The sequence below is a fragment of the Actinokineospora guangxiensis genome (assembly GCF_042657845.1).
Taxonomy (GTDB): domain Bacteria; phylum Actinomycetota; class Actinomycetes; order Mycobacteriales; family Pseudonocardiaceae; genus Actinokineospora; species Actinokineospora guangxiensis.
In genome coordinates this window covers 283163-340833 of the sequence record NZ_JBHSKF010000002.1, presented here as the reverse complement: position 1 = coordinate 340833, position 57671 = coordinate 283163, and the positions used below count along the sequence as shown (strand labels likewise).

Here is a 57671-nt window from a genome sequence, read left to right as displayed (position 1 = left end):
CGATGAAGGCGACCGCGTCCGCGGCGATGTTCAGCTCGCGGGCCACCCTGGCGACGGCGTCGGACTTCGCGCCCCAGCCGACCTCCACGGCCACGAACAGCTCGGCCAGGCCGTGCTCGGCGAGGTGGCGCTCGGCGACGGCGGCCTCGCCCCGGCTGGCGACGGCGTGCAGGACACCGCGCCGGTCCAGGGTGTGCAGGGTGGCGACGGCGGCCGGGAACGGTGCGGGCGCGTCGCCTTCGAGGACGACGCCGTCCCACAGGGTGTCGTCCAGGTCCCAGACGACGACCTTCACCGGGGGCAGCACCAGCGGGCGGTTCACGGCCGCCTCCCCGCCCGGAAGCCGTGCCTGGCCAGCAGGTCGTCGCCGACGTGCAGCTCGGCGACGTGCGCGCTGCCCTCGATGATCTCGAAGACGGCGGCGTCGCGGGCGTGCCTGCCGACGGCGCTGCCCGGCGCGCAGCCCGCCGCCCCGAGCAGCCGGACGGCCTCCCTGGCGACGGTGGCCGCCGCCCGTGACGCGCCGTGCTTGGCGGCGATGGCCGCCACGACCGAGCCCGGGTCGCCGCAGGCGCGCAGCCGGGCGGCGCGCTCGCACAGCCCGCGCGCGGCGGCCGCGTCCACCGCCATGCGGCCGAGCGCGGCGCGCACGAGCTGGTGCTCGGCGAGCGCGGTGTCGCCCTGCACCCGGGTGGCCGCGTGGGCGGCGGCCTCGTCCACGCACGCCTCGGCGAGCCCGGCGCAGCCCCAGGCGACGCTGTGGCGGCCGTGGTCGAGCGCGACGGCGGCGACGTGGGAGAGCCCGAAGCCCGGCGCGGCGAGGACGTTGGCGGCGGGCACCCGCACGGCGTCGAAGCGGACGTCGGCCAGCCGCGCGCCGCGCAGGCCGAGCTGACCGGACACCGGGGTGCGGCTGACGCCCGCCCGGTCGGCCTCCACCAGCACGGCGGTGTGCCCGCCGGTCCCGGTGCCGAGCACGAGGAACACGTCCGCGCGCTCGCCGAAGGTGATCCACCGCTTGTGCCCGGACACGGCCACGTCGCCGGAGACCGCGCCGACCCGGGTGGCCACGGCGGACAGGTCGGTGCCCGCGCCCGCCTCGGTGGCGGCGAACCCGGCCACGGCGTCACCGGCGGCGAGCGCGGGCAGCCAGCGGGCGCGCTGGTCGGCGTCGCCCCAGCGCAGGACGGCGGCGGCGACCATGCCCTGCACGGTGAGCAGCGCGCGCAGCGACCCGCACACCCGGCCGACCCTGGCGCAGACCTCGCCGAACCCGGCCGGGTCGGCGCCGGAGCCGCCGTGCGCGGTCGGGATGTCCGCGCCGAGCAGGCCCGCCGCGGCGAGGTCGGCGATCACGCCGTCCGGGACGCCGGTGCTCTCCCAGGTGGCGGCGTCGGCGCGCAGCGCGTCGACCAGCGCGGTGGCGCGCGCGGGCAGCGCGACCGGAGTCGTGGCGGGGGCGCTCATGCGAGTGCTCCCTCGGTCTTGGCGTGCACGAAGGCGGTCAGCCGGGCCAGGGTGCGGAAGTTGTCGAGGTCGAGGTCGTCCACCTCGACCGGGAAGCCGAAGCGGTGCTCGACGAAGGTGACCAGTTCCAGCGCGAACAGCGAGTTGACCATGCCGAGCGCGAAGTAGTCGTCGTCGTCACCGATGTCGGCGCCGAGCGCGCGGGTCAGGAACCCCCGCAGCTGGGCGTGCGCTGTCGAGTCCACAGTGGTCCCTCCCCGGTTCAGGCCAGCGCCACGAGCGCCGCGCTCCACGCGGCGGCCGGGCTGGCGTTGACGAGCACCGCGCGCCACCCGGGCCGCTGGCCGCCGGCGCGCAGCTCGGTGTGCAGGTTGAGCAGGACGTCGGCGGGGCCGAGGTGGCCGTAGCGGCGCAGGTTGTCCGCGCACGACGGCGCGACCTTCGCGTCGAGTGCCTCGGCGATGAACTCCAGCGAGCCCGCCGACAGGTTGTGCGCGATGTGGCAGTCGATGTCGTCCGGCCGGAGTCCGTTGCGCTCCAACAGCTCCGCGTACAGCGCGCGCAAGCGGTTGCGGCTCTCGACGGCGAGGCGGAAGGTGTACTCGCGCACGTCGCGGCAGCGCTCGACCCACCGCGACGCGGGCCGGGTGCGGTAGTCGAGGGAGAACAGGTCCCAGTAGTCGCCGTTGGAGTGCTGCACGAGGTCGACCAGCCGCACCGGGCCCGCGCGGGAGACGACGACGGCCATGCCGCCGTCGCCGTTGACGGTCACCGGGTGGCGGTAGCGCTGGGGCGCGGCGGGTTTGCTGCCATGGGCGATGAGGACGTGGTCCAGGCGGGGGTCGGCGGCGAGCAGGCCGCGGGCGGTCAGCAGGGCCGGGGTGCTGGAGACGCAGCCGAGACCGCCGACGGTGAACGCGGTCGCCTTCTCCAGGCCCAGCAGCGCCTGCAGGCGGGTCGCGTCCGAGGCCAGCAGCGCGTCCGGGGCGCGGGGCTCGACCAGCACGAGCGCGCCGACGTCGGTGGGGGCGATGTCGGCGTCCGCCAAGGCGGCCCGGCAGGCGGACGCGGCGAGGTCGGTCGCGCTGACCGCGTCGTCGGCGCGGATCTCCTCGATGCCGAGCCCGGCGCACGCGGCGCGCTCGTCGGCGCTCAGGGCCGGCAGGGCGTCCACGGCGACCGTGCGGTCGGGCCAGGTGAACGCGGTCGCCCGCAGTGCCGCCAGCGCCATGTCACCGCTCCCGCCTCGCTCGTCGTCGGGTGGACCTGTCCCAGCGTGCCGCCGGGCGGCCGGGCGGCGGCAGAGAAGAACGCGCACCGGCGAGGGTGCCGGTCCTTCTCTCACGGCACGGCCTCGGGCGGCGGCACTCTGGGCGCAGGCTCACCACCGGTCGAGGGCGCCCACCGGCCCTCCAGTCGAGAGGGACCCGATGACCGACATCCTTGACCCGGCCGCCGATCTGGTGCTGCGCTACCGCTCCCGCGCCCAGGACGTGATCCGGCCCGTGTCCGGCGTGCCTGCGCTGTCCCCGGCGCAGCGGCGGATGTGGGTGCTGGAGCGGCTGCGCCCGGGGACTGGGGAGTACGCGGCGTCGGCGGCCGTGCGGCTGACCGGGCCACTCGACGTGCCCGCCCTGCGCGCGGCCCTCGACGGGCTGGCCGCGCGCCACGAGGTGCTGCGCACCCGCTACCCCGACACCGGCGGCGAGCCCGCCGCCGTGGTGGACGACCCCGGCCCGGTCCCGCTGCGCCGCGCCGACCTGCGCCACGCCGCCGACCTGCCGCGCGCGATCGCCGACCAGGTGGCCGCCGACCGGCGCGCCCTCGACCTGGCCGACGGCCCGGTGTTCCGCGCGGCGCTGCTGGCCGTCGGCCAGGTCGAGGACGCGCACGTCCTGGTCCTGACCACCCACCACATCGCCACCGACGCCTGGTCGGAGGCCCTGCTGCTGGACGAGCTGCGCCGCGGCTACGCCGGGGCCCGGATCGCCGCGCCGCGCACCCGCTACGCCGATGTCGCCGCCTGGCAGCGCGAGCGGCTCACCGCGCCGTCGATCGACCGCGGCCTGGCGCACTGGCGCGAGCGGCTGGCCGGCGCCCGCTCCCTCGACCTGCCGACGGACCGGCCGCGCTCCGCCGTGCGCGACGGGGCGGGGGACGCCGTCGGCTTCACCGTCCCGGCCGAGGTCGCCGCCGGACTGCGCGCGCTGGCCGCCGAGCACCGGGCGACGCCGTTCATGGCGCTGCTGGCCGGTTTCCACGCGCTGCTGGCCCGGCACGCGGGCCACGGCGACATCAGCGTCGGGGTCCCGGTGGCCAACCGGGGGCGGCCCGAGGTGCGGGACGTGGTCGGCCTGTTCCTGAACACCCTCGTGATGCGCGCCCGGGTCGGCGAGTCGTCGTTCGCCGAGCTGCTGGACCAGGTCCGGGAGGTCGCGCTGGACGCGTTCACCCACCAGGAGGTGCCGTTCGAGCTGGTGGTGGACGCGCTCGGCGTGGAGCGCGACCCGGCGCGGACCCCGCTGTTCTCGGCGATGTTCGTCCTGCGCGACGCGCTGCCGGGCGCTCCGGCGAGCGCGGCGGGGGTGGAGTTCGCGCCGTACGCGGTGGGTGACACCTCGGCGAAGACGGACGTGGCGCTGTCCATCGCCGAGCGCGCGGACGGGTCGCTGGAGGGGGCGGTGGTCTACGCGACCGCGCTGTTCGACCGGTCGACCGCCCGTCGCCTCGCCGAGCGCTACACCCGGCTGCTGAGTGCCGCCGTCGCCGACCCGCGGACCTCGGTCGGCGCGCTCGACCTGCTCGGCGAGGCCGAGCGGCACACGGTGCTCGACCTGAACGACACCGTGGTGAGCTGGCCGAACGGCACCGTCGTGGACCTGTTCGACGCGCAGGTCTCGGCCACCCCCGACGCCGTCGCGGTGCGCTTCGGCGAGGTCGAGGTGAGCTACGCCGAGCTGGACGAGCGCGCCAACCGGATCGCGCAGCGGCTGCGCGGCATGGGCGCGACCGCCGAGTCCGTCGTGGGCGTCTGCCTGGACCGCGGTCCCGACCTGGTGGCGGCCGTGCTCGGCGTGCTCAAGTCCGGGGCCGCCTACCTGCCGCTGGACCCCGACCTGCCGCCCGCCCGGTTGGCGCTGCTGGCGCGCGGGGCGGCCGTGGTGGTCGACCGGGACCGCGACCTGCCGTGCTCGGCGGTCCTGCACGTCGCCGACGACCTCTCCGGCGAGCTGACCACCCCGCCCGCCCCCAAACCCGTGCCTGGATCGGCCGCCTACGTCCTGCACACCTCCGGCTCGACCGGTGCCCCGAAGGGCGTCGTGGTCGAGCACCGCGCGCTGGTCAACCGGCTGCGCTGGGCGCGCGAGGCGCACGGGATCACCGCCGCCGACCGGGTGCTGCACAAGACGCCGATCGGCTTCGACGTGTCGCTGTGGGAGCTGCTGCTGCCGCTCACCGCGGGCGCGTCGGTGGTCGTCGCCGAGCCCGGCGCGCACCGCGACCCGGCGGCGCTGACCCGGCTCATCGCCGGGCAGGCGGTGACGGTCCTGCACTTCGTTCCCTCGGTGCTGCGCGCGTTCCTGGCCGAGCCGGGCGTTCCGCTGCCGACCGTGCGGCTGCTGGTGTGCAGCGGCGAGGCGCTGACACCGGACCTGGTGGCCGCCGCGCACGGACGCCTGGACGCCGAGGTGCACAACCTCTACGGGCCAACGGAAGCCGCGATCGACGTGACCGCCGCGCGCTGCGTTCCCGGTCTGCCGGTGACGATCGGGCGGCCGATCGCCAACACCCGCGCCTACGTCGTGGACGCCGAGCTGCGGCCGGTGCCCGTCGGGGTGCCGGGCGAGCTGGTGCTGGGCGGTCTCGCGCTGGCGCGCGGCTATCGGAACGCCCCCGCGGCGACGGCGGCGGCGTTCGTGCCCGACCCGTTCGAGCCCGGCGCGCGGCTGTACCGCACCGGGGACCTGGCGCGGCTGCGGGCCGATGGCGAGATCGAGCACCTCGGCCGCCTCGACCGGCAGGTGAAGATCGGCGGGCACCGGGTGGAGCCGGGCGAGGTGGAGGCCGCGATCACCGCGCACCCGGCGGTCACGGCCGCCGCCGTCACTGTCCACTCCGGACGTCTGGTGGCGCATGTCGTGCCCGCCGACGTCGACCCCGCCGCGCTGCGCGAGCACCTGCGCGGCCTGCTGCCCGACGCGGCCGTCCCGGGACTCTGGCGCGGGCGTGACACGCTGCCGCTGACCCCCAGCGGCAAGACCGACCACGCGGCGCTGGCGGCCGAGAATGTCCGGCCGGACCCGGCGGACACCCAGGTCGCACCGCGCGATTCCCGTGAGCGCGCCGTGGCCTCGGCGTTCGCGGCGGCGATCGGGCTCGACGTCGGGGAGGTCGGCGCGCACGCCCGGTTCTTCCACATCGGCGGGGACTCGCTGCGCGCGATCCGCGTCGTCGGGGCGCTGCGCGCCGAAGGCTTCGACCTGGCCGTGCACGACGTGTTCACCCACCAGAGCGCTGCCGAGCTGGCCGCGCTCGCCCGCACCCGCGACGCCGCCGAGCCCGACGCCGCGGTCGCGCCGTTCGCGCTGGTCGAGGACCACGACCGCGAGCTGGTGCCGGACGGTGTCGTCGACGCCTATCCGATGGCCGAGACGCAGGCGGGCATGGTCTACGAGATGCTGGCGAACCCGCACGCCACCTACCAGAACGTCTCCTGCTACCGCGTGCGCGACGACGCGCCGTTCGACCTCGCCGCGTTCCGGGCGGCCGTCGCCGCGCTGGTCGAGCGGCACGAGGTGCTGCGCACGAGCTTCGACCTGAGCGCCTACTCCGAGGCCATGCAGCTGGTGCACGCCACGGCCGAGCTGTCGCTCGGGCACACCGACCTGCGCGGGCTCGGCGCGGGCGAGCAGCGGGCACGGCTGCGGGAGCACCTGCTCGCCGAGCGGTCAGCGCTGTTCGACGTCACCGTTCCCGGCCTGGTGCGCCACCACGTGCACGAGGTGGGCGACGGCGAGTGGTGGCTGACCCACACCGAGTGCCACGCGGTCCTCGACGGGTGGAGCCAGACCTCCGTGGTCGCCGAGCTGGTCGGCCTGTACCGGCGGATCCGGGCGGGCGAGCCCGTGCCGCACACCCCGCCCGCCGTGCGCTTCGCCGACTTCGTCGCGCTGGAGCGCGCCGCGCTGGACTCCGCCGCCGACCGCGACTTCTGGGCCGGGGTGCTGGAGTCGCACGAGAAGCTGGAGCTGCCCGCCGCGTGGGCGGGCGAGGACGGCGAGCCGGTCGTCGTCACCGTGCCGTACGCCGACCTGGAGCCGCGGCTGCGCGCGCTGGCCTCGGCGGCCGGCGCCTCGCTCAAGAGCGTGCTGCACGCCGCGCACCTGGCCGCGCTGGCCGCGGTGTGCGGGGCGCGCACGTTCCGCTCCGGGCTGGTGGTGAACGGGCGGCCCGAGGTGGCGCGCGCCGACGAGGTGGCGGGCATGCACCTCAACACCGTCCCGTTCGCCGCCGACGTCACCGCGCCGACCTGGCGCGAACTCGTCGCGCGGGTGTTCGCCACCGAGACCGCGCTGCTGCCGCACCGGCGCTACCCGATGCCCGCGATGCAGCGGGAGTGGGGCTCATCGGCGCCGCTGGTCGACGCGGTCTTCGTCCACCTGGACTTCCACGTGATGGACTGGGGCTCCACAGTGGACCTGCTGGACGACTTCAGCCCGAGCGAGCTGGCGCTGGCGACCATCACCTTCCCCGGCTACCTGCACGTGGACGGCAGGCCCGGCCGGGTCCGGCGCGAGCTGGTCGAACTGGTCGCCCGCGCCGTGCGGCACGCGCTGGAGTCGATGGCCGACGGCGGCCCGGCCCACCCGGCGCTGGCCCCGGCCGACCGCGAGGCCGCGCTGGCGGCGGGCGGCCGGGCCGAGCCGGAGGACGTCGACGGCCCCCTGCTGCCGGAGATCGTCGCCGCGGTCACCGAGGGCGCGCCCGAGGCTCCCGCGCTGGTGCGCGGCGACGAGGTGATCACTTACGCCGGGCTCGACAGGGCCGCGAACCGGGTGGCGCACCGGCTGCTGGCGCTGGGCATCGGCCGCAAGGGCCGCGAGGGCCGCGATGATGTCGTCGGCGTCCTGCTGCCGCGCGGACCCGAGCAGGTCATCGCACAGCTGGCCGTCCTCAAGGCGGGCGCGGCGTTCCTGCCGCTGGACCCCGAGCTGCCGGAGTCGCGGCTGCGGCACATGGTGGCCGACGCGGGCGCGGCGGTCGTGCTGGGCGAGCCCGCCGCGGGCATCGCCGCCGAGCCGGTGACCGGGCACCTCGACCTGCCCGACACCGCTCCCCCGGTCGTGATCGCGCCGGAGTCGCTGGCCTACGTCATCTACACCTCGGGCTCGACGGGCACGCCGAAGGGCGTCGCGGTGTCACACCGGGCGCTGCGCAACCTGATCCGGCACGCGCGGCCGCACTGGGACGCCGGTCCCGGCGACGTGGTCGCGCAGTTCGCCTCGCCGAGCTACGACGCCGTGGTGTGGGAGACGGTCATGGCGCTGACCACGGGCGCGGCCCTGGCACTTCCGCCTGCGAGCGCCGACCCCGGCGACCTGCGGGCGCAGGCCCCGACCGCGACCCACCTGACCGTCCCGCCCGCCGTGCTGGGGCTGCTCGACCCGGCGGACTTCCCGCGGCTGCGGCTGCTGGTGAGCGCCGGGGAAGCGCTGCCGGGGGCCGAGGCGGCGCGCTGGTCCGGGCACACCAGGGTCGTCAACGCCTACGGGCCGACCGAGGCCGCGGTGTGCTCCACCGCGGGTGAGGTCCCGGCGGGCGGCGCCGAGGCGTGGCCGTCGATCGGGGCGCCGCTGTCCGGGCTGCGGGCCTATGTCCTGGCCCCCGACGGCGAGCCGGTGCCGTGGGGCGTGCGGGGTGAGCTGCACCTGGGCGGGGCGAGCCTGGCCCGCGGCTACCTCAACCGCCCCGGCCTGTCCGCCGACCGCTTCCGGCCCGACCCGCACGCCGCCGAGCCGGGCGCGCGGATGTACCGCACCGGCGATGTCGTGTCCTGGACCGAGGAGGGGACGCTGCGCTACCACGGGCGGCGCGACCACCAGGTCAAGGTGCGCGGGTTCCGCATCGAGCTGACCGAGGTCGAGCACGCGCTGGCCGGGCACCCGGCGGTGGAGTCCGCCGCCGTCACCGTGCACCGCCCCGGCACCCCGGAGGCGACGCTGGTCGCCCACACCGTCGCCGCCACCACTCCCGCCGAGCTGCGCGAACACCTGCGCTCCCGGCTGCCCAAGCACATGGTGCCGACGCACTACTCCATTGTGGACGCCTTCCCGCTGACGCCGTCGGGCAAGGTCGACCGGGCCACGCTGCCCACCCCGCTGGGCCTGCCCACCGCGGCGGCCGAGTACGCCCCGCCGCGCACCGACCTGGAGGCGGCCCTGGTCCGGGCGTGGGAGTCGGCGCTGCACCTGGACCGGGTCGGCGTCCACGACGACTTCTTCGACCTGGGCGGGCACTCGCTGTCGATGATGCGGGTGATCACGAAGATCCGCGAGACCGAGGGCATCGAGCTGACCTTCCGCACCTTCCTGGAGAACCCCACCATCGCGGGCCAGGTCGCCGACCTCGACGCGGGCGCCACCCCCCGCGCCCTGATGTGGCTGCGCCGCGACGGCGAGCGGGCCCCGCTGTTCTGCGTCCACCCCGGCGGCGGCAGCGCGCACTGGTACCAGCGCTTCCTCCCGCACATCGACGAGGACGTCCCGGTGGCGGCCTTCGAGTGGCCGGAACTGCACGACGACGCCGAACTGCCGTCGGTGGAGGACATGGCGGGCAGGCACTACGCCGAACTCCGCGAAGCCCGCCCCCACGGCCCCTACCGCCTCTTCGCCTGGTGCGGCGGCAGCACCATCGCCGCCGAACTGGCCGCCCGCCTGGTGCACGAGGGCGAACAGGTCACCTTCATCCTCCTGGACCCGGTCCTGGACGCCGTCACCCGCGCCAACGCCGTCCCCCAGCTGGAGAAGCTGCGCCGCCTGGAGTACCTGGTGAAGCTCATCGCCCGCGAAGGCGATGTCGCCGACACCCCGGAGAACCGCGCGGAGATCCTCGCCCTGTACGACGACACCTCGACCGACATCGATGAGGACCTCGGCATGGACCTCCCCGAGCGCGGCGTCGGCACGGCCTGGCCCCGCACGGTGCGCATCTGGCGGGAGACCATGGAAGCGATCGTCCTGTACCCGCACCGCCCGTTCCCCGGCCGCCTGACCCTGATCGCCAGCGACGCGCTGGCCAACGGGGAGCACGTGGTGGTCCACGGGCAGACGTTCCCGGAGTACGTGGCCCGGTGGAACGAGCTGGCGTCGGAGGGGGTGGACGTGCACCGCGTGCCGGGCGACCACGGCGGGGTGATGAAGCCGCCGCTGGTGGGAACCATGTGCGCGGTGGTCAACGCGGCGATCAGGGCGGCCGAGGAATCGGAGAGGCGCTGAGCCGACGCCGTCCACTTCTCCCGAATCGGCGATCCGCCACCGATGTGAAGCGCTCGCGGCGCCGAGTAGCGGGGCCACGCCCCGCTACTCGGCCAGGATGTCCTCGGCGTGCTGGGCGATCCAGGCCATCAGCGGGACCAGGAGGGCGGCGAGTTCCTCGCCTCGGGGAGTCAGGGAGTACTCGACGTGCGGGGGGACCTCCGGGCGGGCGTCGCGGTGGAGGAAGCCGTCCTGGTCGAGGGTGCGGAGGGTTTGGGCGAGCATCTTCTCGCTGACGCCCTGGGCGCGGCGGCGGAGTTCGCTCCAGCGGAGGGGGGTGCCCTCGGAGAGGGCGAGCAGGATCAGGACGCCCCACTTGCTGGTGACGTGGTCCAGCACTGTGCGGCTCGGGCACCTGGCGGGGAAGACGCCGTCGGGGAAGTGGGTACGGAGCTGGGAACTCACCTTCATGTAGGTACCTTACTCAGAAGTGCGTACTCTCCGATGGGAAGTATGCGCTGCGGCCGGCCGTTGTGCGGGGTGTTGACCACCGAAACGGGAGGACCCGCATGACCATCCTCGTCACCGGAACCAGCGGACAGCTGGGCCGACTCGTCGTGGAAGCGCTGCTCGACCGCGGCGTCGCCGCCGATCGGATCGTGGCCACGGCGCGCGACACATCCGCGGTGGCCGATCTCGCCGCCCGCGGTGTGGTGACGCGCGCGGCCGACTACGAGGACCCGGCCTCGCTCGACGCCGCCTTCGCCGGGGTGGACACGGCGCTGCTGGTGTCCTCCAACGCCGTCGGGCAGCGCGTGGCGCAGCACCGCAACGTCATCGAGGCCGCCGCGCGGGCCGGGGTGTCGCTGGTGGCCTACACGAGCCTGCTGGGCGCGGACACCTCCGACCTCATCCTCGCCGCCGAGCACACAGCGACCGAGGACCTGCTGCGCGCCTCCGGTGTCCCGCACGTGCTCCTGCGCAACGGCTGGTACGTGGAGAACCACACCGCCCAGCTGCCCGCCGCCGTCATCCACGGCTCGGCGGGCGACGGCCGGATCAGCGGCGCCACCCGCGCCGACTACGCCGAAGCCGCCGCCGTCGTCCTCACCTCGCCCGACCAGGCGGGCAAGGTCTACGAGCTGGGCGGCGACACCGCCTATACCCTGGCCGACCTCGCCGCCGAGGCGGGCGCGCAGTCCGGCGCCCCCGTCGCCTACCGCGACCTCTCCCCCGCCGACCACGTCGCAGCGCTCACCGCCGCGGGCCTGCCCGCGCCGTTCGCCGAGGTGCTGGCCGACTCCGACCGCGGCGTGCGGGAAGGCAGGCTGCGCACCGATTCCCGGGACCTGTCCACCCTCATCGGCAGGCCGACCACCCCACTGTCCGACGCGGTGAAGTCCGCGCTCGCGTGAGCGGGCACCGCCTGGCCATCAGCGTCGAAGGACCCGGTTGGCCAGGCGGTTGCCGGTGAACTGCGCCAGCTGCACCAGCCCGATGATGATCACCACGGCGACTGCCGTCACCACCCAGTCGAACCGCTGGTACCCGTACACGATGGCGAAGTCCCCCAGCCCGCCTCCGCCGATGGCCCCGGCCACCGCCGACATGTCCACCACCGCGACGAACACGAAGGTGTACCCCAGGATCAGCGGCCCGAGCGCCTCGGGCACCAGCAGCGTGGCGATGATCCGCAGTGGACTCGCGCCCATCGCGCGGGCCGCCTCGATGACCCCGGGATCGATGGCGACCAGGTTCTGCTCCACGATCCGCGATATCCCGAAGGTGGCGGCGACGACCAGCGCGAACGTGGCCGCGCCGGTGCCCAGCTGGGTGCCGATCACCGAGATCGTCACCGGCCCGAGGACGGTGACGAAGATGATGAACGGGATCGGCCGGATGACGTTGACCAGCGCGTTGAGCACGGCGAACACCGCGCGGTTGGCGAGGATGCCGCCCGGTCGCGTCGTGTGGAGCAGGATGCCGAGGCCCAGGCCGAGCAACCCGCTCACCACCAGCGTCACCGAGACCATCCACAGCGTCTGCCCGAGCCCGGTCAGCAGCGCGGGGCCGAGCACGGTCCAGTCGGCGCTCATCCCAGGTCCTCCACGGGCGTCGTGGCGCGCAGCGCGGCGATGGCCCTGTCGACGGAGTCGTCCGGGCCGGTCAGCTCCAGGGTGAGGCTGCCGACCGCGGCCCCGCCGACGTCCTTGATGCCGCCGTGGACGATCTCGAACGCCACGCCGTGCCCGGTGGCGGCGGCGGTGAGGGCCGGGCCGATGCGGACGTCGTCGCGGACGCGGGCGGTGACCAGCCTGCCGGGGTGGCGGGCGCGGATGCGGGCCAGGTCGTCGGCGGCGGGGCGGTCGTGCAGGGCGGTGGCGACGAAGCGGCGGGTGACCTCGCGGCGCGGGTCGGTGAAGACCGTGCGGACGTCGCCGTGCTCGACCAGCCTGCCCGCCTCCAGCACCGAGACGCGGTCGGCGATGGCGCGCACGACCTCCATCTCGTGGGTGATCACCACGATGGTGACGCCCAGCTCGGTGTTGACCCGCTTGAGCAGGCGCAGCACCTCGCCGGTGGTCTCCGGGTCGAGGGCGCTGGTGGCCTCGTCGGCGAGCAGCACCTTCGGGTTCGCCGCCAGCGCCCTGGCGATGCCGACGCGCTGCTTCTGCCCGCCGGAGAGCCTGCCCGGGTACCGCCAGGCGTGCTCGGCGATGCCGACGAAGTGCAGCAGCTCGGTGACCCGCCGCTCGCGCTCGGCCCTGCCCCACCGCGCCACCCGCAGCGGGTAGGCGACGTTCTCGAACACCGTGCGCGAGCGCAGGAGGTTGAACTGCTGGAACACCATGCCGATGCCCTTGCGCACCTCGCGCAGGTCGCGCTCGGACAGCGCGGTGAGGTCGACCCCGTCGACCACCACCGCGCCGGAGGTCGGCCGCTCCAGGGCGTTGATGAGGCGCACGAGCGTGCTCTTGCCCGCGCCCGAGTGCCCGATCACCGCGTGCACCTCGCCCGCGCCAATCTCCAGGTCGACGTCCTCCAGCGCGGTGACCCCGCCCTCGAACGCCTTGCCGACGCCGCGGAACTCGATGAGCGCCATCAGCCCGCGGCGCGGATCGTGTCCGACAGCGTCCCGAGGATGCCCGCCAGCTCGTCGGCGGGCCGCTCCACCGCCACCGACGTGCCCTTGGACTCGGCCTCGACCAGCGAGGTGACCCTCGGGTCGCGGTACAGCTCGGCGACGCGGCGCAGCACCGGGTCGTCCTTGGTGTCGGCGCGGGCGACGATGGCGTTGATGTAGGGCTCGGCCGTGGGGCTGGCCGGGTCGTCGCCGAAGAGGGCGGTGGACGGGTCGAGGCCGCCGTTGAGCGCGAAGTTGTTGTTCACGACCGCCGCGTCCACCGACGACAGCGACGCGACGGTCTGCGCCGCGTCGACCGGGGTGACGGTGACCTTGGACTCCTCGGCGACGATCTCGGCCGGGGTGGACAGCACGGACCCGCCGCCGGTCAGCGTGATCAGCCCGGCCTGCTGCAGGACCAGCAGCGCCCGCGCCTGGTTCGTCGGGTCGTTCGGGATGGCGACCGTGCCGCCGTCGGGGATCGCCTCGACGGTGCCGTGCTTGCGCGAGTACAGCGACAGCGGAACCACGTAGGTGGAGGCGATCGGGGTCAGCGTGTCGCTGTTGGCGACGTTGTAGTTGGCGAGGAACAGCAGGTGCTGGAACAGGTTCAGGTCCAGCTGCCCCTGGGAGAGCGCCGGGTTGGCCTGGGTGTAGTCGCTGAAGCTGACCACGTCGAGGGTGATTCCCTCGGCGGCGGCCAGTTCCCGGTAGGTGGCCCAGTACGGAGCGCCCGCCTCGGTGGTGCCGATGCGGACGGTGCGCGCCTGGGGGTCGTCGTCGCCGGTGGTCCACACGACGGCGACGACCGCCATGACGGCGACGACCAGGAACGCGATGAGTCCGATCAGGACTCCGCGGCGCTGGGGGCGCTCGGGCAGCTGGGGGGTGGTCAGCTCGGACATCCTCGCCTCTCTCGACTGGGTGGTGCGGGGGATGTGCCCACCCTTGCCGAGCGCGTGCGGGCGGCCAAACCGTTCCAGATCGTGGTTCTGTGGCGCAGGACTCACGGATTCCGGCGGTGAGGCCGACCACCCCGCGGCGGCTCAGTTCAGCGGGCGCGTGCCCTCGGGCACTCCCCCGCCCGCGTGCGCGGACTCGACCAGCTCGGCCAGCGCCGTCAGCGCGACCCGCTGCGACATCGGTCCGAAGGAGACGCGCGCCACGCCGAGCTTCGCCAGCTCGGCCAGCGGCGGGGTGCCGGGCAGGGCGATGGTCGTCAGGCGCTGCGGGCCGAAGGCGTCGACCAGGGCGCCCACCTGGTCGAGGTCGAGCTTGCCGGGCACGAACACCACGGGCGCGCCCGCGTCCAGGAACGCCGTGCCGCGGGCCACGGCGTCGGCGAGGACGTCGGCCGGTTCGCGGTCGGCGGCGTGCAGGAAGACGTCGGTGCGGGCGTTGAGGACGAAGTCGGCGACGCCCTCGGCCTCTGCGGCCCGCATCACGGCGGCGACCTGGGCGACCGCCTCGTCCAGCGGCTTCACCTGGTCTTCGAGGTTCGCGCCGACCACGCCGACGCCGATGGCCTTGCGGACCGTCTCGGCCGCGTTCCCGTAGCCGCCCTCCAGGTCGGCGGTCACCGGCAGTTCGGTGGCCCGCACGATCAGGCCGACCTCGGCGATCATCTCGTCGGCGGGGATGACCTCGCCGTCGGGGTAGCCGCGGCTGGCGGCGATCGAGTGGCTGGCCGTCGCGATGGCCTTCGTCCCGGGGATGTCGGTCACGACCCTGGCCGAGATGGCGTCCCACACGTTCACCACGGTGAGCAGGGCCGGGTCGCGGTGCAGGGCGAGCAGCTCGGCGGCCTTGGCCGCGAGGGGGGTCATGTCCGGTGGCTCCTGTCGCCGTGATCCGCCGGCGGGCTCGCCGGCCACTCCCTTGTACCGCAGATCCCGCGCGCGCACCGGGAGCTACCGTGGGCGACATGGGCACGGACACCGACTGGGAAGCCTGGGAGCGGCCGGGGCCGACCGCGGCGCGGCGGCGCGGGGACCTGTGGGTCGGGCTCGCGGTGTTCGCCGCGGCCGTCGTCAACCTGGTGCTGATCAACAGCATGGGCGCCTACCTGCTCGGCACCCCGCCGTCGATGCCGGAGCAGCTGCTGTGGACGGCCGGGCTGACGCTGCCGCTGATGGTCCGCACCCGGTTCCCGGTGCTGGTGCTCGTGGTCGTCGGCGCGGTGTTCATCGCCCAGCAGGTGCGCCAGAGTGGCGACACGCTCGTCCCGTCGATCGCGCTGTTCCTGGCGATCTACACCGTCGGCGCCTGGGAACCCAACCGGGTGCTGGCCCGCTGGTCGCGCGCGCTGGTCATCGCCGCGATGTTCATCTGGCTGGGCATCAGCCTCGTCATGGCGATCGTCGGCACCGCGCCGGAGTTCCCCGACGCGGCCGGGCCGTTCGACCCGGTGCTGGCCTCGGTGCTCTACAGCATCCTGTTCAACCTGCTGTTCTTCCTCTCGGCCTACTTCTTCGGCTCGATGGCCTGGCTCTCCGCGCGCCGGGAGGCGCAGCTGGCGCACGCCGCCGACGAGCTGCGCCGCTCGCAGGAGCAGAACACCTGGGGCGCGGTGGTGGCCGAGCGGGTGCGCATCGCCCGCGACCTGCACGACGTCGTGGCCCACCATGTCTCGGTGATGGGCGTGCAAGCGGGCGCGGCGCGGCGCGTGCTGGGCAAGGACCCGGAGGCGGCCAGCGCGGCGCTGCGCGCGGTCGAGGAGACCGCGCGGGTGACGATCAGCGAACTGCGCGGCCTGCTGGGCGTGCTGCGCGCCGACGACCGGGCCGCCGCGCCCGCCGACGCGCACCCCGGCCTCGGCCAGCTCGCCGACCTGGTCGAGTCGGCGCGGACGACGGGCCTCGCGGTCGACTTCGGCGTCTACGGCGAGCAGCGCCCGGTCCCCGACGGGGTCGCGCTCTCGGCCTACCGGGTGGTGCAGGAGGCGCTGACCAACGTGGTCAAGCACGCCCGCGCCCGCCGCGCCGACGTGCGGGTGCGCTACCTGGCCGACTCGCTGGAGGTGGAGGTGTCCGACGACGGGACCGGCGGTCACTCGCCGGGCGCGGGGTTCGGCCTGGTCGGCATGCGCGAGCGGGTCGCGGTGCACGGCGGTGAGCTGGTGGCCGGGCCGAAGGACGGGCCCGGCTACCGTGTGCGCGCCACCCTGCCGACCCGCTCGGCCGACCGCGAGGAGGTGCCCGCCCCGTGACCGAACCGCTGCGGGTCGTGCTCGTCGACGACCAGGACCTGGTCAGAGCCGGATTTCGGGTCATCCTCGGTACCGAGGACGGCATCGAGGTGGTGGGCGAGGCCGGTGACGGCGCCGCCGCCGTCGAACTGGTGGCCCGCCTGCGCCCCGACGTGGTGCTGATGGACGTCCAGATGCCGGGTGTCGACGGCTTGGAGGCCACCCGCCGCATCCTGGGCGACGCGGGCGCCGACAGCTCCATCAAGATCGTCATCCTGACGACCTTCGACCGCGAGGACTACCTGTTCGAGGCGCTGCGCTCGGGCGCCAGCGGCTTCCTGCTCAAGAACGCCTCGCCGGAGGACCTCATCGAGTCGGTCAGGGTGGTCGCGCGCGGGGACGCGCTGCTCTCCCCCGAGGTCACCCGCAGGGTGGTGGCCCGCTTCTCCGGCGGACCGGTCGCCGCGACCCGCCCGCCGCAGCTGACCGACCGCGAGTACGAAGTGCTCGTCGCCCTGGCCCGCGGCGCCAGCAACGGCGAGATCGCCAAGGACCTGCACCTCGGCGAGGCCACGGTCAAGACGCACGTCTCGCGCATCCTGTCCAAACTGGACCTGCGGGACCGCACGCACGCGGTGGTCTACGCCTACGAGAACGGCATCGTCGCCCCGGGCACCGCCTGAGGTCCCCCGCGCGGATGACCCGGGAGTCGTCCGCGCGCCGGACGCGCTGATCGGGCGAATCGGACTAGCGTTCTGCCCATGTTGAGCGTGGACGGGATCGAACGCAGCTTCGGGGAGAAGCGGGTGCTCGACGGGGTGAGCTTCGACGTCGCCCCGGGACGGATGACCGGGTTCCTCGGGGCCAACGGCGCGGGCAAGACCACCACCATGCGGATCATCCTCGGCGTGCTCGCGCCGCAGGGGGGACGGGTGGTCTGGCAGGGACGGCCGGTGACCCAGGACGTGCGCCAGCGCTTCGGGTACATGCCCGAGGAGCGCGGCCTGTACCCGAAGATGCGTGTCGCCGAGCAGATCGCGTGGCTGGGCCAGCTGCACGGGCTCAGCCGGGCGGCGGCCAAGAAGGACACCGAGCAGCTGCTGGAGCAGCTGGGGCTGGCCGAGCGGGCAGGCGACAAGCTGGAGGAGCTGTCGCTGGGCAACCAGCAGCGCGCCCAGGTCGCCGCCGCGCTGGTGCACCGGCCCGAGGCGCTGATCCTGGACGAGCCGTTCTCCGGCCTGGACCCGATCGCCGTCGACACGGTGCTGGCCACGCTGCGCGAGCGGGCCGCGGCGGGCGTGCCGGTGCTGTTCTCCAGCCACCAGCTGGCGCTGGTCGAGCGGCTCTGCGACGACCTGGTGATCATCTCCGGCGGCGGGATCGTCGCCAAGGGCAGCCGCGAGGAGCTGCGCGCCAAGCACGGGCCGCCGCGCTTCGAGCTGGTGGTCGACTCCGACGCGGGCTGGCTGCGCGACCACCCCGGCATCCGGGTGGTCGACGTGGACGGTCCGCGCGCGGTGTTCGACCTCGACGGGCGCGGTGACCAGGAAGTGCTGCGGGAGGCGCTGCGGCGCGGCGACGTGCGCAGCTTCTCCCCCGTGCACCCGTCCCTCGACGAGATCTTCAAGGAGGCCGTCCGATGACGACCACGCTGCCGACCGGCACGTCCGCCGCACCAGCGGCGCCCGGTGCCACGACGACGTCCTTCGCCAGGGCCACCCGGCTCGTCGCCGAGCGCGAGGTGATGAGCTTCCTGCGGATGAAGTCGTTCTGGATCGGCCTCATCGTGCTGCTGGTGGGCCTGTTCGCGACCGCCGTGCTGCCCTCGGTGTTCGGCGGGGGCAAGGACAAGGTCGCCGTCGTCGGGTCGGCGGGCGCGGCCGTGCTCTCCGGCACCGACTTCGAGGTGCGGGAGGTCGCCGACCTCGCCGCCGCGCAGGAACTGGTGCGCGGCGAGGAGGTCGACGCCGCCGTCGTGCCCGACACCAGCGGCGCGTCCGCGACCGGCGTGCGGGTGCTGGCCCTGTCCGACCCGCCGACCGACGTGATCGCCGCGCTGAACACCGCTCCCCCGGTCGATCTGCTCGAACCCTCCGATGTGGGCAGTGGTCAGCGGCAGCTGGTGATCATGGTCTTCTCGCTGCTGTTCCTCATCTTCGGCATGGGCGGCACGGCGATCGCGCAGAGCACGGTGACCGAGAAGCAGACGCGCATCGTGGAGATCCTGGTGGCCACGATCCCGGTCCGGGCGCTGCTGGCGGGCAAGATCCTCGGGCACACCGCCATGACGCTCGGGCAGGTGCTGCTGCTGGCGATCGCGACGCCGGTCGCCCTGGGCATCGGCGGGCAGTCGGAGCTGCTGTCGGTGATCGCCCCCGCGGTGGGCTGGTTCGTGCCGTTCATGGTGCTCGGGTTCGTGCTGCTGGCCGCGATGTGGGGCGTGGCGGGCTCGCTGGTCAGCAGGCAGGAGGACCTCGGCTCGACCATGGGCCCGATGATCATGCTGGTGATGGGCCCGTACTTCCTGGTGATGTTCATGTCCGACAACGCGGTCGCGATGGCCGTGCTCTCGTTCGTGCCGTTCTCGGCGGCGATCGCGATGCCGGTGCGGATGTTCGCGGGCGAGGCGGCGGCGTGGGAGGCGCTGCTGTCGCTCGGAGTGCTCGCGGTGGCGGTGGCGCTGGTGCTGCACCTGTCCACCAGGGTGTTCTCCGGGTCGCTGCTGCGCACCGGCTCGAAGGTGGCGCTGTCGGCGGCGTGGCGCACCGATCGGGTGAGCAGCCCGACGCGGTGACGGGGGGTGGCGGCGGCCGACCGGGGTCTCCCCGGTCGCCCGCCGTCGTTCATCCCGGGTCGAGGATGCGCTTGAGGAAGCGCCGGGTGCGCTCCTCGCGCGGGTCGCCGATCACCTGGGCGCTCGGGCCGCGCTCCACGATGACGCCGCCGTCGAGGAACAGGACCTGGTCGGCCACCTGCTCGGCGAAGCGGATCTCGTGGGTGACGACCACCATCGTCCAGCCCTCGGCCGCCAGGTCCTTGATGACCGCCAGCACCTCGCCGACCAGCTCGGGGTCCAGCGCCGAGGTGGGCTCGTCGAACAGGACCACCCGCGGCTTGAGCGCCAGCGCGCGGGCGATGCCGACGCGCTGCTGCTGCCCGCCGGAGAGCTGGAACGGGTAGGAGCCCGCCTTGTCGGCGAGCCCGACCTGCGCCAGCAGCGCCTCGGCGTCGGCGACGGCCTCCTCGCGGGCGCGGCCCTGGGCGATCACCGGCCCCTCGATGACGTTCTCCAGCACGGTCTTGTGCGGGAACAGGTTGTGCGCCTGGAAGACCATGCCGCTCTGCGCCCGCAGCCTGCTGCTCTCCCTGCGGCCCGCCTTGCCCTTGGGCAGCGCGGCGAAGTCGACCTCGACGTCGTCGATGGCCACCGTCCCGCGCTCGGGCAGCTCCAGGGCGTTGAGCGAGCGCAGCACTGTGGTCTTGCCCGACCCGGACGGTCCCAGCAGGACAGTCGAGGTGCCGCGCGCGGACTCGAAGTCGATGCCGCGCAGCACCTTGTTCTCGCCGAAGGACTTCTCCAGTCCGGTCACCCGGATGCGTGTCTCGGTCATTTGGCCACGTACCTGTCCAGTCGGGTCTCCAGTCGTTTCTGCCCGGCGGAGAGTGCCACGCAGATCACCCAGTAGTACAGCCCCGCGAAGGCGTAGAGCGCCAGGAACTCGTTGCTCTCCGCCGCGGCGAGCTGCGACTCGCGGAACAGCTCGGTCAGCAGGACGACCGAGCCCAGCGAGGTGTCCTTGAGCAGGGAGATCAGCGTGTTGGACAGCGGCGGCACCGCTGTTCTGGCCGCCTGCGGGAAGACGATGCGGGTCAGCGTCCTGCGGTAGTCCAACCCGATGGTCGACGCCGCCTCGAACTGCCCCTTCGGCACCGCGAGGATCGCCGATCTCACCACTTCGGCGGCGTAGCCCGCCACGTTGAGGCTGAAGGCCACGACCGCCGCGGTGAAGGGCGGGAACTTCAGGCCTATCTGCGGCAGCCCGTAGAACACGATGAACAGCTGCAGCAGCAGCGGCGTCCCTCTGATGATGGAGATGAACGCGCGCGCCAGGCCGGAGAGCACCCGGTAGGAGGAGATCCGCGCCAACGCGACGAACACCGCCAGCACGAGACCGATGGCGAAGCTCAGCGCGGTGAGCGGGATGGTCACCTTGACCAGGCCGACGAACATCGGCCAGGCCGTGTTCCCCAGCGTCTCCCACACGCCGCGCTGGCCGCGGCCGTCGGAGAGGTCGGCGCTGCCGCCGTCGGGCACGGAGACGTCGGCCTTGAAGTACCTCTGCGAGATGCCCGCGAGCGTCCCGTCGGCCCTGAGCGCGGTGATCGCCCGGTTGGCCTGGTCGAGCAGCGCGGTGTCGGCCTTGCGGAAGGCCAGCACCTGCTCACTGCCCTCCTCCCCGGCGTCCCCCGCTATCTCGATCTCGGTGGAGCCGGTGGTGGCCAGGTAGTCGAGCACCGCGATGTTGTCGTTGACGATCCCGTCGACCCGCCCCTGGACGAGCAGCGCCGCGGCCTGCGCGAACCCCTCGACGGCCTCGACGTTCGCTCCGGCCCCGCGGGCGATGTCGGCCCAGTTGCTCGTCGCCGACTGGGCGGTGGTCTTGCCCTTGAGATCGGCCAGCGTCTTGATCGACTCATCACCCGTGCGCCGGACGACGACGCCCCGGGAGTAGGTGTAGGTCTCCGACAGCCCGTACTTGGCCGCCCGCTCCTCGTTCACCGACACCTGGTTGGCGATGAGATCGATCCGCCCGGAGTCCAGCGCCGGGAAGATGGCGTCCCACTGCGTCTCCACGAACTCCAGCCGCCACCCGGCCTTGTCCGCGATCGCCTTGATGACCTCGATGTCGTAGCCGGTGAGTTCCTGGGTGGTCGGGTCGTGGAACGAGAACGGCGGATACGTCCCCTCCGTCCCCACCTTCACGACCGGCCGTTCATCCTGCGCCGCGCCTGCCTGCGCGGGCACGACCACCATCAGCAGCAGGAACAGCAGCAGACCTCTGAGCACATGTCGCATCAGCGACTCCCTCGCCTCCCCGATCCGATCATGCGGGCAAAGCTAGTGCGATTGGCGAAGTCCGGCTCGGTGATCCATCATGCGGGACCGGTCGGGACGGCGCCGGTGACGGTGGTGCCCCGGCCGGGGGTGGAGTGGACCCGGGCGGTGCCGCCGACAGCGGTGGCCCGGGTGGAGAGGTTGTGCAGGCCCGCGTCCGGGGGGAGGTCGGCGAAGCCGGGGCCGGTGTCGGTGACGGTGAACTCCAGGGTGGGGCCGGTGTCGCGCAGGGAGACGGTGATGGCGGCCCCGGGGGCGTGCTTGTGGGCGTTGTTCACCGCTTCCATGCAGATGAAGTAGACGGCCGACTCGGCGACGGGGGGATAGCGGCGCAGGCCGCCGCCCAGGTCGAGGGTCACGTCGGCGTGGCCGGTGAGTTCGGCGGCCAGGGCCGCACCGAGGCCCTGGGAGACCAGGGCGATGGGCAGGATGCCCGCCGCGGTCCTGACGACCAGGTCCTCGGCGTCGTCCAGCTTGGCCATGAGGTCGTCGATGGCGGTGCGGGACAGGTCGGTCTGGCCGCTGGACAGGACGTGCTCCAGCAGGGCGACGGACAGCTTGAGGGCGACCAGCTGGTGCTGGGCGCCGTCGTGCAGGTCGCGTTCGAGGGTGCGGCGTTCGCGGTCCATCTCGGCGGCGGCGCGCCAGCGGGCGTCGGCGAGGTCGCGGGTGGCGGTGTCGCCCGCGCGGCGCAGGGCGTCGGTCTCCTCGCGCAGGCGGGCGGCGGAGAGGACCGGGCCGAGGACGGCGGCGGTCTCCTGCAGCGGGCCCGCCGACTCCGGCACCAGGCCGAGGGTGCCCTGCGCCTTGCCGCCGTGGTCGACGGGGGTGGACCACGATGGACCGTCCGCGCCCCACCCGTAGCGGCGGCCCGCGACCCGCAGCCAGCACCCCTGGGCGCCCGCCGCCCTGCCGACCGCCTCGGCCAGCGCGGCGAGGTCGGGCTGGACCCCGTCCGGCCACGGGACGCGCAGCCACGCAGCCACCGCGGCGACCGCCCGCTCGTCCCGTTCGCGCACCCGCACCCCCGCGACGCTACCGCGACGGCGGCGGGCCACGGCCGGGTGATCCGCGTTGCCGGTTGCCAGTGCGGGACCTGCCGAAACTGTTGCGACGTCAGCGCGCGGCGATCCCCTCGCAGGTGCGCACCAGCACCTCCGCGGCGGCCCGCACGGACCCCGTCGCCGCGGGGTGCGCGCCCGCCGCCCGCCACCGGTCGGCCGCGTCGCGGGCGGCGGAGCGGACCCGCGCGTCCGAGGCGCCCGACGGCAGGTCCAGGCGGGACCGGGCGTCCAGGCCGTGCACCCCGAGCAGGCGCAGCGCCTCGCCGTGGCGGTCGCGGAGCAGGACCGCGCCGCGGTCTATGTCGTCCATCAGGTCCAGTTCGGCCAGGTCGTGGGCGCAGGCGCGGACCCGCTCCACCGACCACGCCAGCGAGTGCCCGTCGCGCAGGGCGCGGACCAGGGCGGCGGCGTCCACGAGCGCCCGGCGCGCGGCCACGGTGTCGGCCCGCAGCAGCAATCCCCTGGCAACGGCCTCGCGCAGAGCGCCGCGGCCCGGGACGGTGTGCGGAGCCGCGGCTTCCAGCACCATGACGCGGTGCTCGGCCGAGCGCAGGGCCGCGCGCAGCCACGGCGCGGGCGGGGACGGGCACACGACGGCGTCCACCGCCCACACCGGGTCGACCGGCAGCGCGGCGGCGAGTGCGGCGTCCAGCGGTGTGGTCAAGTCCACGATGGACAGCGAGCGCAGCGGTTCGGCCGGGAGCCGGACGACAGGGTTGCCCGCCGGGTCGGTGGTGGCGTCCCCCTCGCCGTGGACGTACCAGGTGGGCTGCTCGGCGGGCGGCACGTCGATGCCGAGCAGGGCGCTGACGGCGCGGTGCCCGCCGAGGACGGCCAGGCGGGGCGGGTGGTGCAGGCGCTCGGCGATGGCCGCCCAGCGGTCGCGGACGCGCTGGTCCGGCGCGGTCTGCCAGCCGTGTTCCAGCACCCCGCGCACGGCGTCGAGCAGCGAGGTCCCCTCGGGCTGCTCCGGCGGCGCGCCGAGGCGCTCGGGCAGGCGGACGGTGACGGTCACGGGGAACTCCTGCGCCGACGCGTCATCGGTTCCGACCATCCTGGACGTCACGACATCGGCGTAGGCGTCCTCCACGGCGCAGTCGAGGGCGCCGCCCAGCACGGCGATGCGCTCCGCGTCGTCGGCGAGGGCGTCCCCCAGGTCCGCGCGGGCCGACGCGGTGACGCGCACCTGCAGCGCGCCGTCGGCGCGGGAGAGGGCGACGGTCACCGGCGGGCCGCCCCGGGCCGCGACGAGGTTCAGCACCGCGGCGACGGCGTGGTAGAGCCCGGACTCGACCTCCCAGCCCACCCTGCGCCCGAGGTCGCCTGCGAAGCGGACCGGGGTCGCCAAGGTGGCGGCCAGCTCCTCCAGCGCGGCGGCGGGGCCGCGGTCGGGCAGCATCGCCGGGTGGACGCCGCGGACGGTGGTGCGGAAGGTGTCGATCAGGTCGTCCAGCGCGTCGCGCAGGCGCTCGGCCGCGGCCGGGTCAAGGTCGGCGCGCAGGTCGCCCGCGCGGGCCCGGACGTCGCCGAACTCGCGCCCGGTGACCGCGGTGACGGCCGCGACCAGCCTGCGCCGCTCCAGGTCGCGGACCTGGGCGAGGCGGGCGCGAGCGGTGCGCAGCTCGGCGGTGACCGCGTCGGTCCTGGCGGCGGCGCGGTCCCTGGCCGCGCGGTCGCGCTCCACGCGGGCGGCCACGCCGAGCCACACCGCGGTGTCGCCCACCGCGGCGAGTTCGCTCGGGCTGACCCGGCCGGACTTGGCGACGAGCACCGCTCCCCCGCCGGGCACGGCCTCCACCACGGCGAAGCGCGGGTCGGCCGCGGCGGCGGCCACGTCGGCGGCCAGCGCCTGCGGCCGGGGCCGGGGCGGCCAGGCGGCGACGGCGACCAGGCCCGCGGGCGTCGGCACGCAGTAGACGATGTCGCCGCGGACGACCTCGGCCAGGTTGCGGACCAGGGCGGGCACCAGCAGCGGCGCGGGCGCGGTGGAGACGACCTCGTGCGGCGGCCTGCCCCGCGACCTGCGCACGCCCACCTAGCCCCCGATCCGGCGGGACCGCAGGTAGGCGAGCACGGCGAGGACGCGCCGGTGGTGCACGGTCGGGTCGCCGGGGATGTCGAGCTTGGTGAAGATCGCCGCGATGTGCTTCTCCACCGCTTTGGACGAGACGAACAGCTCGCCTGCGATCGCGTTGTTGGTGCGGCCTTCGGCCATCAGCCGCAGGACGTCCATCTCGCGCTCGGTCAGCGAGTCCAGCGGGTCGTCGTCGCGGCCCGCCTGGTTCTGCACCAGCCGCTTGGCCAGCACCGGCTCGATGACGATCTCGCCACCGGCGATCCGCTCCAGCGTGTCGCCGAGCACCTGCACCCCGGCCACGCGCTCCTTGAGCCGGTAGCCGATGCGCTCGGTGCCGATCTCCAGCACCCGCATCAGGTAGTGCGTCTCGGCGTAGTGCGACAGCAGCAGCAGCCCGATCTCCGGGCGGGCGGCCCGGATGCGCGCGGCGGTGAGCAGGCCGCCCTCGGGCTCCGGCGGCATGCGGATGTCCAGCACGGCCACGTCGACCTGCTCGGTGAGCACCAGCGACAGCAGCCTGTCGCCGTCGGGCACGCAGCCGACGACCTGGTGACCGGCCGCCTTCAGCAGCAGCACCAGGCCTTCGCGGAAGAGCGCGCCGTCCTCTGCGATGGCTACCCGCACCGGATCACCGCCCAGCCGACGCGCCCGGCGGCGGTGACCCGCACCCGCACGAACCGCCTGCCGCCGCGCACCCGCACCGCGACGGCGGTGCCGGGCTCCAGCGAGCGCAGGTGGTCGGCGACGAGCAGGCAGACGCGGGAGTGCTCGCGCGGGTCGAGGCCCCCGGCGTCGACGGCCATGTCGATGGTCATGGCGAGGTCCTGGCGCTCGGCGACGGCGCGCAGCGCGGGCTCGAGGCCCGACCCGGCCAGCACCGGCGGGTAGAGCACCTCGCCCATGGCCCGGAGGTCGTCGATGACGTCCTGGACGGTGTCCTGCGCGGCGTCCAGGCGCTTGCGCTCGACGGGATCGGTGACGGTCACGGCGAGCAAGCCTAGTTCCAGCGCCAGCGCGGACGCGCGCAGCGCGGGTCCGTCGTGCAGGGCGCGTTCGAGGGCGCAGCGCAGCTCGGCGGTGTCGCGGTCGGGCGCGCGCAGCCGGTGCGGCCGCGCGCGGAACGGCGACAGCAGCGCGCGCAGCGGTCCGGGCATCCTCACAGCATCGCGGTCGTTAGCACGGGTAGCAATGAGGGGTCCCCGAGTCCGGGGTAGGGACATCCCTACCCAGCGACAGCGGGGTTACTATCCGTGCAAACGGTTTCAGTTTCCATTCAGGGGGACTCGTGCACTACGGGCTCGGTGTCGACCTCGGGACCACCTTCACCGCCGCCGCGGTGTCCGGCCCCCGGGGCACCCGGATGGTCCCGCTGGGACCCGACGTGGTGACGCCGTCGGCGGTGTTCGCCTCGGCCGAGGGCAGGCTGCTGACCGGGACGGCCGCCACGGCCGCGGGCGCGGCCGAGCCGAGCAGGCTGTCCGTGGGCCACAAGCGCAGGCTGGGCGACCCGACGCCGCTGGTGATCGGCGGGGCCGCGTTCTCGGCGGCGGCGCTGCTGGCCGCGCAGCTGCGCGACGTGCTGGGCACGGTGGTCTCCGGCGAGGGCGCCCCGCCCGCCCAGGTCGTGCTGACCTGCCCCGCGGTGTGGGGGCCCTACCGGCGCGAGCACTTCGACGAGGTGCCGCAGCTGGCCGGCGTGCGCGACGTGCGGGTGGTGACCGAGCCGGAGGCCGCGGCGACCCACTACGCGGTCGAGCGCAGGCTCGGCGAGGGTGAGCTGATCGCCGTCTACGACCTCGGCGGCGGCACCTTCGACACCACGATCCTGCGGGCCAGACCCGGTGGCATGGAGATCATCGGCACCCCGGAGGGCGTCGAGCGCCTGGGCGGCATGGACTTCGACGACGCGCTGCTGGCCCACCTGGACAGCCGCCTCGACGGCGCGATCACCGCGCTCGACCCGGCCGACCCCACCGCCGCCACCGCGCTGGCCGCGATCCGCGCGCTGTGCGTGCGCGCCAAGGAAGACCTCTCCACCGAGCCGGACGTGACGCTGGCCGTGCCGCTGCCCGGCGGCGCGCGCGAGGTGCTGGTCACGCGGCTGGAGTTCAACGACATGATCCGCCCGGCCGTCGCCCTGACGACCGAGGCGCTGGAGCGCACGATCACCTCGGCCGGGCTCAAGCCGCAGGACCTCTCCGCCGTGCTGCTCGCGGGCGGGTCCTCGCGCATCCCGCTGGTCTCGCAGATGGTGTCCTCGGCCTTCGGCAGGCCGGTGCGGGCGAGTCTTCACCCCAAGTTCACCGTCGCCCTCGGGGCGGCGGCGACAGCGCGCGCCACCCCGCCCGCCGCCGCTTCCCCGCCGCCCGGCACTCCCCCGTCGGGCCTGAACCCGGTGCCCCCGCTGCCCGCCGTCGCGGCCACGTCGGTGAAGCGTCGGCCGAAGTGGGTCGTGCCCGCCGCCGCCGCGGGCGTGCTGCTGCTCGTCGGGGGCCTGGTCGCCGGGTTCACGCTCTTCGGCGGCGACGACGGCAACGGCGCGCGCGCGTTGGGCGGCCCGTCGCAGGGCGCGACGGCCCCGGCGCAGCCGCCCGGCGAGCGGGTCCTCTATCAGGAGGGGGACGTGCAGCCGTACAAGAGCATCATCGGCTCCGCCGAGAACTGGACCGGCACCCACGTCGGCGTCGACCGCTCGGCCTCGCACGCCGAAATCACCATCAGCCCCGACGACCTGGGCGACGGGCGCAAGGGGCTGCGGGCGAGCTGGTCGGGCTCGGGGGCCGCGCAGCTGTACTTCCAGGACATCGACGGCACGCAGGACATGACCGACATCGTCAGCGGCGACGGCGCGCTGGTGTTCGACGTCGTCGTGTACACCCCGCCCACCGACAACCTCACGGTCCAGGCGCACTGCCGCTACCCGTGCAAGGGCGTCCTGGAGGCCACGGGTCTCTTCGCCGGGCTGCCCGTCGGGGAGAAGACGACGGTGCGCGTCCCGCTGTCCTGCTTTGTCGACAAGGGCCTCAAGCCCGACCAGGTGGACACGTACTTCCTCATCTACACCGAGGGCCGCTTCGAGGCCGCCTTCGACTCGGTGCGCTGGGTGAAAGGCGCGGGCGCGGACTCCGACGCCGTCGGCTGCGCCGACCTGACCAGCCCCTGACCGGCCCACCGGCCGGTCAGGCCGCGTCGGCCAGCACGGGCTCGCGCTCGTCGGCGGCCCCGCCGAGGAAGTCGACCAGGCGCTGCCGCGCGTCGGCCTCGGCGACCAGCTCGCGCAGCTGGGGGCGGTCCGCGGGGGTCTGGGTGTCCATCGCTGTCCCTTCCGGTGCCTCGGTGATCGTTCTCCGCTGATCGTTCTCCGCTGGGCCACGGCCGCCGCGCTCCCGCCGGTTCACCGCGCCGCGAAGGGTAGGGATCGCCCTACCCCGGGGGTGGGGGGACCTCGGGATACCGGCGGGGAAGCCCCTCGCGGTGTGGGGACAGGCCCACCGACAGCGACGGGTCGGTAGCGGAAGTGTTAGGGCATCGGGAAAGCACCTCGATGACCAGGGAGATCGCGATGTCCGCTTTCGACAGCATCGTCCGCGACCACGGGCCCGCCCTGCTCGCCTACGCCACCCGGCTGTGCTGCGGGGACCGCCACCGGGCCGAGGACGTCGTGCAGGAGACCTGGGTGCGCGCCTGGCGCAACATCGACCGCCTGACCGAGGAGCGCGGCTCCGTGCGCGGCTGGCTGACCCGCGTCACCCACAACGTGGCCGTCGACCAGCACCGCCACCGCCAGGCCCGCCCGACCGAGGTCGAACTGCCCGACACCGACCCCACCAGCACCCCGAACCCGGTCGACGAGGTGCTGGACCGCATCGTCGTGACCGCGGCGCTGGACTCGCTGCCGGTCCAGCACCGCAGGACCCTGGTCGAGGTGTACCTGGCCGACCGCACCGCCGCCTCCGCCGCCGTGGCGCTGGACGTGCCGGTGGGCACCGTCAAGAGCCGCGTCCACAACGCCCTGCGCAGCCTCCGCGCCCGCCCCGACCTGCAGGCGGCCTGACCGCCGCCGTACCCGCACGGCTCCGCGCTGCGCCGCGGGCCCGCCGCGCTTACGGTGTGCGACATGGCGGACGACACCCCGCTGCTGCTGTTCGCCGACCAGTTGGGCACCCGCTTCCACAGCGGAGACCACGCGCACCGCGAGGTCGTGCTGGTCGAGTCCGCCGCGGCGATGCGCAGGCGGCGCTACCACCGGCAGAAGCTGCACATCGTGCTCTCCGCGCTGCGCCACGCCGCCGCCGACCTCGGCGAGCGGGCCACGCTGCTGCGCACCGAGACCTACCGCGAGGCGCTGCGGGCCGTCGGCAGGCCGGTCCTGGTCCACGAGCCCACCTCGCACGCCGCGGAGGCGTTCGTCCACGCGCTGCGCGAGGAGGGGCTGGTGGCCGATGTCCTGCCGACGCCCGCGTTCGCGCTGCCGCGCGCGGAGTTCCGGGACTGGGCGGGCGAGCGGACCCGGTTCCTGATGGAGGACTTCTACCGCGACCAGCGCCGCCGCTTCGACGTCCTGATGGACGGGCCGCACCCCGTCGGGGGCCGGTGGAACCTCGACGCCGAGAACCGCGAGCCACCGCCGAAGGGCAAGCAGACCCTCGGTGTGCCCGATCCCTACCGGCCGCGCGAGGACGACATCGATGAGCGGGTCCGCGCCGACCTCGACGCGGCGGACTACCCGACCGTCGGAAGCGATGGTGCGCGGCGCTTCGCCGTCACCCCGGCCGAAGCCGACCGCGCGCTGCGGCGGTTCATCGAGCACCGCCTGCCGACCTTCGGCCGCTACGAGGACGCGATGCTCGCGGGCGACTGGGCGATGTCGCACTCGCTGCTCTCGGTCCCCCTCAACCTCGGTGTGCTCGACCCCCTGCGGGTCGCGGAGGCGGCCGAGAGCGCCTACCGCGCCGGGCACGTCGGTCTGGCCGCCGCCGAGGGGTTCATCCGCCAGGTCCTCGGCTGGCGCGAGTACATGTGGCACCTCTACTGGCACTTCGGTCCCGACTACACCGACGCCAACGCCCTGCGCGCCAAGCGGCCCTTGCCGGAGTGGTGGCGCGACCTCGACGCCGAAGCCGTGTCCGCCCGCTGCCTCAGCGACGCGCTCGCCGGAGTCCGCGACCGCGGCTGGGTACACCACATCCCGCGGCTGATGCTGCTCGGCAACCACGCCCTGCAGCGCGGCTACTCCCCCGCCGAGCTGACCGAGTGGTTCGCGACGGCCTTCGTGGACGGGTTCGCGTGGGTCATGCCGCCGAACGTGGTCGGGATGAGCCAGCACGCCGACGGCGGCAGGCTCGCGACCAAGCCGTACGCCTCGGGCGGTGCCTACATCAACCGGATGAGCGACTACTGCCGCGGCTGCCCCTACCGCCCCACCTCACGCGTCGGCGACGACGCCTGCCCGTACACCGCGGGCTACTGGGCCTGGGTCCACCGGCACCGCGCCGCCCTGGAGCGCAACCACCGCACGGCGCGCGCGGTGGCGTCGATGGGCAGGCTGGCCGATCTGGACGCGGTCCTGGAGCAGGAGCGCCACCGCGACCGGTTCTGACTCAGCCGGCCAGCAGCGCCTCGGCGACGCGCCTGCCGGAGACCAGAGCGCCCTGGATGGAGCTGGTGTCGCGGTGGTCGCCGCAGACGTGCAGGCGCTCGCCGAAGCGGGTTCGCCTGCGCATGGGGTGCGGGGCGGCCATCGCGGGCAGGGCGCGCGGGATCGGGTAGCGGGCCAGCAGGTCCCAGCCCGCGGCATCCGCGCGGAACAGCCTGCCGAGGTGGGCCCGGACGTCGGACTCGGTCGCCTCGAAGTCCACAGTAGACCCCTGAACCACCGGGCCGGGCAGGGCCAGGGCGTTGACCAGCGGGCCGCTGTCGGCGTCGACCACCAGGGCCGGATCGCGCAGCGGCGACTCGGGCGGGCGGAAGTACCAGGTGGTGACACCGTGCCAGCGCGGGGCGGGGCAGGCGGGCACCAGGCGGTGCGCGGTGTCGCCGTCGGTGGCGACGACCACCGCGTCGGCGGTGACGCGCTCGCCGCCGGCGAGGCGGACACCGTCGGGAAGGACCTCCTCGACGGCAGAGTTCAGGCGGAGCGCACCCGCGGGAAGCCGGGCGGCGAACTGGCGGGGCAGCGCGACCATCCCGTCGGCGGGCAGCACGGCGCCGCCGCGCGCGAAGCAGCGCCACACGAGGTGGAAGAACCGCGACGAGGTGGTCAGCTCGGGTTCGAGGAACACCCCGGCCAGGAAGGGCAGCATGACCCGCTCGATGGCGTCCTGGGAGAGCCCCCGGCGCGCCAGGTCGGCGCGCGTGGTCCGGTCGACGGCCCGGCGGAGCAGGTCGGCGGGAGCCAGCCAGTCGCGGACGGTCAGCGCGCCGAGCGCCGCCAGGTCCTTGGCGCCCAGCACGGTCTGGTGCAGCGCGCCCTGCCAGGCGGCCGGGCCGCCCCTGGGGTCGGCGAGCAGATCGCGCCGCCCGCCGTGGGCGACGAACGCGCCGCGCCGCAGCGGCCTCGGGTCGAGGGCGGCGAGGTCGACGCGGGAGGCGACCTCGGGGTAGGCGGGCAGCAGGATCTGGAAGCCCCGGTCCAGGCGCAGACCCTCGACGGTGTCGGTGCGCACGCGCCCGCCGACCTCGTCGCCCGCTTCCAGGACGGTGATCCGCACGCCCGCGCGGTTCAGGACGTCAGCGGCGCTGAGCCCCGCCAGCCCGGCGCCGACGATCGCGACATGCACGGTGCACCGCTCCCCGTCTAGCGCGCGACCTGCGGACCCGCCGCGGCTTCGCGGGCGAGTCCGAGGATCCAGCCGAGACCGCTGCCCCCGGCGGGGTCGAAGCGCGGGGCCTGGCGCCACACGTCCACCCAGGCGCGTCCCGCCGCGGCCTCGGCAGCGGAGTCGTCGTCCAACACCAGGCGGGCGACAGCGAGGACGCGGGCCGCGGCGGCGTCGTAGAGGTCGCCGAAGGCCGGTCGGTCGCCGGAAGCCACCCGCGCCAGGAGCGCGTCGACTTCGGGCTTAGCAGCGGTGATCACGGGGAGGTCATACCCGCGATCGGGCCCGCTCACGCGCGGGCCGACGTCTCGAAATGGCATCGGGACCAGCCTGCCATGTGCGGCAAACGGAGCAACGACCGGCCATACATCCACGATGCGGGAGGTCTTGCCACATGGCGGCAGCGCCGTGACGATCTCACCGTGACCTCGGAAGACCGCGTGCCTGGTCACGCGACTGACACGAGGTGGCGACTGTCGGAGGACTTCGCCGGGGCCGTGGAGTACCCGGTCTACGCGATCCTCCTCGGCCCGCTGGGCAACCTCGTGCTGACCAAGCTCGGCGTCCGCGACCGCCTCGCCGGCGGCTTCCGCACCGAGTCCTCCATCAAGACCGGACTCGTGCTGCTCGGCGCGTCGATCAACTTCGCGGTGATCGCGAGCGCGGCGGGACCGGCGATCGTGCGGTCCACCGTGCTGATCACCGTCGTGTTTGGGGTCACCTGATGGCTGGGCGGCAGGCTGGGCCTGGACGACAGGCTGCGCGCGCTGCTGCCCTCGGCGGTGTCGGTGCAGGCGAGGCGGGAGCAGCTGGCCTACACGGCGAGCCTGGTCATCATCTTCGCGCTGCCGGGCGTCGTGGCCGTCGCCGACCTTCGCGCCGACGGCCTACTTCGCGCTGAGGGTCGAGCGCACCAGCGGCCAGCGCCGCGCGGGCAGGCAGCTGCGGGAGCGGTTCCCCAAGTTCGTCCTGGGCTTTCTCGCCGCGTCGGTCATCGCGACCGTCTACACCGGCGCGGTCGGCTCGGCGGAGGCGAAGCCGGTCGTCGCCATCGTCAACGGCCTCGCGGTGGTGCTGTTCTCCACCTTCACCCCGTGACCCCGTCCGCCCGCACCCGGGCGGTGGGTCCGAGCCGATGGCTGACCCACCGCATATAGTTCACTCCCCGTAATCAATCGGCGAATGACATTTCTCGGACGGCGCAAGGACATTTCCAACGTCGAGACAATCGCCCGACGAGATATCCGATGCCACCATTCACCTCCCGAAACCGTTCACCGCAATTGGCACTCCCGTGACCGCTTTCGTTCGGTTAGCGTCGGTGCCATGTTCGCCGCCGAACGCCGAATGGTCATCCTCGAACTCCTGCGACGCAACGGCGCGGTCTCGCTGCGGGAGCTGGCCAAGATCCTCAAGACCAGCGAGGTCACCATCCGCCGCGACCTGCGGCACCTGGAGGGCGAGGGGCTGCTGGCCCGCAGGCACGGCGGCGCGGTGGCCACCGACCGGCCCGCCTACGAGCCGACGCACACCGAGAAGACGCACGTGGCCAGCGCGGAGAAGGCCGCCATCGCCGAGGTCGCCGCCGAGCTGGTCAGCGCCGGCGACGCGGTGGTGATCGGCGCGGGCACCACCACGCTGGCGCTGGCCCGGCGGCTGAGCAAGCTCGCCGAGCTGACCGTGGTGACGAACTCCCTGCTGGTCGCCCAGGTCATGGCCCGCTCACCGGGGATCGAGGTGATCATGCCGGGCGGGCTGCTGCGCGGGTCGATCTTCGCCCTGGTGGGCAGCGCGGCCGAGCGGGGCATGGCCGGGCTGCGGGTGCAGCGGGCGTTCCTGTCGGGCAACGGGCTGTCCGCGGCGCGCGGGCTGTCCACCCCGAACGCGGCCGTGGCGGCGGTCGACCGGGCCATGGCGGCGATCGCCGACGAGGTGGTGGTCGTCGCCGACAACACCAAGATCGGCGTCGACACAATGGTGCAGACCGTCCCGCCGCCGCAGATCGCCCACGTCGTCACCGACGGGGCGGCCTCGGCCTCGGAGCTGGCCGCGCTGCGCTCGACCGGCACCCGGGTGCACATCGCTGAAGCGATGACCGTTTCGCACGAGCAAACGAACATTTCCGGTCACTGAGCGGTCGTTTTCTTGCCATCGGCGGGCATCTCCGGCTTAAGTCATCGCTATTGAGCGCAACGCGGCTCGCTCCCGCCAATGCCGTCTAGGAGTGGTCATGACCGCCGTTCTCCCCTTTCCCCGGAACCGGTTTCGCCAGGTCCGGGCCGGTGTCGCGCTGACCGCAGCCGCCTTACTCGCTGTCACCGGCTGTGCGAACCCGGAGGCGTCCGCACCCGCGGGCGGCGGTGGCGAGGGCGGCGGCCAGGTGGTCAAGACCGACGCGCCGAGCGGGCCGACCTGCACCGCTGAGCAGTACGGCGCCGGGCCGATCGACCTGACGACCGCGGTGGTCGGCTTCTCCCAGTCGGAGAAGGAGGCCAACCCGTTCCGCATCGCCGAGACGCGGTCGATCCGCGACGAGGCCGAGAAGGTCGGCGTGGGCAGGCTGCTGGTCACCAACGCCGACTCCAACCTGGGCAAGCAGGTCTCCGACATCCAGAGCATGCTCGCCCAGGGCGCCCAGGTGCTCATCGTCGCGCCGCTGAACTCCGAGGGCCTGGAGCCCGCGCTGCGGGCCGCGCGGGACAAGAAGGTCCCGGTCATCACCATCGACCGCAAGCTCGGCTCGGCCAAGGCCTGCCAGGACTACCTGACCTTCATCGGCTCCGACTTCGTCGAGCAGGGCAGGCGCGCAGGCGAGCTGATGAACGAGGTCACCGGTGGCGAGGCCAAGGTGGCGATCCTGCTCGGCGCCTCCGGCAACAACGTGACCACCGACCGCACCGCCGGCTTCAAGGACTACGTCGCCGCCAGCGCCCCCGGCATCGAGGTGGTGGCCGAGCAGACCGGCGACTTCTCCCGGGAGAAGGGCCAGGCGGTCACCGAGCAGCTGTTGCAGGCCAACCCGGACATCACCGCGATCTACGCCGAGAACGACGAGATGGCGCTGGGCGCGGTGACCGCGATCAAGGCGGCGGGCAAGAAGCCCGGCCAGGACATCAAGATCGTCTCCATCGACGGCACCCGCAACGCCGTGCAGGGCATCGTGGACGGCGAGATCAACGCCGTCGTGGAGTCCAACCCGCGCTTCGGCCCGCTGGCCTTCCAGACCATCGCCGGGTTCGCGGGCGGCGAGGGCATCGCCGAGTCCATCATCATCGAGGACCGGCAGTACGACGCGGACAACGCCGCCGCCGAGCTGAGCACCGCGTACTGACGATGGCGGCGACCGATGTGCTGGCGGCCACCGGGCTGACCAAGCGGTTCGCGGGCGTGCGCGCGCTGGAGGACGCCGACATCGTCCTGCGCCGCGGCCGGGTGCACGCGCTGATGGGCGAGAACGGCGCGGGCAAGTCGACGCTGATCAAGCTGCTCTCGGGCGTGCACGAGCCGGACTCCGGCGTCCTCGACCGGCGCGGGGCGCGGATCAGCACCGTGTACCAGGAGGTCAACCTGGTGCCGACGCTGTCGGTGGCGGCGAACCTGTTCCTCGGCCGCGAGCCGCGCAGGCGCGGGCTGGTCGACTTCGCCGCGATGCGCCGCCAGGCCGCCGAGGTGCTGGGCGGCCTGGGCATCGACGCCGACCCGCGCGCGCCGCTGACCGACTTCGGCCTCGGCGTTCGGCAGCTGGTGGCGATCGCCCGCGCCGTCACCACCGAGGCCGACGTGGTGATCATGGACGAGCCGACCTCGGCGCTGGAGCCGCGCGAGGTCGGCACGCTGCTGGACCTGGTGCGCGACCTGGCCGCGCGCGGGGTGGCCGTGCTGTTCGTCAGCCATCGCCTGCACGAGGTCTACCAGGTGTGCGACGACGTGACCGTGCTGCGCGACGGCCGCGTCGTGCACACCGGTCCGCTCGCGGCGCTGGAGCGCGCGCGGCTCGTGGCGACCATGCTGGGCCGCGAACTCGCCGAAGCCCGCTCGCACGTCGCCGACACCGACCACGCCGCGGAGCCGGGGCCCGCGGCGCTGCGGGCGCGCGGCCTGCGGTCGGGCGCGGCGGTGGCCGGGGTGGACATCGAGGTCGGGGCGGGCGAGATCGTCGGGCTCGGCGGGCTCCTCGGCTCCGGCCGCACCGAGACGGTGCAGGCCCTGGCCGGGCTGCGCGGGCTCGACGCGGGCGTGGTCGAGGCCGCCGACCGGCCGGTGCGGGCGGGCTCGCCGAAGGCGTCGATCGGCGCGGGCATCGTGCTGGTGCCCGAGGACCGCAAGGCGGACGGGATCATCCCGCACCTGTCGGTGCGCGACAACATCGTGCTGGCCGTGCTGTCGCGCGTCTCCCGGTTCGGGGTGCTGTCGAAGGCCCGCCAGGACGCGGTCGTGCGCGGCTTCATGGAGCGGCTGTCCATCAAGGCGTCCAGCCCGAACCAGCCCGTCGGGGAGCTGTCCGGGGGAAACCAGCAGAAAGTGATGCTGGCGCGGTGGCTGGCGATGAGTCCCCGGGTGCTGCTGCTGGACGAGCCGACCCGGGGCATCGATGTCGGGGTGAAGGCCCAGGTCCTGTCACTTGTGGACGAACTCGCCGCGAACGGGCTGGGCATCGTGCTGGTCTCCAGTGACCTGGAGGAGCTGGTGGAGGGCGCCGACCGGGTCGTCGTGCTGCGGGACGGGTGGTCGGTGGCCGAGCTGCGCGGGGCCGACGTGACCGCCGACGGGGTGCTGGCGGCGATCGCCGACGCAGGGGAGCGGGGGCGGTGAGCGTGCGGGAGCGGGAATCTCCGGCCCCCCGCCGCCAGGCTGTCGGGGGGAGGCTGAGAGGGGCCAGGTCGGTTCGGGGGTGGGGACAACCGGGGCGCGGGTGGACGGACTACGCGCGCGACTACGGCGTGTACGTGGCGCTCGGGGTGCTAGTGCTCGGGAACCTGGTGTTCACACCGAACTTCCTGGCGGCGGAGAACCTGCGGACGCAGGCCGTGCAGGTGGTGCCGGTGCTGGTCGTGGCGCTGGGGATGGCGCTGGTGATCGGGACCGAGGGCATCGACCTCTCGGTCGGGTCGGTGATGGCGATCAGTGCCGCGGTTCTGCCGCTGTACCTGGGGTACGGGCCGTTCGTGGCGATCGTGTTCTGCCTCGTCGCAGGCGCGGTGGCGGGGGTGGTGAGCGGGTCGCTGGTGGCGTTCCTCGGGATTCAGCCGATCGTGGCGACCCTGGCGATCCTGGTCGGGGGGCGTGGGCTGGCGCTGGTGTTCGCCGACGGGCAGCTCAAGGACATCCGCAGCGCGCCGATGCGGGAGCTGGGGTCGGGGTCGGTGCTGGGCATCCCGTACACGGTTCTCGTGGCGGTCGGGCTCGTCGTGCTGGTCGGGCTGCTGGTCTCGGGCACGACGTTCGGGCGGCACCTGGTGGCCATCGGCGGCAACCGCAGGGCCGCGGAGTTCGCGGCGCTGCCGGTGAAGCGCGTGCTGGTCCTGGTGTACGTGATCTCCGGGGTGCTCGCGGCGATCGCTGGGGTGCTGGCCACGGCGCGGCTGGGCGCGAGCGACCCGTCGCGGCTCGGGGAGCTGATCGAGCTGTCGGCGATCACCGCGGTGGTCGTCGGCGGGACACCGCTCACCGGCGGGCGGGTGCGGGTCGTGGGGACGGTGGCGGGCGCGGTCCTCATGCAGCTGATCACCGCGACCCTGATCAAGAACGACGTGCCGGTGTCGGTGGCGCAGATGGCCCAGGCCGTGATCATCGCCGTGGCCGTGCTGCTGCAACGCGAACGGGGAAACCGATGAGCCCACCTGTCACCTCCGCGCACGGACGGCGCGACCGGTGAGCGCGCCCACCCGCGCCCCAGGGGCCCGGACCTCAAGGACCGCCGCCGCGCTGGTGCAGCGGCACGGCGCGCTCGTCGTGCTGGCCGTGCTGCTCGTCGTGGGCGGGGTCGCCTACGACACCTTCCTGACCTTCTACACGCTGGGCAACCTCGCCGTGCAGGCGTCGTTCCTCGCCGTCGTCGCGCTGGGGATGACGGTGGTCATCATCAGCGGGGGCATCGACCTGTCCGTCGGGTCGGTGTACGCGCTGGCCGGGGTGCTCGCCGCCTACGCGTCGCGGTGGGGCGTGATCGCGGCGCTGGTGCTGCCGATCGCGGTGTGCGCGGTGGTGGGGCTCGTGCAGGGGTGGTTGATCGGGCGGCACCGGATGGCGCCGTTCATCGTCACCCTCGGTGGGCTGCTGTTCGCGCGCGGGCTGCTCCAGCTGATCACCGACGAGGGGTCGCAGACGTTCCTGGTGCCCGCCGAATCGGCGTTCCGGTGGCTGGGGCAGGAGACCGTCCTCGGCGTCGGCGTGCCGGTGTGGATCGTCGCGGCGCTCTACCTGGGGGTCGGGGTGCTGCTGGCCCGCACCGGGTTCGGTCTGCGGGTCTACGCGATCGGGGGTGGTGAGGACGCGGCGGGGCTGATGGGGGTGCCGGTCGCCGCCACCAAGGTCCGGGCCTATGTGCTCTCGGCGACGCTGGCGGGCTTCGCCGGGGTGCTGGCCGCCTCCCAGCTCGGCTCCGGGGTCACCGTCGTCGGGGTGGGGCTCGAGCTGAACGCGATCGCCGCGGTCGTCATCGGCGGCACCCTGCTCACCGGCGGGGTCGGGGCGGTCGGGGGCACCCTCGCCGGGGTCGCGCTGCTGTTCGTCATCCAGGAGCTGATCAACCAGTCGGGGGCGTTCACCGCCAACATGCAGGCCGTCGTCAGCGGCGCCGTGCTGATCGCGGTGGTGGTCGTCCAAACGGTCCTGTCCCGAGCAAGCCTGTCCCGAGCAAGCCGAGCACCACGACCCTGAGGAGTGTGCCGTGCCCGCACCACCGCGTGGCTTCCGGAGAGCACTTGTCCCCGTCCTGTCCCTGCTGACCGCCCTGTCCGCCGTCACGGTCACCGCGCCCGCCGCCCGGGCGGCCACGTGGGTGCCCAAGCAGCCGCCGCTGACCACGCCGTGGACGGCGCAGGTCGGGCCGGACAACGCGCTGCCGGAGTACCCGCGCCCGCAGCTCACCCGCGCCGACTGGCTCAACCTCAACGGCGTGTGGGAGTTCACCGGCGCGCCGAACATCGACTCCCCGCCGGTCGGGCAGTCGCTGCCCGAGGGCGTCCTCGTCCCGTACCCGATCGAGTCCGCGCTGTCGGGCATCAAGCGGCACGAGGACAACATGTACTACCGCAAGCAGGTGACGATCCCGGCGGGCTGGAGCGGCAAGCGCGTCAAGCTGAACTTCGGGGCGGTCACCTGGCAGACCAGGGTGTGGGTCAACGGCGTGCGCGTCGGCGAGCACACCGGTGGCTTCGACTCCTTCGGCTTCGACATCACCAGCGCCCTGCGCGCGGGCGCCAACGAGGTGATCGTCGGCGTTCGATCCACAGTGGATGGTCACGCCTACCCGGTCGGCAAGCAGCGCCGCAACCCCAGCGGCATCTTCTACACCGCCGCGTCCGGGATCTGGCAGACGGTGTGGCTGGAGCCGGTGAACGCCGCGCACATCACCCGGCTCGACACCACGCCGAACGTGCCCGCGGGCGCGCTCGACATCGCGGTGCAGGCGGCGGGCGCGAGCGGGCAGCAGGCCCGCGTCGAGGTGCTGACCGGCGGCCGGGTCGTCGGCTCGGCATCCGGCGCGGTGGGCTCGCGCGTCCGCGTCCCGGTGCCCAACGCGCGGCTGTGGTCGCCCGATGACCCGTTCCTGTACGACCTGCGCGTCACCCTGGCGAGCGGGGACGCCGTCGGCGGCTACTTCGGCATGCGCTCGCTCGGCAAGGCGATGGTCGGCGGGGTGATGCGACCGCTGCTCAACGGCAAGTTCGTCTTCCAGCTGGGCACCCTGGACCAGGGCTACTGGCCCGACGGCATCTACACCGCCCCGACCGACGCCGCGCTGCGCTGGGACCTGGAGCGGCAGAAGGCCCTGGGCTTCACCATGGTCCGCAAGCACATCAAGGTCGAGCCGGCCCGCTGGTTCTACCACGCCGACCGCCTCGGCCTGCTGGTCTGGCAGGACATGCCGTCGCTGGACACCATCGACGACCCGAACGCCACGGCGAAGGCCAACTACGAGTCCGAGCTGCGCCGCATGCTCGACCAGCTCAAGGGCATCACCTCGATCGTGCAGTGGGTGGTGTTCAACGAGGGCTGGGGCGAGTACGACGCCGGGCGCATCGTGGACCTGACCCGATCGGTCGACAACACCCGCCTGGTCAACCACAACTCCGGGTTCAACTGCTGCCTGTCGGACCCGGACCCGGGCAACGGCGACGTCCGCGACGACCACGCCTACCAGATGTCGGCGGGCACCACCCTGCCCGACGCGACCCGCATCGCGGTGCTCGGCGAGTACGGCGGCCTCGGCAGGCGCGTCGTCGGGCACGAGTGGTCACCGGGCGACGGCTTCGCCTACGGCGCGCTGTACCCGGACGAGACGTCGCTGACCACGCGCTACGTCGAGATCACCAAGGAGGTCGGGCGCTTCGTGCACACCCGCGGCCTCTCGGGGTCGGTCTACACCGAGCCCTACGACGTGGAGAACGAGCTGAACGGCTTCTACACCTACGACCGCCGCGTGCTGAAGATGAACGAGGCGCGGATCAAGGAGGTGCACGCCAGGGTCCTCGGCCTGGCGCACGGCACCGAGGTCGGCCGCGGCGAGGTCGTGTCGCTGAAGGTCAGCACACCCGGGTTCACCAACCGCTACCTGCGCCACCGCGACAGCCTCGCCCGCACGGACGTGATCGGCACGGGCAGCGCCGACGTCGACCGCCAGGACGCCACCTTCCTGGTGCGGCCCGGCCTGTCGAACGCGGCGTGCGTGTCGTTCGAGTCGCGCAACCAGCCCGGCCAGTACCTGCGGCACAGCAACTACCGGGTGCGCATCGACGCCAACCCGCCCGCCGCGGACGCCACCTTCTGCCCGCGCGCGGGCAACGGCGGAACCCGCCTGGAGTCGGCGAACCTGCCAGGGCACTTCATCCGCCACTACGCCGAGCAGGTGTACCTGGCGCGCTCGGGCGGCACGAACCCGTGGGACTCCGCGGCGAACCTCGCCCAGGACTCCACGTGGGCCCCGACGATCGCGCTGTGGCGCAGCGGCGCGGCGCTGCCGCAGGACCAGGCGCGCTCGCTGCGGGTCAGCACGCCCGGCTTCACCGACCGCTACCTGCGGCACCGGGAGAGCCTGGCCCGCACCGACGTGGTGGGCGCGGGCAGCGACGCGCTGACCAAGGCCGACGCCACCTTCGTCGTGCGGCGCGGCCTGGCCGACAGCTCCTGCTACTCGCTGGAGTCGCGCAACTTCCCCGGCCAGTTCCTGCGGCACGCGGAGTTCCGGGTGCGCATGGCGACCAACGACAACACCGAGCTGTTCCGCAGGGACGCCACCTTCTGCGCCCAGCCGGGCGCGACGGCGGGCACCGTGCGGCTGGAGTCGGTGAACGAGCTGGGCGCGAACATCCGCCACTACGCCGAGGAGGTGTGGGTCGCCTCCAACGGCGGCGCGCACGCCTACGACAACCCGACGTCCTACGCCCAGGACGTCAGCTGGACCTTCGCCGCCCCCTGGGCGCCGTGAGGTGACAGGCGGAGCCCCCCGGCTGACCGGCCGGGGGGCTCCGCTGTCCGCGCGTGGACCCCCGCCGTCAGGCAGCCCCGAGAGCCCCTACGGCCCCGAGAGCCCCGACAGCGCTGTCGGCGCTGTCGGCGAACACGGACGTCGGGCTCAGCTCGAAGGCCTCGCGCAGCCCCGCGATCACCCGCGGGGCGACGTCCGCGCCGACGACCGCGCCGATGCGACCGGACTCCGCGGAGACCGACACCGGGACCGCGCCCGCCCGGCACAGCACTTCGCAGAAGGTCGGCACCAGCACGGGGTCGCCGCGCAGTCCGGCCCCGGCGAGGACGACCCGGACCACGGGTTCGGGCCGCCCGGCGCCGGGGAGGTGGGCGATCGCCGGGGCGTCGGCCGCCGCAACGGCCAGCAGCACGGTCCCGCCGGGCAGCAGGTCCACCGCTTCCGGGCGCACGCCCGCCGCGGTCACCGCCCGCAGCACCTCGGCCAGGCCGCCGCGCACGTCGACCCGGCAGAGGCCGCCGCGCACGTCGAGGTCTCCGACGATCGCCTGTTCCACGTCAGTCTCCCTCCGGTGCGGCGCCCGACGGCTCGATGATCGACGTGACCACGCCGCCGAGGACTCCCACGTGCGGCTCGCGCATGACGCCGAAGTGGTCGCCGGGCACGCGGTGGACGTGGACGTCGCCGACCAGTTCGCGCCAGCGGCCGAGGTAGTCGTCGGCGGTCTGGCCGTCGGCGACCTCGTGCTCGCCGTCGGCCAGCTCGTCGGTCATGATCAGGTGCAGGTCGCCGGTGAAGCGGCGGTGGCGGTAGGTCAGGTCCATCTCCATGACCTCGCGCCAGGTGCGCACCGCCCGGGGCCACATGTCGCCGACCCCGTCCTCCGGCAGCGTGACCCCGCCGTCGGGGGCGTCGTCCACCAGGTGGTTGAGCAGCGTCAGGATCTCCTCGCGGCGGGCCGGGGTGTTCTGCTCCGGCCCGCCGTCGGCGATCGCGGTGACCAGGTCGTCCAGGCGCTTGATCAGGGCGAACTCCGACCAGCCCGCCGGGCGGGTGTGCACGTCCAGGCCCGGGTCCAGCAGCATGAAGGTCACCTGCTCACCCTCGTTGACCAGGCGGTGGGCCATCTCGGTGGCGATGCCGCTGCCGCCGCACCAGCTGAACAGCCGGTAGGGCCCGTGCGGCTGGGCCGCGCGCAGCTCGGCGAGGTAGCGGTCGGCCATCACCTCGGCGGTCGGCACCGCGCCGGGGTGCGGGCCGGGCCACTCGAAGGCGAGCACCGGCACGTGCTCGGGGATGTGCGGGGCGAGCCGGGAGTACCAGTGCGCGCTGCCGCCACCGGGGTGCACGCAGACCAGCGGGGTGCCGGTGCCGCCCTGCCTGATCCAGAGCAGCGCGTCGGCGCCGACGCCGCCGCCTTCCACGGTGGCCGCGATCCCGGCGATGGTGCGGTGCTCCATGAACGTGCGGAACCGCAGCTCGACGCCCGCCTTCGTGCGCAGGGCGGCGATGACCCGCATCATGACCAGCGAGTGCCCGCCGAGGTCGAAGAAGTCGTCGTGCACCCCGACCCTGGCCACGCCCAGCGCCTGCGCCCAGGTGTCGGCCATGAGCCGCTCCAGGTCGGTGCGCGGGGCGGTGTAGGGCAGGTCGAGGGTGGGGCGCTCGTCGCCGGGGACGGGCAGAGCCGCGCGGTCGATCTTGCCCGCCGGGGTGGTCGGGAACTCCTCGACGCTGATGTAGTGCGTGGGCACCATGTGCCGGGGCAGCTTGTCCCGCAGGTGCTCGCGCAGGTCCGCGCCGGTGGCCGGGGTGTCGCTCGGGCGGGTGTAGGCGACCAGGGTGGCGTCGCCGGATGCTCCCCTGTGGACGGTGACGATGACTCCGGCGACGCCCGGGTGCCCGGCCAGCGCCTCCTCGATCTCGCCCAGCTCCACCCGCAGGCCGCGGATCTTGACCTGGTGGTCGGCGCGCCCGTGGTACTGCAGGGTGCCGTCGGCGTTGCGGGAGACCACGTCGCCGGTGCGGTAGAGGCGCGCGCCGGGCTCGGCGGAGTAGGGGTCGGGCAGGAAGCGGTCGGCGGTGAGGCCCGGCTTGCCGAGGTAGCCGCGGACCACGCCGGGGCCGCCGACGTACAGCTCACCGCGGACACCGGTGGCCAGCGGGCGCAGCTCGGCGTCGAGCACGTAGCCCTTCACGTTGCCGATCGGCAGGCCGATCGACGGCGCGGCGGGCGCGCCCGTCGCGGGGATCGCCGACAGGGAGGCGCACACCGTGATCTCGGTGGGGCCGTAGGCGTTGACGAAGGTCGCCGCGTCGGCCCAGCGCGCCACCTGCTCGCCCGTGCACGCCTCGCCGGCGGAGACCACCACGCGCAGGGCGGGGAAGTCGGCCGGACTGTAGCGGTCCAGGATGGACGGCGGCACGGTCATGTGGGTGACCAGAGCGGCCTGGGCGCGCAGGTCGCCCGGGTCGGTGTCCGGTGGGGGCAGCACCAGCTCCGCGCCGTTGGTCAGCGCCATCAGCAGCTCCCACACCGAGGCGTCGAAGCTCGGTGAGGCGAACTGCAGGACGCGGTCGCCGGGGCGGACGTCGAGGTGCTCCAGCTGGGCGTGGCGCAGGTTCAGCGCGCCGCGGTGCGGCACGGCGACGCCCTTGGGCTTGCCGGTGGAGCCTGAGGTGTAGATGACGTAGGCGAGGCTCTCCGGGGTGATGGGCGGGCTGGGCGTCCGGCCCCCCGCCGCCAGGTCGTGCCGGGTGGGAGTGGCGGGGACAGGTGTCGTTCGGGGGTGTGGATGGTCGTCGATCTCCAGGATGCGGACGCCTTCGGGGAGGACGGGGCGCAGAAGGGTGGAGAGGGTGATGAAGGTGTGGACGGCGGCGTCACCGACCATGTAGTCGAGGCGGTCGGCGGGGTACTCGGGGTCGAGGGGGAGGTAGGCGGCGCCGGAGACCAGGACGGCGAGCATGGCGGTGGTGAGGTCGATGCCGCGGGGCAGGTGCAGGCCGACGACCTTCTCCGGGCCGACGCCGGTGGCCGCCAGGTGCTCGGCGAGGGCGTCGGCGTTGGCGAGCAGTTCGGCGTAGGTGACGGTGGTCTCGCCCTGCCGCAGGGCTATGGCGTCCGGTGTGGACTCAGCGCGGGCGCGGACCAGGTCGTGGACGAACGGGCCGCCAGGGAAGGGGCGGTCGGTGTCGTTGCCCGCGGCGATGGCGGCGGCGGCGTCGGCGGGCGGCAGGCCGATGGCGGTGGCGTCGCCGTCGGGGTCGGCGGCCATGGCCTCCAGGACGTGGCGGTAGAGGCGGGCCAGCAGCTCCAGCTGCTCGGCGCCGATGCGCGAGGGGCGCCCGCCCAGGCGCAGGATGCCGGGGAACGTCCACACCTCCAGCGGCAGCTCGCTGGGGCTGAAGTCGTCCACCATGCCGACGGACTCGGAGTTCCAGTCCATGACGTGGAAGTCCAGGAACCCGAAGGCGACTTCGATGAGCGTGCCCTCTCCGCCCCACTCCCGCTGGATGGCGGGCATCGGGTAGCGGCGGTTGGGCCACAGCTCGGCCTCGCCGGCGAACACCCGGGCGACCAGGTCGCGCCAGGTGGCGGCCGAGGTGTCGGCGGCGTAGGGGACGGTGTTGAGGTACATGCCGCGGACCTCGTCGCCGCGGTCGTGCTCGGGCCTGCCGTTGCAGACCAGGCCGCCGAAGAAGCGGGTGCGGCCGGTGACGACGCTCATCGCCTTGAGGTGCGCGGAGTGCAGCACGCTCTTGAGCGAGGCCCCCGCGACCGCGGCCAGCGCGCGCAGCCGGGGCAGCAGGTCGGCGTACTGGACCTCGACGATGGTGGCCTTGCGGTCGGCGGCGTGCGCGCCCCACGCCTCGGGCAGGGTCAGCCGCTCGTCGCCGTGCACCTTGCCCGCCCAGAAGGCGCGCTGCTCCGGGGAGGCCAGCGCCTTGCGCTCCAGGGCGATGAAGTCGGCGAAGCGCACCTCGGGCACCGGCTTGAGGCCGGGGTCGCGGTCGTGACGGATCGCGCGGTAGGTGTCGATCAGCTCGGCGACGACGGAGGTGTGGCTCCAGCCGTCGAGGATCGCGTGCGCCTCGGTGTGGGTCAGCCAGAACTCGGTCTCGCTGATCTGGTGCACGTGGTAGCGCAGCTGCGGCGCGTGGGCGATGTCGACGGGCTTGCCCCGCTCGGAGAGCAGGAACTCCTCCACCACCCGGCGCTGCTCGGCCGCGTCCAGACCGGTCAGGTCGGTCCACTCCACCGGCAGGTGCGCCTCGGCGTGCACCAGCTGCAGCGGCTCGGAGTAGCCGGCCAGGTCGAAGGAGGTGCGCAGGATCTCATGGCGGGCGATCAGCGACTCCCCCGCCGAGCGCAGCGCTTCGACGGCGAAGGGCAGGTCGTCGCGCACGATGTAGCAGGAGACGTTCTGGTAGACGGCGCGGTGGTCGGCGGCGAGCATCTCGTAGGTCATGCCCGCCTGGGTCATGGCCAGCGGGTAGGCGTCGACCACGTCGGCGGGCAGCAGCGCGCGGTCATCGGCGGAGAGCTGCGCGAAGCGCTCCACGACGATCTCGTCCACCGCCGTGCCCGCGCCGCGCTCGATCAGCGCGGCCAGCGCGGCGGCGCTCTGGTGGGTGAACATGTCCTGGACGCTGACCGTGAGCCCGGCCGAGCGCAGCAGGCCGACCGCGCGGATGGCGCGCATCGAGTCGCCGCCGAGCTGGAAGAAGCTGTCGTGCACGCCGACGGCCTCGATGCCCAGGGCGCCCGCCAGCGCGGTGGCGACGGCGGCCTCCAGCTCGGTGCGCGGGGCGAGGAACTCCCGCTCGGTGCCGCGCGTCCGCTCGGGAGCGGGCAGGGCGCCGCGGTCGGTCTTGCCGCTGGATGTCAGCGGCAGCGCGTCCATGGCCATCCAGTGCGCGGGCACCATGTGCTCGGGCAGGCGGGCGGCCAGGTGCGCGCGCAGCGCGTCGGCGTCGGCGGTTCCGACCGTGTAGGCGACCAGTTGTCCGTCGCGGACGGCGACGGCGGCGTCGGCGACGCCGGGGTGCTCGGTGAGCACGGCCTCGATCTCGCCCAGCTCGATGCGGTGGCCGTTCACCTTGACCTGGTGGTCGATGCGGCCCAGGTACTCGACCGCGCCGTCGGCGCGCTGCCGGACGAGGTCGCCGGTGCGGTAGACGCGGCCGCCGGGCTCGGCGGCGAACGGGTCGGGCACGAAGCGCTCGGCGGTCAGGCCGGGCTTGGCCAGGTAGCCGCGGGCCAGCTGCACGCCCGCCAGCACCAGCTCGCCGGGCACGCCCAGCGGGACGGGCCGCAGGTCGGCGTCCACGACGTAGGTGCGGGTGTTGGCGACGGGCCAGCCGATGGTGACCGGCTCGCCCGGGGTGCACGGGGTGTAGGTGACGTCAACCGAGGCCTCGGTGGGGCCGTACAGGTTGTGCAGCGGGCAGCCGATGCGCTCGGCGACCCCGGTGACGAGGTCGGCGGGCAGCGCCTCGCCGCTGCACATCATGCGGCGCAGCGACGGCAGCTCCCCGACCTCATAGGCCAGGAACGCGCGCAGCATCGACGGCACGAAGTGCAGCGTGGTGACGCCCTCGGCACGGATCAGCTCGGCGAGGTAGGCGGGGTCGCGGTGGCCGCCGGGCGCGGCCACGACCAGGGTCGCGCCGGTGATGAGCGGCCAGAAGAACTCCCACACCGACACGTCGAAGCTGTACGGGGTCTTCTGGAGCACCCGGTCGGTGCCGTCGAGGCCGTACTCGTCCTGCATCCACAGCAGCCGGTTGACGATGCCGCGGTGCGGGACCAGCACACCCTTGGGCCTGCCGGTCGAACCCGAGGTGTAGATGACGTAGGCGGCGTTGTCCGGGGTGATCGCCGGGCTCGGCGCCGCGGCGGGCAGCGCGGAGCGGTCCTGTCCGATGAGGACGGTGTGCTCGACGTCCGGGCGGGCCTCGTCGGCGACGAGGACCCGGGCGCCGGAGTCGGCGAGCATGTAGGCGAGCCGCTCGGCCGGGTAGTCGGGATCGAGCGGCAGGTAGGCCCCGCCCGCCTTGAGCACGCCGACCAGCGCGGTGACCAGGCCCGCCGAGCGCGGCAGGCAGACCGCGACCACGGACTCCGGGCCGACGCCGAGACCGCTCAGCTGGTGGGCCAGCCTGCTGGACTCGGCGTCCAGCTCCGCGTAGGTCAGCGCCGCGCCCGCGAACCGCACGGCGACCGCGTCCGGGGTGCGGGCGGCCTGCGCGCTCAGCAGCTCGGTGAGCGTCGCCGCCGGATAGTCGGCGGAGGTGGCGTTCCAGGTGTGCAGGACGTCGGCCAGTTCGGCCTCGGGCAGGGCGGGCAGGTCGGCGACCGGGGTGTCCGGGTGCGCGACGGCGGAGGCCAGCAGCGCCGCCATGCGGTCGGCGACGCGGCGCACGGTGGCGGCGTCGAACAGCGCGGTGGCGTAGGTGAACGCCAGCGCGATGCCGCCGTCGGCGCGCGGGGTGGCCGAGACGGTCAGGTCGAACTTGGCGGTGGTCTCCCCCACCGCCACCGGCTCGAACGCCAGGCCGGCGGCGGGGACGGCCGCGTCGGCGTCCTGCCACAGGACCATGGTGGAGAACAGCGGCGTGCGCGACGGGTCGCGCTCCGGGGACAGCTCGTCCACCAGCTTCTCGAACGGCACGTCCTGGTGGGAGTAGGCGTCCATCGCGGTGGCGCGGACGCGGTCGAGCACCTCGCCGAAGGTGGGCGCGCCGGAGAGGTCGGCGCGCAGCACGATCGTGTTGAGGAACAGGCCGACGACGTCCTGCACCTCGGCGCGGTCGCGCCCGGCGACCGGGGTGCCGATGGTGATGTCGGTGCTGCCGGTGTGCCTGCCCAGCAGCACCGCCACCGCCGCCGAGAGCAGCAGGAAGGGCGACGCGCCCCGGGCCTTGGCCAGCGCCAGCAGCGGCTGGGCGACCTCGGCGGGCAGGGTGGCGCGCAGCAGGTCGCCCGCGCCGTCGCGCACGGCGGGCCGCGGCCGGTCGGCGGGCAGCTCGACCGGGGTGACCCCGGCGAGGCGGTCGCGCCAGTAGCCGACCTCCTTGTCGAGGCGGTCGCCGCTGAGCCTGCCCGCCTGCCAGGCCGCGTAGTCCGCGTACTGCACGGGCAGGCTCGGGTGCGGGGCGGGCTTTCCCGCCAGCGCGGCGTCGTAGCCGGTGCGCAGCTCGCGCAGCAGGATGTCCTCCGACCAGCCGTCGGCGGCGACGTGGTGCACGGTCAGCACCAGCACGTGCTCCACATCGGACAGCACGGCGAGGGTGGCGCGCAGCATCGGGCCATCGGCCAGGTCGACGGGCACCCGCTCGGTGCTCGCGATCGCGGCGACCCTGGCCTGCTGCTCGGCGCCGGGCAGCGCGGTCAGGTCGACCACGTCCAGCACGGCGGGCGACGGCGGGTCGATGACCTGCACGGGCTCGCCGTCGACCAGCGGAAAACGGGTTCGCAGCGTCTCGTGCCGGGCGACGAGGCCGTCGAGCGCGGTGCGCAGGGCGGCGGTGTCGAGCGGGCCGCGGACGCGGCGGGCGGAGGTCATCAGGTACTCGGTGGAACCGGGGCGCAGCTGGTCCAGGATCCACATCCGCCGCTGGGCGGGCGAGAGCGGCAGCGGGCGGTCCCGAGGCTGGACCTCGATCCCCGCGGCCGGCGCCGCGGTGCCGCGCAGCCTCCGGCGCAGCAGCTCGGCGCGCAGCGCGGCCGAGTCCAGCGTCCCCGTCATGACACACCATCCTTGGCGAGCAGTTCCTGAATGTCCTCATCGGACAGCGAGGCCACGTCGGCGGCGACCGCGTCGGCGACGGCGGCGGCCAGGTCGGCGAGCGTGGTGGTCTCGAAGAGCAGCCGCAGCGGCAGGTCGACGCCGAAGGCGGCGCGCAGCTGGGCGAGCACCCTGGTGGCCAGCAGCGAGTGGCCGCCGAGGGCGAAGAAGTTGTCGTCGATGCCGACGGCCTCGCGGTCCAGGACCGAGGCCCAGATCTCGGCGACGGCCTCCTCGGCCGGGTCGCGCGGCGCCCGGAACCCGGCGTCGCCGCCCGCGACCGGGTCCGGCAGCGCCTTGCGGTCGATCTTCTTGCTGGCCGTCATCGGCAGCTCGGGCAGCGTCGTCCACAGCGACGGCACCATGTACTCGGGCAGCAGGTCGCGCAGGTGCTCGCGCAGCGCGCCGATGCCGGGGTCGCCGTCGGGGCAGACCAGGTAGGCGCACAGCCGCTTGTCGCCGGGGGCGGCCCCCGCGACGCCGCGGGCCACCACGACCGCCTCGCGGACGGCCGGGTGGCGCACCAGCGCCGCCTCGATCTCGCCCAGCTCGATGCGGAAGCCGCGGATCTTGACCTGCTGGTCGATGCGCCCGAGGAAGGCGATCGTGCCGTCCGGGCGGTGCCGCACCAGGTCGCCGGTGCGGTAGAGCCGCGTGCCGTCGCCGTCGGGGTCGGGCACGAACCGGTCGGCGGTCAGCTCCGGGCGGTCGAGGTAGCCCCGGGCCAGGCGGACCCCGCCCAGGCACAGCTCGCCGGGCACGCCCAGCGGCACCGGGCGCAGGTCGGCGTCCACGATCACCGCGCGGGTGCCGGGGATCGGCAGGCCGATCGGCATGGCGGCGGCCCGGTCGCCGGTGAGGTCGGCGGGCACCGGCCAGTGCAGCACCGAGGTGATGGTGGCCTCGGTCGGCCCGTAGTTGCAGACGAATCGGCCCGGCAGGCCCGAGTCCGACCAGAGGTTGACGTCGTCCACGGTGACCACGTCGCTGCCGACGTTGACCAGGCGCAGCGTGGACAGGCCCTGCGGCTTGCCTGCCATGATCTCCCGGTAGTAGGCCGGGGTCAGCTCCATGACCGTCGCGCCGTGCGCGGCGGCGTGGGCGGGCAGGTCCTCCGGGGTCCAGAACACCGGGTCGCTGACGATCAGCGTCGCCCCGGTGGCCAGCGTGCCCGCCACCTGCTCCATCGCCGCGTCGAAGGTCAGCGCGGACAGCAGCGCCACCCGGTCCTCGCCGGTGATGCCGAACGCCTCGGCGATCAGGTAGCTGTGGTGGGCGTAGGAGCGGTGCTCGATCATCACGCCCTTGGGCTTGCCGGTCGAGCCGGAGGTGTAGATGACGTAGGCGAGGTTGCCCGGCCCGGCCGTGCGCTCCAGCGCGGCGCCGTCGTGGGCGGCGATGGCCTCGGCGTCTGCGTCGATCCGCACGAGGTGGTATGCCTCGGAGGCCAGGCGCTCGGCGAACTCGGCGTTGGTGACCACGACCTGGGCACCGGCGTCGGCGAGCATGAACGCCAGCCGCTCCCCCGGGTGCGCCGGGTCGAACGGGGTGTAGACGCCGCCCGCCCGCATCACGCCCAGCAGCGAGACCACGGCGTCGAGGCCGCGCTGCAGGCAGCAGCCGACGATGACCTCCGGGCCGACGCCGAGGGCGCGCAGGTGGCGGGCCACCTGGTTGGCGCGGGCGTCGAGTTCGGCGTAGCTCAGCTCGCTGTCGTTGAACACGACGGCGGTCTTGCCGGGGTGCTCGGCCGCGCGCAGGGCGACCAGCTCGGGGAAGGTCAGGTCGTGGCGCTCGACGGGGTCGAGCGCGGTGGCGACCTCGGGCATGCGGTCGGCCCAGGCGGCCAGCTCGGCGCGCTCGGCGGCCGGGCTCAGCTCCAGTTCGGACAGCCGCGCGCCGGGCGTGGTGGCGATGCCCGCCAGCAGCGTCAGATAGTGCTCGGTCATCCGCTCGATCGTGGCGCGGTCGAACAGGCCGGTGGCGTACTCCAGCCACACCCGCATGCTGCCGTCGCCGAGCTGCTTGACCGACAGCGTCAGGTCGAACTTGGCGACCTGGGCGCCGGTGGTGAACGGCTTCAGCTCGGCCTCGCCCAGGGTGGCGGGCACCTCGTCGAGGTGGGCCAGCTCGAACATGACCTGGAACAGCGGGTTGCGCGAGAGGTCGCGCTCGGTGCTGATCGCCTCGACCAGGTGCTCGAAGGGCACGTCCTGGTTGCCGAAGGCGGCCAGCGTGCTGCCCCGGACCTGGTCGAGCAGGTCGGTGAACAGCGGGTCGCCGCCGAGGTCGGCGCGCAGCACCAGGTTGTTGACGAAGAAGCCGAGGATCTCCTCGGTCTCCTCCCGGGTGCGCCCGGCGACCGGGGTGCCGACGGCGATGTCCGTGCGGCCGGTGTAGCGGGCCAGGAGCACGTGGAAGGCGGCCAGCATCGTCATGAACGGGGTCGCGCCGTTGCGCGAGCCCAGTTCGGTGATCCCGGCGACGACCGCGTCCGGCACGTCGGCCATGACGGTGTCGCCGCGCGGGTCGCGCACGGCGGGCCGCGGCCGGTCGGTCGGCAGCTCCAGGGCGCTGAGCCCGGCGAGCCGGTCGCGCCAGTAGTCGAGCTGGTCGGCCAGGTCCAGGCCGCGCTGCCAGGCGCCGAAGTCGGCGTACTGGGCGGCGGGCGGGGCGGGCAGCGCGGCCGGGTCGCGGTAGGCGGTGCCGAGGTCGCGCAGGAAGATGCCCATCGACCAGGCGTCGAAGGCGATGTGGTGCAGGGTGACCGCCACGAAGTGGTCGGTGTCCTCGGCGCGGGCCACGGTCACCCGGATCGGGTGCTCGGCGGCCAGGTCGAAGGGCACCGCGCTGGCCCGGTCGATCGCGGCGCGCGCCAGCTCGGGCGTGCCCGGGTCGACGAACTCGAAGGCGACCGGCCCGGCCGGGTCGATGACCTGCACGGGGTCGCTCTCCCCGAGGTGGCGGGTGCGCAGGATCTCGTGCCGGGCGGCCACCAGGTCGACGGCCGCCCGGAAGCGGACCACGTCGAACGGGCCGTGCAGGCGGAAGGCCAGCGGCACGATGTACTCGGCGCTGTCGGGCTCCAGCCGGTCCAGGAACCACATGCGCTCCTGCCCGAAGGACAGCTGGAGCGCACCGGTGCGGTCGACGGTGGCGATCGGGATGTTCTTGGCGGCCCCGGCCTGGTGGTCGATGAAGGCGGCCAGCTTCTCCACGGTGCGCTCGGCGAACAGCTCGCCGACGCTCAGCTCCAGGTCGAACTCGCGGCGCAGCTTGAGCACCAGGCGGATCGCCAGCAGCGAGTGCCCGCCCAGGGCGAAGAAGTCGTCGGAGGCGCTGACCGACTCCACGCCCAGCACCTCGCCCATGACCCGGGCGACGGCCTGCTCGGTCGCGGTGCGCGGCTCGACGCGGTCGCCGTCGGCCACCGGCTCCGGCAGGCCGGGCGCGGGCAGCGCGGCGCGGTCGACCTTGCCGCTGGCGTTGAGCGGCAACGCCTCCAGCGCGACGAAGAAGGCCGGGATCATCGGCGCGGGCAGCAGCTCGGCGAGGTGGTCGCGGAGCGCGTCGGTGCCGACGCCCGAGCGGGAAACCGTGTAGGCCACCAGCTCCAGGTCGCCGGTGTCGGTGCGGTGGGCGGTGACGGTGACGGCCTCGACGTCGGGGTGGGCGCGCAGCGCGGCCTCCACCTCGCCGGGCTCGACGCGCACGCCGCGGACCTTCACCTGGTGGTCGATGCGGCCGAGGAACTCCAGGTCCCCGTCGGCGCGGCGGCGGACGAGGTCGCCGGTGCGGTACCAGCGCCCGCCCGGGGTGGCCGAGTACGGGTTGGGGCCGAACTTCTCGGCGGTCAGGTCGCCGCGGCCCAGGTAGCCGCGGGCCACGCCGACACCGGAGACGCACAGCTCGCCGGGCACGCCGAGGGGAACCAGCCGGTCGTCGGCGTCGACGACGTAGGCGGCCATGTTGGGCAGCGGCGCGCCGATGGGCGCGATCTCGGCCTGCTCGGCGGCGGTGTGCGGCCAGGCGGTGGCGTCGATGGAGCACTCGGTGGGGCCGTAGGTGTTGACGATCTCCACCGCGACGGCGTCGAGCACCGTGGCGCACAGGGCGGTCGGCAGCGGCTCGCCCGCCGAGCAGAGCAGCCGCAGCGCCGTGCACTCGGCCAGCTTCGGCTCCTCGGCGACCATGCGCAGCACCGACGGCACCAGCTGCAGCACGGTGACCCCGTGCTCGGCGACGGCGGCGACCATGACGGCGGGGTCCTTGTGCGCGGTCGGCGGGGCCATCACGACCGTGCCGCCGCAGACCAGCGGCGCGGCGAACTCCCAGACGGAGGCGTCGAAGCCGATGGTGGTCTTCTGCAGGACGCGGTCGGCGGCGCCGAGCCCGTGGGACTCCACGGCCCACAGCACGCGGTTGCGGATGCCCTCGTGCGGGATCACCACGCCCTTGGGCTTGCCGGTGGAGCCGGAGGTGTAGATGACGTAGGCGGCGTTCGCGCCCGACAGCGCGGGGCGCTCCAGCGCCAGACCGGTGTCCCAGTCCCCGTCGATGGTGAGCACCGGGGCGCCGGGGATGAGGTCGCGCAGCGCCTCGTGGGTGAGGACGAGCGCGGGCAGCGCGTCGGCGGCCACGGCGGCGAGCCGGTCGGCCGGGTGGTCCGGCGGCAGCGGCACGTACACCCCGCCCGCGGTCCACACCGCCAGCAGCGCGGTGACCAGGTCCGCGCCGCGCTCCATGGCCACGCCCACCGGGATCTCGGGGCCGACGCCGCGGGCGCGCAGCGCCGCGGCCAGCGGCTCGACGCGGCCCATCAGCTCGGCGTAGGTGAGGGTGGCGCCCGCCTCGATGACGGCGACCGCGTCGGGGGTGGCGGCGGCCTGGGCGGCGACCAGCTCGGGGAGGGTGGCTTCCGGGCGCGCGGCGGCGGCGGTGTTCCAGGCGAGCAGCTGCTCCACCTCGGCCTCGGCCATGATCTCCAGCGCGCCGACCGGGGTGCCGGGCGCGGCGGCGGCCTCGGCGAGCAGCCGGGTGTAGTTGGCGGCCATCCGCTCGACGCGGGCGCGGTCGAACAGCGCCGTCGGGAAGTTCATCGTTCCGAACAGCGAGCCGTCGGGCTGCTCGGCGAAGTGCAGCGACAGGTCGAACGGCGAGGTCTGCCAGCTGCCCGGCCACTTCTCGACCTCGACGCCCGCCAGCGCCAGCGGGGTGCGGCGCTGGTTGTGCAGGCCGAAGGCGACCTGGAAGACGGGGTTGCGGGACAGGTCGCGCTCGGGGGCCAGGGCGTTGACGACGCGCTCGAACGGCACGTCCTGGTTGCCGAAGGCGTCGAGGGCGGTGTTGCGCACGCGGGCCAGCAGCTCGCCGAAGGTGGGCTCACCGGCCAGGTCGGTGCGCAGCACGACGGTGTTGAGGAACAGGCCTGCCAAGGACTCCAGCTCGACCTGCGCGCGCCCGGCGATGGACACGCCCACGGCGACGTCCTCGGTGCGCGCGTAGCGGGAGAGCAGCAGCTGGTAGGCGGCCATCAGCGTCATGAACGGGGTGGCGTCGTGGCGCCTGCCGACGGCGGTGACCGCGGCGGCCAGCTCGGCGGGCACGGTGAACTCGACGCTGTCGCCCGCGGGCTCCCAGGTGGCCGGGCGCGGCCGGTCGGCGGGCAGCTCCAGCGGGGCCAGCCCGGCCAGGCGCTCCGACCAGTACTTCTGCTGCTTGCGCAGACCGCCGTCCGGGGATTCCCACCAGTCGCGCTGCCACTCGACGTAGTCGACGTACTGGACCTCCAGCTCCGGCAGCGGCGACGGCTCACCGGCCAGGAAGGCCGCGTACAGCGTGGACAGCTCGTCGGCCAGGACGCCGATCGACCAGCCGTCGAAGGCGATGTGGTGCACGGCGAACATCAGCACCGACTCGTCCGGCCCGTAGGAGGCGAGGGTGACCCGCCACGGCCAGGCGGCGCGCAGGTCGATCGGGGTGGCGACGTCGGCGGCGCCCAGCTCGCGGACACCGGCCTCGCCGTCGACGGCGACCACCGCCAGCGGCGCGGGGCCCGGCGGGTCGATGACCTGCACCGGGACCCCGTCCACCGACTCGTAGCGCGTGCGCAGCACCTCGTGCCGGGCCGCGATCTCGGTGAGCGCGGACGCCAGCGCGCCGGTGTCCACCGGTCCGCGCAGCCGGTACGCCCAGTGCATGAGGTACTCGGTGGCACCCGACCTGAGCTGGTCGAGGAACCAGAGCTGCTCCTGCGCGAAGGACAGCGGGAACCCGCCACCACTGCTAGTCATTCGTGCCCTCCCAGGCCGGCTTGCGCGTTGTGCTGTGGACGCGGCTCAGGACGCCGCGGGTTCGGCCGAGGACTCGGCCATCGCCACGGCGATGCGCCGCGGCCCGGTGAACGGCTCACGCGCGTGCGCGGCGAGCATGTTGTCGACAATCAGGATGTCGTCGGTCTCCCAGTCGAAGCGCGTCCACGCCGCCCGGTAGCAGGCGCGCAGGTGCGCCATGACCTCGTCGGGGATGACCCCGCCGTCGCCGTAGTAGGTGTTGGTGGGCAGCTCGTCGTCGTCGAACATCTCGCGCAGCCCGGCGCACATGTCCTCGCCCAGCGTGGTCACGTGCCAGAAGGTCATGTGGTTGAACCAGACGCGCTCGCCGGTCACCGGGTGGGTGTGCACAGCCTCGCGACGGGCGCGGGTGCGCAGGCCGTCGCGGCCCACCCACTCGACCTGCACGCCCGCGCGCTCGCAGTACGCGGCGACCTCGGCGCGGTCGGATGAGCCGAACGCCTCCTGCCACGGCACGCCGAAACCGGGGGTGAAGTTGCGCACGACCATCCAGCCGCGGCGCTCGAACTCCGCGCGCACGGCCGGGTCGATGAGGTCGTAGACCTTGCGCACGTCGGCCAGCGGGGTCGCGCCCTGCGTCTGGGGGGCGATCATGCAGTGGAAGAACAGCACCAGCGGCCAGTGCTTCTGGTAGGAGTTCTCGTTGTGCAGGAAGATCTCCTCGCTCGGCGGGTAGTCCGTCGAGGTGTAGACCTGCCCCTTGATGGTGCTGCGCGGTGAGCTGCGCTCGGCGTAGCTCAGCGGCGCGCCGGACACCGCGCGCACGACGTCGGCGAAGCCGTCCACGCCGCCGATGTCGAAGCCGCGCAACAGGACCGCGCCGTGCTCGCGCAGCCGCTGGCGCACGACGGGGCGCGCGTCGGAGAGGTAGGGGATCACGGGGGCGCCCGGCTCGGCGGCGGTGAGCACCACGGGCAGCGTGCGGCCCGTGCTCGCCTGCGGGGCGGTGGTCGTCGCGGTCATGCGGTCAGCGTGGTCCGCGGCAGGCCCCCGCACGAGAGAACAACCGGCACACCTGCGCTGCCGCCGTTGTTGCGTCTTCTTCTCTGCGCCCGGCGGCGGACCCCGGGGCAGGCTGATCACAACCGCCGGAGCGACCAAGGAGGCACGGGTGTTCCGCACGATGCTCAAATCGAAGATCCACCGGGCGACGGTGACCCAGGCGGACCTGCACTACGTGGGCTCGCTCACCATCGATGAGGACCTCATGGAGGCCGCCGACCTGCTTCCCGGTGAACAGATCGCCATTGTCGACATCGACAACGGAGCCCGCCTGGAGACCTACGTCATCCCCGGCCCGCGCGGCTCGGGGGTCATCGGGATCAACGGCGCCGCCGCCCGGCTCATCTCCCCCGGCGACCTGGTGATCATCATCAGCTACGTCGGCGTGGCCGAGGAGAAGGCGCGCGACCTGGTGCCCTCGGTGGTGATGGTCGACCGCGACAACAAGCCGATCCGGCTGACCGACGACCCGGCGGAGCCGGTCCCGGGCACCAACGGCGTGCGCGGGGACCTCCTGGCGGCGGCTCGTGTCTAGCGAGAGGCCTGCGGTGGGGGTGCTGGGCACCGTGGGCGGCACCCCCATCGTCGAGCTGGCCAAGCTGGACCCCGACGCCGGGTTCCGGGTGTACGCGAAGCTGGAGGCGCACAACCCGGGCGGCAGCATCAAGGACCGCTCGGCGCTGGAGATGCTGAGCGCGGCCATCCGCGGCGGTGACGTGGTGCCCGGCCGCACGGTGGTCGTGGAGTCCAGCTCCGGCAACCTCGGCATCGGCATGGCGCAGGCGTGCGCGTACCTGGGCGTGCGGTTCCGGTGCGTGGTGGACCCGCGCACCAACGCCCAGAACATCGCGATCATGCGGGCGCTGGGCGCCGAGGTCGAGGTCGTCACCGAGACCGACCCGGCCACCGGCGAGTACCTGCCCGTCCGCAAGCGCCGGGTGCGCGAGCTGCTGACCCTGCTGGACAGCGCCTACTGGCCCAACCAGTACGCCAACCCCGGCAACCCGCTGGCCCACCGCACCACGATGCGCGAGATCGCCGAGGCGGTGCCCGGCGGCGTGGACTACCTGTTCTGCGCCACCAGCTCCTGCGGCACCCTGCGCGGCTGCGCCGACTTCATCCGCGACCACCGGCTGCCCACGACCGTGGTCGCGGTGGACGCCGCGGGCAGCGCCATCTTCGCCCCGCCCACCGGCCCCCGCCTGATCCCCGGCCACGGCGCGGCCGTGCGGCCCGCCCTGCACCGCGACGGCATGGCCGACGCGGTGGTCATCGTCGACGACGTCGACTGCGTCGCGGGCTGCCGCAAACTGGCCGCCCGCGAGGCGATCCTGGCGGGCGGCTCCTCCGGGGCCGTCGTCGCCGCCCTCGCGGCGATGCGCGAGCGCATCCCCGACTCCGCCACGTGCGTGCTGATCCTGCCCGACCGCGGCGAGCGCTACCTGGACACGATCTACGACGACGAGTGGGTGGCCGAGCAGTTCGGCGACATCGCCCACCTGTGGAAGGAACCCGCCATGGAGGTGGCCCCATGCTGATCCTCGGCG

The 57671-nt window shown here is 74.0% G+C and carries 42 protein-coding genes (2 of these 42 running past the window's edge); 20 read left to right on the top strand and 22 right to left on the bottom strand.

The annotated features are described in order from the left end of the window. The 4 genes in view from ACFPM7_RS05355 to ACFPM7_RS05340 are tightly spaced (at most 17 nt apart) and all read right to left on the bottom strand, a layout consistent with a single transcriptional unit that may run on beyond the window. Nucleotides 1-322, bottom strand: partial view of an HAD-IIIC family phosphatase gene (locus ACFPM7_RS05355; protein WP_378244429.1) — the 5' end (the start) only. 728 nt of this gene lie to the left of the window's left edge; only the first 322 of its 1050 coding nucleotides appear in the window; the start codon lies at nucleotides 320-322; its stop codon lies beyond the left edge, outside the window. Then, nucleotides 319-1467, bottom strand: a complete 1149-nt coding sequence (locus tag ACFPM7_RS05350) for an acyl-CoA dehydrogenase family protein (RefSeq protein WP_378244427.1) — start codon at nucleotides 1465-1467, stop codon at nucleotides 319-321. Before ACFPM7_RS05350 ends, ACFPM7_RS05355 begins: the two co-directional genes overlap by 4 nt. Continuing rightward, nucleotides 1464-1712: an acyl carrier protein gene (locus ACFPM7_RS05345; RefSeq protein ID WP_378244425.1), complete on the bottom strand. Its 249-nt coding sequence runs from the start codon at nucleotides 1710-1712 to the stop codon at nucleotides 1464-1466. The genes ACFPM7_RS05350 and ACFPM7_RS05345 overlap by 4 nt, the downstream gene beginning before the upstream one ends. A gap of 17 nt (nucleotides 1713-1729) precedes the next feature. Continuing rightward, entirely contained in the window at nucleotides 1730-2698 is a 969-nt protein-coding gene (locus tag ACFPM7_RS05340) for a 3-oxoacyl-[acyl-carrier-protein] synthase III C-terminal domain-containing protein (RefSeq protein WP_378244423.1), read from the bottom strand. A gap of 199 nt (nucleotides 2699-2897) precedes the next feature. On the opposite strand from ACFPM7_RS05340, the gene ACFPM7_RS05335 reads away from it, so the two are divergent. Next, complete coding sequence (locus ACFPM7_RS05335; protein WP_378244421.1) at nucleotides 2898-9962, top strand: amino acid adenylation domain-containing protein; 7065 nt, start codon at nucleotides 2898-2900, stop codon at nucleotides 9960-9962. A gap of 84 nt (nucleotides 9963-10046) precedes the next feature. Here the strand turns inward: ACFPM7_RS05335 and ACFPM7_RS05330 are convergent, their stop codons facing one another. Further along, nucleotides 10047-10412, bottom strand: a complete 366-nt coding sequence (locus tag ACFPM7_RS05330) for a winged helix-turn-helix transcriptional regulator (RefSeq protein WP_378244419.1) — start codon at nucleotides 10410-10412, stop codon at nucleotides 10047-10049. A gap of 98 nt (nucleotides 10413-10510) precedes the next feature. Here ACFPM7_RS05330 and ACFPM7_RS05325 point away from each other — a divergent pair, with 98 nt between their 5' ends. Next, nucleotides 10511-11356 (top strand): SDR family oxidoreductase, encoded by an 846-nt coding sequence (locus ACFPM7_RS05325; RefSeq protein WP_378244417.1) that lies wholly within the window; start codon nucleotides 10511-10513, stop codon nucleotides 11354-11356. A gap of 18 nt (nucleotides 11357-11374) precedes the next feature. On the opposite strand, the gene ACFPM7_RS05320 is transcribed toward ACFPM7_RS05325, so the two are convergent. The 4 genes from ACFPM7_RS05320 to ACFPM7_RS05305 form a co-directional block, all read right to left on the bottom strand. Further along, nucleotides 11375-12037, bottom strand: coding sequence for a methionine ABC transporter permease (locus tag ACFPM7_RS05320; RefSeq protein WP_378244415.1), 663 nt, complete (start codon nucleotides 12035-12037; stop codon nucleotides 11375-11377). Continuing rightward, nucleotides 12034-13044, bottom strand: a complete 1011-nt coding sequence (locus ACFPM7_RS05315; RefSeq protein ID WP_378244413.1) for a methionine ABC transporter ATP-binding protein — start codon at nucleotides 13042-13044, stop codon at nucleotides 12034-12036. Before ACFPM7_RS05315 ends, ACFPM7_RS05320 begins: the two co-directional genes overlap by 4 nt. Beyond that, nucleotides 13044-13970, bottom strand: a complete 927-nt coding sequence (locus tag ACFPM7_RS05310; protein WP_378244410.1) for a MetQ/NlpA family ABC transporter substrate-binding protein — start codon at nucleotides 13968-13970, stop codon at nucleotides 13044-13046. The genes ACFPM7_RS05315 and ACFPM7_RS05310 overlap by 1 nt, the downstream gene beginning before the upstream one ends. A gap of 141 nt (nucleotides 13971-14111) precedes the next feature. Next, complete coding sequence (locus ACFPM7_RS05305; protein WP_378244408.1) at nucleotides 14112-14891, bottom strand: isocitrate lyase/PEP mutase family protein; 780 nt, start codon at nucleotides 14889-14891, stop codon at nucleotides 14112-14114. Between the two features lie 98 nt (nucleotides 14892-14989). Here ACFPM7_RS05305 and ACFPM7_RS05300 point away from each other — a divergent pair, with 98 nt between their 5' ends. From ACFPM7_RS05300 to ACFPM7_RS05285, 4 genes are all read left to right on the top strand, one after another. Continuing rightward, nucleotides 14990-16273 (top strand): sensor histidine kinase, encoded by a 1284-nt coding sequence (locus ACFPM7_RS05300; protein WP_378244406.1) that lies wholly within the window; start codon nucleotides 14990-14992, stop codon nucleotides 16271-16273. After that, the gene (locus ACFPM7_RS05295; protein ID WP_378244404.1) at nucleotides 16270-16935 is read left to right on the top strand and encodes a response regulator; all 666 of its coding nucleotides are present in this window, start codon (nucleotides 16270-16272) and stop codon (nucleotides 16933-16935) included. The genes ACFPM7_RS05300 and ACFPM7_RS05295 overlap by 4 nt, the downstream gene beginning before the upstream one ends. A gap of 78 nt (nucleotides 16936-17013) precedes the next feature. Further along, on the top strand, nucleotides 17014-17895 hold the full coding sequence (locus ACFPM7_RS05290; RefSeq protein ID WP_378244402.1) for an ABC transporter ATP-binding protein: 882 nt from the start codon (nucleotides 17014-17016) through the stop codon (nucleotides 17893-17895). After that, nucleotides 17892-19046, top strand: a complete 1155-nt coding sequence (locus ACFPM7_RS05285; RefSeq protein WP_378244400.1) for an ABC transporter permease — start codon at nucleotides 17892-17894, stop codon at nucleotides 19044-19046. The genes ACFPM7_RS05290 and ACFPM7_RS05285 overlap by 4 nt, the downstream gene beginning before the upstream one ends. 49 nt (nucleotides 19047-19095) lie before the next feature. Here ACFPM7_RS05285 and ACFPM7_RS05280 read toward each other — a convergent pair whose 3' ends face one another. The 6 genes from ACFPM7_RS05280 to ACFPM7_RS05255 form a co-directional block, all read right to left on the bottom strand. Next, entirely contained in the window at nucleotides 19096-19863 is a 768-nt protein-coding gene (locus tag ACFPM7_RS05280; RefSeq protein WP_378244398.1) for an amino acid ABC transporter ATP-binding protein, read from the bottom strand. Further along, nucleotides 19860-21329 carry an ABC transporter substrate-binding protein/permease gene (locus ACFPM7_RS05275; protein ID WP_378244396.1) on the bottom strand — a complete coding sequence of 490 codons (1470 nt, stop codon included), beginning with the start codon at nucleotides 21327-21329 and terminating at the stop codon, nucleotides 19860-19862. Before ACFPM7_RS05275 ends, ACFPM7_RS05280 begins: the two co-directional genes overlap by 4 nt. 77 nt (nucleotides 21330-21406) lie before the next feature. Beyond that, entirely contained in the window at nucleotides 21407-22393 is a 987-nt protein-coding gene (locus tag ACFPM7_RS05270; protein WP_378244394.1) for a sensor histidine kinase, read from the bottom strand. Nucleotides 22394-22484: 91 nt separating this feature from the next. Next, entirely contained in the window at nucleotides 22485-24461 is a 1977-nt protein-coding gene (locus ACFPM7_RS05265; RefSeq protein WP_378244392.1) for a hypothetical protein, read from the bottom strand. Between the two features lie 6 nt (nucleotides 24462-24467). Next, nucleotides 24468-25133, bottom strand: a complete 666-nt coding sequence (locus ACFPM7_RS05260) for a response regulator transcription factor (protein WP_378244390.1) — start codon at nucleotides 25131-25133, stop codon at nucleotides 24468-24470. Continuing rightward, the gene (locus ACFPM7_RS05255; protein ID WP_378244389.1) at nucleotides 25124-25663 is read right to left on the bottom strand and encodes a histidine kinase; all 540 of its coding nucleotides are present in this window, start codon (nucleotides 25661-25663) and stop codon (nucleotides 25124-25126) included. Before ACFPM7_RS05255 ends, ACFPM7_RS05260 begins: the two co-directional genes overlap by 10 nt. A gap of 131 nt (nucleotides 25664-25794) precedes the next feature. On the opposite strand from ACFPM7_RS05255, the gene ACFPM7_RS05250 reads away from it, so the two are divergent. After that, a complete protein-coding gene (locus tag ACFPM7_RS05250) occupies nucleotides 25795-27672 on the top strand; it encodes an Hsp70 family protein (protein ID WP_378244387.1) in 1878 nt (625 codons plus the stop codon). 16 nt (nucleotides 27673-27688) lie between these two features. Here ACFPM7_RS05250 and ACFPM7_RS05245 read toward each other — a convergent pair whose 3' ends face one another. Next, complete coding sequence (locus tag ACFPM7_RS05245) at nucleotides 27689-27823, bottom strand: hypothetical protein (protein WP_378244385.1); 135 nt, start codon at nucleotides 27821-27823, stop codon at nucleotides 27689-27691. 248 nt (nucleotides 27824-28071) lie between these two features. Between ACFPM7_RS05245 and ACFPM7_RS05240 the strand changes: the two genes are divergently transcribed. Together ACFPM7_RS05240 and ACFPM7_RS05235 are read left to right on the top strand one after the other, a co-directional pair. Next, a complete protein-coding gene (locus ACFPM7_RS05240; protein ID WP_378244383.1) occupies nucleotides 28072-28563 on the top strand; it encodes a sigma-70 family RNA polymerase sigma factor in 492 nt (163 codons plus the stop codon). Between the two features lie 63 nt (nucleotides 28564-28626). Beyond that, nucleotides 28627-30108 (top strand): cryptochrome/photolyase family protein, encoded by a 1482-nt coding sequence (locus tag ACFPM7_RS05235; RefSeq protein ID WP_378244381.1) that lies wholly within the window; start codon nucleotides 28627-28629, stop codon nucleotides 30106-30108. Nucleotide 30109: 1 nt separating this feature from the next. Here ACFPM7_RS05235 and ACFPM7_RS05230 read toward each other — a convergent pair whose 3' ends face one another. Together ACFPM7_RS05230 and ACFPM7_RS05225 are read right to left on the bottom strand one after the other, a co-directional pair. Next, entirely contained in the window at nucleotides 30110-31288 is a 1179-nt protein-coding gene (locus tag ACFPM7_RS05230) for an NAD(P)/FAD-dependent oxidoreductase (protein ID WP_378244379.1), read from the bottom strand. A gap of 17 nt (nucleotides 31289-31305) precedes the next feature. Then, nucleotides 31306-31587 carry a sigma factor gene (locus tag ACFPM7_RS05225; RefSeq protein WP_378244377.1) on the bottom strand — a complete coding sequence of 94 codons (282 nt, stop codon included), beginning with the start codon at nucleotides 31585-31587 and terminating at the stop codon, nucleotides 31306-31308. A 162-nt stretch (nucleotides 31588-31749) separates the two neighbouring features. Here ACFPM7_RS05225 and ACFPM7_RS05220 point away from each other — a divergent pair, with 162 nt between their 5' ends. From ACFPM7_RS05220 to ACFPM7_RS05185, 8 genes are all read left to right on the top strand, one after another. Further along, on the top strand, nucleotides 31750-32052 hold the full coding sequence (locus ACFPM7_RS05220) for a hypothetical protein (protein WP_378244375.1): 303 nt from the start codon (nucleotides 31750-31752) through the stop codon (nucleotides 32050-32052). After that, entirely contained in the window at nucleotides 32039-32425 is a 387-nt protein-coding gene (locus ACFPM7_RS05215) for a hypothetical protein (RefSeq protein ID WP_378244373.1), read from the top strand. The genes ACFPM7_RS05220 and ACFPM7_RS05215 overlap by 14 nt, the downstream gene beginning before the upstream one ends. Nucleotides 32426-32653: 228 nt before the next feature. Then, nucleotides 32654-33460, top strand: a complete 807-nt coding sequence (locus ACFPM7_RS05210; protein WP_378244371.1) for a DeoR/GlpR family DNA-binding transcription regulator — start codon at nucleotides 32654-32656, stop codon at nucleotides 33458-33460. A 97-nt stretch (nucleotides 33461-33557) separates the two neighbouring features. Further along, complete coding sequence (locus ACFPM7_RS05205; RefSeq protein ID WP_378244369.1) at nucleotides 33558-34658, top strand: ABC transporter substrate-binding protein; 1101 nt, start codon at nucleotides 33558-33560, stop codon at nucleotides 34656-34658. 2 nt (nucleotides 34659-34660) lie between these two features. Further along, nucleotides 34661-36139 carry a sugar ABC transporter ATP-binding protein gene (locus ACFPM7_RS05200; RefSeq protein WP_378244367.1) on the top strand — a complete coding sequence of 493 codons (1479 nt, stop codon included), beginning with the start codon at nucleotides 34661-34663 and terminating at the stop codon, nucleotides 36137-36139. 164 nt (nucleotides 36140-36303) lie between these two features. Continuing rightward, complete coding sequence (locus ACFPM7_RS05195) at nucleotides 36304-37161, top strand: ABC transporter permease (protein ID WP_378245021.1); 858 nt, start codon at nucleotides 36304-36306, stop codon at nucleotides 37159-37161. 37 nt (nucleotides 37162-37198) lie between these two features. Then, nucleotides 37199-38206: an ABC transporter permease gene (locus ACFPM7_RS05190; RefSeq protein WP_378244365.1), complete on the top strand. Its 1008-nt coding sequence runs from the start codon at nucleotides 37199-37201 to the stop codon at nucleotides 38204-38206. A 10-nt stretch (nucleotides 38207-38216) separates the two neighbouring features. Further along, nucleotides 38217-40976 (top strand): AbfB domain-containing protein, encoded by a 2760-nt coding sequence (locus tag ACFPM7_RS05185; RefSeq protein WP_378244363.1) that lies wholly within the window; start codon nucleotides 38217-38219, stop codon nucleotides 40974-40976. A gap of 67 nt (nucleotides 40977-41043) precedes the next feature. On the opposite strand, the gene ACFPM7_RS05180 is transcribed toward ACFPM7_RS05185, so the two are convergent. Genes ACFPM7_RS05180 through ACFPM7_RS05165 form a run of 4 tightly spaced genes read right to left on the bottom strand, consistent with a single transcriptional unit; the run spans nucleotide 41044 to nucleotide 56085 of the window. Further along, complete coding sequence (locus ACFPM7_RS05180) at nucleotides 41044-41532, bottom strand: hypothetical protein (RefSeq protein ID WP_378244361.1); 489 nt, start codon at nucleotides 41530-41532, stop codon at nucleotides 41044-41046. Nucleotide 41533: 1 nt separating this feature from the next. Continuing rightward, nucleotides 41534-48730, bottom strand: coding sequence for an amino acid adenylation domain-containing protein (locus tag ACFPM7_RS05175; protein ID WP_378244359.1), 7197 nt, complete (start codon nucleotides 48728-48730; stop codon nucleotides 41534-41536). Beyond that, on the bottom strand, nucleotides 48727-55062 hold the full coding sequence (locus ACFPM7_RS05170) for an amino acid adenylation domain-containing protein (RefSeq protein WP_378244358.1): 6336 nt from the start codon (nucleotides 55060-55062) through the stop codon (nucleotides 48727-48729). The genes ACFPM7_RS05175 and ACFPM7_RS05170 overlap by 4 nt, the downstream gene beginning before the upstream one ends. A 45-nt stretch (nucleotides 55063-55107) precedes the next feature. Next, on the bottom strand, nucleotides 55108-56085 hold the full coding sequence (locus ACFPM7_RS05165; protein WP_378244356.1) for a TauD/TfdA family dioxygenase: 978 nt from the start codon (nucleotides 56083-56085) through the stop codon (nucleotides 55108-55110). 148 nt (nucleotides 56086-56233) lie between these two features. Between ACFPM7_RS05165 and panD the strand changes: the two genes are divergently transcribed. The 3 genes in view from panD to sbnB are tightly spaced (at most 31 nt apart) and all read left to right on the top strand, a layout consistent with a single transcriptional unit that may run on beyond the window. Continuing rightward, complete coding sequence (panD, locus tag ACFPM7_RS05160; RefSeq protein ID WP_378244354.1) at nucleotides 56234-56659, top strand: aspartate 1-decarboxylase; 426 nt, start codon at nucleotides 56234-56236, stop codon at nucleotides 56657-56659. Between the two features lie 31 nt (nucleotides 56660-56690). Beyond that, complete coding sequence (gene sbnA / locus ACFPM7_RS05155; protein ID WP_378244352.1) at nucleotides 56691-57662, top strand: 2,3-diaminopropionate biosynthesis protein SbnA; 972 nt, start codon at nucleotides 56691-56693, stop codon at nucleotides 57660-57662. Further along, a protein-coding gene (gene sbnB, locus ACFPM7_RS05150) for a 2,3-diaminopropionate biosynthesis protein SbnB (RefSeq protein ID WP_378244350.1) crosses the window boundary here: on the top strand, nucleotides 57656-57671 show its 5' portion. It continues 980 nt past the right edge of the window; 16 of the gene's 996 nt are visible here — the first part of the coding sequence; the start codon lies at nucleotides 57656-57658; the stop codon falls past the right edge of the window. Before sbnA ends, sbnB begins: the two co-directional genes overlap by 7 nt.

Coding starts and splice junctions, on each gene's coding strand:
- ACFPM7_RS05350 (WP_378244427.1), bottom strand. CDS start 1,467: ATGAGCGCCCCCGCCACGACTCCGGTCGCGCTGCCCGCGCGCGCCACC.
- ACFPM7_RS05340 (WP_378244423.1), bottom strand. CDS start 2,698: ATGGCGCTGGCGGCACTGCGGGCGACCGCGTTCACCTGGCCCGACCGC.
- ACFPM7_RS05335 (WP_378244421.1), top strand. CDS start 2,898: ATGACCGACATCCTTGACCCGGCCGCCGATCTGGTGCTGCGCTACCGC.
- ACFPM7_RS05330 (WP_378244419.1), bottom strand. CDS start 10,412: ATGAAGGTGAGTTCCCAGCTCCGTACCCACTTCCCCGACGGCGTCTTC.
- ACFPM7_RS05325 (WP_378244417.1), top strand. CDS start 10,511: ATGACCATCCTCGTCACCGGAACCAGCGGACAGCTGGGCCGACTCGTC.
- ACFPM7_RS05320 (WP_378244415.1), bottom strand. CDS start 12,037: ATGAGCGCCGACTGGACCGTGCTCGGCCCCGCGCTGCTGACCGGGCTC.
- ACFPM7_RS05315 (WP_378244413.1), bottom strand. CDS start 13,044: ATGGCGCTCATCGAGTTCCGCGGCGTCGGCAAGGCGTTCGAGGGCGGG.
- ACFPM7_RS05310 (WP_378244410.1), bottom strand. CDS start 13,970: ATGTCCGAGCTGACCACCCCCCAGCTGCCCGAGCGCCCCCAGCGCCGC.
- ACFPM7_RS05305 (WP_378244408.1), bottom strand. CDS start 14,891: ATGACCCCCCTCGCGGCCAAGGCCGCCGAGCTGCTCGCCCTGCACCGC.
- ACFPM7_RS05300 (WP_378244406.1), top strand. CDS start 14,990: ATGGGCACGGACACCGACTGGGAAGCCTGGGAGCGGCCGGGGCCGACC.
- ACFPM7_RS05290 (WP_378244402.1), top strand. CDS start 17,014: ATGTTGAGCGTGGACGGGATCGAACGCAGCTTCGGGGAGAAGCGGGTG.
- ACFPM7_RS05285 (WP_378244400.1), top strand. CDS start 17,892: ATGACGACCACGCTGCCGACCGGCACGTCCGCCGCACCAGCGGCGCCC.
- ACFPM7_RS05280 (WP_378244398.1), bottom strand. CDS start 19,863: ATGACCGAGACACGCATCCGGGTGACCGGACTGGAGAAGTCCTTCGGC.
- ACFPM7_RS05275 (WP_378244396.1), bottom strand. CDS start 21,329: ATGCGACATGTGCTCAGAGGTCTGCTGCTGTTCCTGCTGCTGATGGTG.
- ACFPM7_RS05255 (WP_378244389.1), bottom strand. CDS start 25,663: ATGCCCGGACCGCTGCGCGCGCTGCTGTCGCCGTTCCGCGCGCGGCCG.
- ACFPM7_RS05245 (WP_378244385.1), bottom strand. CDS start 27,823: ATGGACACCCAGACCCCCGCGGACCGCCCCCAGCTGCGCGAGCTGGTC.
- ACFPM7_RS05240 (WP_378244383.1), top strand. CDS start 28,072: ATGTCCGCTTTCGACAGCATCGTCCGCGACCACGGGCCCGCCCTGCTC.
- ACFPM7_RS05235 (WP_378244381.1), top strand. CDS start 28,627: ATGGCGGACGACACCCCGCTGCTGCTGTTCGCCGACCAGTTGGGCACC.
- ACFPM7_RS05210 (WP_378244371.1), top strand. CDS start 32,654: ATGTTCGCCGCCGAACGCCGAATGGTCATCCTCGAACTCCTGCGACGC.
- ACFPM7_RS05205 (WP_378244369.1), top strand. CDS start 33,558: ATGACCGCCGTTCTCCCCTTTCCCCGGAACCGGTTTCGCCAGGTCCGG.
- ACFPM7_RS05200 (WP_378244367.1), top strand. CDS start 34,661: ATGGCGGCGACCGATGTGCTGGCGGCCACCGGGCTGACCAAGCGGTTC.
- ACFPM7_RS05175 (WP_378244359.1), bottom strand. CDS start 48,730: ATGACGGGGACGCTGGACTCGGCCGCGCTGCGCGCCGAGCTGCTGCGC.
- ACFPM7_RS05170 (WP_378244358.1), bottom strand. CDS start 55,062: ATGACTAGCAGTGGTGGCGGGTTCCCGCTGTCCTTCGCGCAGGAGCAG.
- ACFPM7_RS05165 (WP_378244356.1), bottom strand. CDS start 56,085: ATGACCGCGACGACCACCGCCCCGCAGGCGAGCACGGGCCGCACGCTG.